The organism is Azospirillum sp. FG154 (genome assembly GCF_057809575.1).
The window spans coordinates 54,696-111,241 of the sequence record NZ_JBMDKF010000017.1 but is presented as its reverse complement, the minus strand read 5'-3'; the positions used below and the strand labels follow the sequence as shown (position 1 = coordinate 111,241).

Annotated in this window: 54 protein-coding genes and 1 other RNA gene (2 of these 55 cut by a window edge); 36 read left to right on the top strand and 19 right to left on the bottom strand. The window is 66.8% G+C overall.

Annotated elements, in window-relative coordinates; translation table 11 throughout:
• From ACODS4_RS19145 to ACODS4_RS19130, 4 genes are all read left to right on the top strand, one after another.
• Positions 1–1,053, top strand: partial view of a hybrid sensor histidine kinase/response regulator gene (locus tag ACODS4_RS19145; protein ID WP_488866459.1) — the 3' end only. It extends 1,950 nt beyond the left edge of the window; 1,053 of the gene's 3,003 nt are visible here — the last part of the coding sequence; its start codon lies off the left edge, out of view; the stop codon is at positions 1,051–1,053.
• Positions 1,050–2,420, top strand: coding sequence for a DUF1329 domain-containing protein (locus tag ACODS4_RS19140; protein WP_488866458.1), 1,371 nt, complete (start codon positions 1,050–1,052; stop codon positions 2,418–2,420). Before ACODS4_RS19145 ends, ACODS4_RS19140 begins: the two co-directional genes overlap by 4 nt.
• 126 nt (positions 2,421–2,546) lie before the next feature.
• Positions 2,547–2,876 (top strand): ArsR/SmtB family transcription factor, encoded by a 330-nt coding sequence (locus tag ACODS4_RS19135; protein WP_488866485.1) that lies wholly within the window; start codon positions 2,547–2,549, stop codon positions 2,874–2,876.
• The gene (locus ACODS4_RS19130; protein ID WP_488866457.1) at positions 2,873–3,421 is read left to right on the top strand and encodes an SRPBCC family protein; all 549 of its coding nucleotides are present in this window, start codon (positions 2,873–2,875) and stop codon (positions 3,419–3,421) included. The genes ACODS4_RS19135 and ACODS4_RS19130 overlap by 4 nt, the downstream gene beginning before the upstream one ends.
• Positions 3,422–3,434: 13 nt before the next feature.
• Here the strand turns inward: ACODS4_RS19130 and ACODS4_RS19125 are convergent, their stop codons facing one another.
• From ACODS4_RS19125 to ACODS4_RS19090, 8 genes are all read right to left on the bottom strand, one after another.
• Complete coding sequence (locus tag ACODS4_RS19125; RefSeq protein ID WP_488866484.1) at positions 3,435–4,259, bottom strand: acyl-ACP desaturase; 825 nt, start codon at positions 4,257–4,259, stop codon at positions 3,435–3,437.
• A 187-nt stretch (positions 4,260–4,446) separates the two neighbouring features.
• The gene (locus ACODS4_RS19120; protein WP_488866456.1) at positions 4,447–4,866 is read right to left on the bottom strand and encodes a F0F1 ATP synthase subunit epsilon; all 420 of its coding nucleotides are present in this window, start codon (positions 4,864–4,866) and stop codon (positions 4,447–4,449) included.
• A 111-nt stretch (positions 4,867–4,977) separates the two neighbouring features.
• A complete protein-coding gene (gene atpD / locus ACODS4_RS19115; protein ID WP_488866455.1) occupies positions 4,978–6,396 on the bottom strand; it encodes a F0F1 ATP synthase subunit beta in 1,419 nt (472 codons plus the stop codon).
• Positions 6,397–6,481: 85 nt separating this feature from the next.
• Entirely contained in the window at positions 6,482–7,369 is an 888-nt protein-coding gene (locus ACODS4_RS19110; protein WP_488866454.1) for a F0F1 ATP synthase subunit gamma, read from the bottom strand.
• 83 nt (positions 7,370–7,452) lie between these two features.
• On the bottom strand, positions 7,453–8,982 hold the full coding sequence (gene atpA, locus ACODS4_RS19105) for a F0F1 ATP synthase subunit alpha (RefSeq protein WP_488866453.1): 1,530 nt from the start codon (positions 8,980–8,982) through the stop codon (positions 7,453–7,455).
• Complete coding sequence (locus tag ACODS4_RS19100; protein WP_119830263.1) at positions 8,982–9,551, bottom strand: F0F1 ATP synthase subunit delta; 570 nt, start codon at positions 9,549–9,551, stop codon at positions 8,982–8,984. The genes atpA and ACODS4_RS19100 overlap by 1 nt, the downstream gene beginning before the upstream one ends.
• A gap of 443 nt (positions 9,552–9,994) precedes the next feature.
• Entirely contained in the window at positions 9,995–10,498 is a 504-nt protein-coding gene (locus ACODS4_RS19095) for a cache domain-containing protein (protein ID WP_488866452.1), read from the bottom strand.
• 148 nt (positions 10,499–10,646) lie between these two features.
• Positions 10,647–12,887 (bottom strand): primosomal protein N', encoded by a 2,241-nt coding sequence (locus ACODS4_RS19090; protein WP_488866451.1) that lies wholly within the window; start codon positions 12,885–12,887, stop codon positions 10,647–10,649.
• Positions 12,888–12,990: 103 nt separating this feature from the next.
• Between ACODS4_RS19090 and fsa the strand changes: the two genes are divergently transcribed.
• The 6 genes from fsa (at position 12,991) to ACODS4_RS19060 (ending at position 19,189) form a co-directional block, all read left to right on the top strand.
• Positions 12,991–13,647, top strand: coding sequence for a fructose-6-phosphate aldolase (gene fsa / locus ACODS4_RS19085; RefSeq protein WP_488866450.1), 657 nt, complete (start codon positions 12,991–12,993; stop codon positions 13,645–13,647).
• Between the two features lie 25 nt (positions 13,648–13,672).
• Complete coding sequence (locus ACODS4_RS19080) at positions 13,673–14,386, top strand: DUF484 family protein (protein WP_488866449.1); 714 nt, start codon at positions 13,673–13,675, stop codon at positions 14,384–14,386.
• Complete coding sequence (locus ACODS4_RS19075) at positions 14,383–15,333, top strand: tyrosine recombinase XerC (protein WP_488866448.1); 951 nt, start codon at positions 14,383–14,385, stop codon at positions 15,331–15,333. Before ACODS4_RS19080 ends, ACODS4_RS19075 begins: the two co-directional genes overlap by 4 nt.
• A 131-nt stretch (positions 15,334–15,464) precedes the next feature.
• Positions 15,465–16,418 carry a SphA family protein gene (locus ACODS4_RS19070; protein WP_488866447.1) on the top strand — a complete coding sequence of 318 codons (954 nt, stop codon included), beginning with the start codon at positions 15,465–15,467 and terminating at the stop codon, positions 16,416–16,418.
• A 12-nt stretch (positions 16,419–16,430) separates the two neighbouring features.
• Positions 16,431–17,648: an MFS transporter gene (locus ACODS4_RS19065; RefSeq protein ID WP_488866446.1), complete on the top strand. Its 1,218-nt coding sequence runs from the start codon at positions 16,431–16,433 to the stop codon at positions 17,646–17,648.
• 98 nt (positions 17,649–17,746) lie between these two features.
• Positions 17,747–19,189 carry an amidase gene (locus tag ACODS4_RS19060; RefSeq protein ID WP_488866445.1) on the top strand — a complete coding sequence of 481 codons (1,443 nt, stop codon included), beginning with the start codon at positions 17,747–17,749 and terminating at the stop codon, positions 19,187–19,189.
• A 120-nt stretch (positions 19,190–19,309) separates the two neighbouring features.
• On the opposite strand, the gene ACODS4_RS19055 is transcribed toward ACODS4_RS19060, so the two are convergent.
• Entirely contained in the window at positions 19,310–20,272 is a 963-nt protein-coding gene (locus ACODS4_RS19055; RefSeq protein ID WP_488866444.1) for a helix-turn-helix domain-containing protein, read from the bottom strand.
• Positions 20,273–20,696: 424 nt separating this feature from the next.
• Here ACODS4_RS19055 and ACODS4_RS19050 point away from each other — a divergent pair, with 424 nt between their 5' ends.
• Positions 20,697–21,761 (top strand): type II asparaginase, encoded by a 1,065-nt coding sequence (locus ACODS4_RS19050; protein WP_488866483.1) that lies wholly within the window; start codon positions 20,697–20,699, stop codon positions 21,759–21,761.
• 387 nt (positions 21,762–22,148) lie between these two features.
• Here ACODS4_RS19050 and lpdA read toward each other — a convergent pair whose 3' ends face one another.
• Complete coding sequence (gene lpdA / locus ACODS4_RS19045) at positions 22,149–23,549, bottom strand: dihydrolipoyl dehydrogenase (RefSeq protein WP_488866443.1); 1,401 nt, start codon at positions 23,547–23,549, stop codon at positions 22,149–22,151.
• 306 nt (positions 23,550–23,855) lie between these two features.
• Here lpdA and ACODS4_RS19040 point away from each other — a divergent pair, with 306 nt between their 5' ends.
• Positions 23,856–25,460, top strand: a complete 1,605-nt coding sequence (locus ACODS4_RS19040) for a CYTH and CHAD domain-containing protein (RefSeq protein WP_488866442.1) — start codon at positions 23,856–23,858, stop codon at positions 25,458–25,460.
• 9 nt (positions 25,461–25,469) lie between these two features.
• Positions 25,470–26,093, top strand: a complete 624-nt coding sequence (locus tag ACODS4_RS19035; RefSeq protein WP_488866441.1) for a nucleotide-binding protein — start codon at positions 25,470–25,472, stop codon at positions 26,091–26,093.
• A gap of 24 nt (positions 26,094–26,117) precedes the next feature.
• Here ACODS4_RS19035 and ACODS4_RS19030 read toward each other — a convergent pair whose 3' ends face one another.
• From ACODS4_RS19030 to ACODS4_RS19020, 3 genes are all read right to left on the bottom strand, one after another.
• Positions 26,118–26,888: a methyltransferase domain-containing protein gene (locus tag ACODS4_RS19030; protein WP_488866440.1), complete on the bottom strand. Its 771-nt coding sequence runs from the start codon at positions 26,886–26,888 to the stop codon at positions 26,118–26,120.
• A gap of 97 nt (positions 26,889–26,985) precedes the next feature.
• Entirely contained in the window at positions 26,986–27,174 is a 189-nt protein-coding gene (locus ACODS4_RS19025) for a hypothetical protein (protein WP_119830272.1), read from the bottom strand.
• A 127-nt stretch (positions 27,175–27,301) separates the two neighbouring features.
• Positions 27,302–28,750 carry a sensor histidine kinase gene (locus ACODS4_RS19020; protein WP_488866439.1) on the bottom strand — a complete coding sequence of 483 codons (1,449 nt, stop codon included), beginning with the start codon at positions 28,748–28,750 and terminating at the stop codon, positions 27,302–27,304.
• A gap of 98 nt (positions 28,751–28,848) precedes the next feature.
• On the opposite strand from ACODS4_RS19020, the gene ACODS4_RS19015 reads away from it, so the two are divergent.
• From ACODS4_RS19015 to ACODS4_RS19005, 3 genes are all read left to right on the top strand, one after another.
• On the top strand, positions 28,849–29,166 hold the full coding sequence (locus ACODS4_RS19015) for a hypothetical protein (RefSeq protein WP_488866438.1): 318 nt from the start codon (positions 28,849–28,851) through the stop codon (positions 29,164–29,166).
• A gap of 67 nt (positions 29,167–29,233) precedes the next feature.
• Entirely contained in the window at positions 29,234–30,682 is a 1,449-nt protein-coding gene (rfaE1, locus tag ACODS4_RS19010; RefSeq protein ID WP_488866437.1) for a D-glycero-beta-D-manno-heptose-7-phosphate kinase, read from the top strand.
• 154 nt (positions 30,683–30,836) lie between these two features.
• Positions 30,837–32,030 carry a phosphoglycerate kinase gene (locus ACODS4_RS19005; RefSeq protein WP_488866436.1) on the top strand — a complete coding sequence of 398 codons (1,194 nt, stop codon included), beginning with the start codon at positions 30,837–30,839 and terminating at the stop codon, positions 32,028–32,030.
• A gap of 51 nt (positions 32,031–32,081) precedes the next feature.
• Here ACODS4_RS19005 and ACODS4_RS19000 read toward each other — a convergent pair whose 3' ends face one another.
• Positions 32,082–33,323, bottom strand: coding sequence for an MFS transporter (locus ACODS4_RS19000; RefSeq protein ID WP_488866435.1), 1,242 nt, complete (start codon positions 33,321–33,323; stop codon positions 32,082–32,084).
• Positions 33,324–33,434: 111 nt separating this feature from the next.
• On the opposite strand from ACODS4_RS19000, the gene ACODS4_RS18995 reads away from it, so the two are divergent.
• The 5 genes from ACODS4_RS18995 (at position 33,435) to recR (ending at position 37,579) form a co-directional block, all read left to right on the top strand.
• On the top strand, positions 33,435–34,274 hold the full coding sequence (locus tag ACODS4_RS18995; RefSeq protein ID WP_488866434.1) for an AraC family transcriptional regulator: 840 nt from the start codon (positions 33,435–33,437) through the stop codon (positions 34,272–34,274).
• An 8-nt stretch (positions 34,275–34,282) separates the two neighbouring features.
• Positions 34,283–34,380: signal recognition particle sRNA small type (gene ffs, locus ACODS4_RS18990), an RNA gene on the top strand.
• 146 nt (positions 34,381–34,526) lie between these two features.
• A complete protein-coding gene (locus ACODS4_RS18985; protein ID WP_488866433.1) occupies positions 34,527–36,443 on the top strand; it encodes a DNA polymerase III subunit gamma/tau in 1,917 nt (638 codons plus the stop codon).
• The gene (locus ACODS4_RS18980) at positions 36,440–36,763 is read left to right on the top strand and encodes a YbaB/EbfC family nucleoid-associated protein (RefSeq protein WP_119830282.1); all 324 of its coding nucleotides are present in this window, start codon (positions 36,440–36,442) and stop codon (positions 36,761–36,763) included. Before ACODS4_RS18985 ends, ACODS4_RS18980 begins: the two co-directional genes overlap by 4 nt.
• A 222-nt stretch (positions 36,764–36,985) precedes the next feature.
• A complete protein-coding gene (gene recR / locus ACODS4_RS18975) occupies positions 36,986–37,579 on the top strand; it encodes a recombination mediator RecR (RefSeq protein ID WP_119830886.1) in 594 nt (197 codons plus the stop codon).
• A 145-nt stretch (positions 37,580–37,724) separates the two neighbouring features.
• Here the strand turns inward: recR and ACODS4_RS18970 are convergent, their stop codons facing one another.
• Positions 37,725–38,264: a c-type cytochrome gene (locus tag ACODS4_RS18970; RefSeq protein WP_488866432.1), complete on the bottom strand. Its 540-nt coding sequence runs from the start codon at positions 38,262–38,264 to the stop codon at positions 37,725–37,727.
• A gap of 272 nt (positions 38,265–38,536) precedes the next feature.
• Between ACODS4_RS18970 and ACODS4_RS18965 the strand changes: the two genes are divergently transcribed.
• The 4 genes from ACODS4_RS18965 to ACODS4_RS18950 all read left to right on the top strand — a co-directional run bounded on the left by ACODS4_RS18965 (position 38,537) and on the right by ACODS4_RS18950 (position 41,033).
• Positions 38,537–39,307, top strand: coding sequence for a 3-deoxy-manno-octulosonate cytidylyltransferase (locus tag ACODS4_RS18965; RefSeq protein WP_488866431.1), 771 nt, complete (start codon positions 38,537–38,539; stop codon positions 39,305–39,307).
• Between the two features lie 22 nt (positions 39,308–39,329).
• A complete protein-coding gene (locus ACODS4_RS18960) occupies positions 39,330–40,196 on the top strand; it encodes a prephenate dehydratase (RefSeq protein ID WP_488866430.1) in 867 nt (288 codons plus the stop codon).
• A gap of 248 nt (positions 40,197–40,444) precedes the next feature.
• On the top strand, positions 40,445–40,750 hold the full coding sequence (locus ACODS4_RS18955; RefSeq protein WP_488866429.1) for a hypothetical protein: 306 nt from the start codon (positions 40,445–40,447) through the stop codon (positions 40,748–40,750).
• 145 nt (positions 40,751–40,895) lie between these two features.
• Positions 40,896–41,033, top strand: a complete 138-nt coding sequence (locus ACODS4_RS18950) for a hypothetical protein (protein WP_488866428.1) — start codon at positions 40,896–40,898, stop codon at positions 41,031–41,033.
• A 28-nt stretch (positions 41,034–41,061) separates the two neighbouring features.
• Here ACODS4_RS18950 and nudC read toward each other — a convergent pair whose 3' ends face one another.
• A complete protein-coding gene (nudC, locus tag ACODS4_RS18945) occupies positions 41,062–41,985 on the bottom strand; it encodes an NAD(+) diphosphatase (protein ID WP_488866427.1) in 924 nt (307 codons plus the stop codon).
• A 125-nt stretch (positions 41,986–42,110) separates the two neighbouring features.
• On the opposite strand from nudC, the gene hisN reads away from it, so the two are divergent.
• The 7 genes from hisN (at position 42,111) to ACODS4_RS18910 (ending at position 51,280) form a co-directional block, all read left to right on the top strand.
• Entirely contained in the window at positions 42,111–42,893 is a 783-nt protein-coding gene (gene hisN, locus ACODS4_RS18940) for a histidinol-phosphatase (protein WP_488866426.1), read from the top strand.
• Between the two features lie 33 nt (positions 42,894–42,926).
• A complete protein-coding gene (locus tag ACODS4_RS18935; RefSeq protein ID WP_488866425.1) occupies positions 42,927–43,430 on the top strand; it encodes a hypothetical protein in 504 nt (167 codons plus the stop codon).
• A gap of 88 nt (positions 43,431–43,518) precedes the next feature.
• Entirely contained in the window at positions 43,519–45,348 is a 1,830-nt protein-coding gene (locus ACODS4_RS18930; protein WP_488866423.1) for an extracellular solute-binding protein, read from the top strand.
• A 58-nt stretch (positions 45,349–45,406) separates the two neighbouring features.
• Positions 45,407–47,254, top strand: coding sequence for an extracellular solute-binding protein (locus tag ACODS4_RS18925; RefSeq protein ID WP_488866421.1), 1,848 nt, complete (start codon positions 45,407–45,409; stop codon positions 47,252–47,254).
• A 38-nt stretch (positions 47,255–47,292) separates the two neighbouring features.
• Positions 47,293–48,405 (top strand): microcin C ABC transporter permease YejB, encoded by a 1,113-nt coding sequence (locus ACODS4_RS18920; protein WP_488866419.1) that lies wholly within the window; start codon positions 47,293–47,295, stop codon positions 48,403–48,405.
• Positions 48,406–48,414: 9 nt separating this feature from the next.
• A complete protein-coding gene (locus ACODS4_RS18915; protein ID WP_488866482.1) occupies positions 48,415–49,473 on the top strand; it encodes an ABC transporter permease in 1,059 nt (352 codons plus the stop codon).
• A gap of 175 nt (positions 49,474–49,648) precedes the next feature.
• On the top strand, positions 49,649–51,280 hold the full coding sequence (locus tag ACODS4_RS18910) for an ABC transporter ATP-binding protein (RefSeq protein ID WP_488866417.1): 1,632 nt from the start codon (positions 49,649–49,651) through the stop codon (positions 51,278–51,280).
• 15 nt (positions 51,281–51,295) lie between these two features.
• Here ACODS4_RS18910 and ACODS4_RS18905 read toward each other — a convergent pair whose 3' ends face one another.
• Positions 51,296–51,835: a GNAT family N-acetyltransferase gene (locus ACODS4_RS18905; RefSeq protein WP_488866415.1), complete on the bottom strand. Its 540-nt coding sequence runs from the start codon at positions 51,833–51,835 to the stop codon at positions 51,296–51,298.
• A gap of 3 nt (positions 51,836–51,838) precedes the next feature.
• The gene (locus ACODS4_RS18900) at positions 51,839–52,507 is read right to left on the bottom strand and encodes a glutathione S-transferase family protein (RefSeq protein WP_488866413.1); all 669 of its coding nucleotides are present in this window, start codon (positions 52,505–52,507) and stop codon (positions 51,839–51,841) included.
• Positions 52,508–52,651: 144 nt separating this feature from the next.
• Between ACODS4_RS18900 and ACODS4_RS18895 the strand changes: the two genes are divergently transcribed.
• From ACODS4_RS18895 to ACODS4_RS18880, 4 genes are all read left to right on the top strand, one after another.
• Positions 52,652–54,022 carry a leucyl aminopeptidase family protein gene (locus tag ACODS4_RS18895; RefSeq protein WP_488866411.1) on the top strand — a complete coding sequence of 457 codons (1,371 nt, stop codon included), beginning with the start codon at positions 52,652–52,654 and terminating at the stop codon, positions 54,020–54,022.
• 164 nt (positions 54,023–54,186) lie between these two features.
• Entirely contained in the window at positions 54,187–55,209 is a 1,023-nt protein-coding gene (fliG, locus tag ACODS4_RS18890) for a flagellar motor switch protein FliG (RefSeq protein WP_298366953.1), read from the top strand.
• Between the two features lie 166 nt (positions 55,210–55,375).
• Positions 55,376–55,765, top strand: coding sequence for a hypothetical protein (locus ACODS4_RS18885; protein WP_488866409.1), 390 nt, complete (start codon positions 55,376–55,378; stop codon positions 55,763–55,765).
• A 116-nt stretch (positions 55,766–55,881) separates the two neighbouring features.
• Complete coding sequence (locus ACODS4_RS18880) at positions 55,882–56,364, top strand: MarR family transcriptional regulator (protein WP_488866407.1); 483 nt, start codon at positions 55,882–55,884, stop codon at positions 56,362–56,364.
• Between the two features lie 21 nt (positions 56,365–56,385).
• Here ACODS4_RS18880 and ACODS4_RS18875 read toward each other — a convergent pair whose 3' ends face one another.
• A protein-coding gene (locus ACODS4_RS18875) for a 2-hydroxyacid dehydrogenase (protein ID WP_488866406.1) crosses the window boundary here: on the bottom strand, positions 56,386–56,546 show its end. 766 nt of this gene lie beyond the right edge of the window; 161 of the gene's 927 nt are visible here — the last part of the coding sequence; its start codon lies off the right edge, out of view — the gene reads right to left on this strand; the stop codon is at positions 56,386–56,388.

Sequence of the window (56,546 nt, the reverse complement as noted above, 5' to 3'; positions counted from 1 at the left end):
GAAGCCTGCCCGCCCATCGTCCTGTTGCTCCATGGGGCTGGCGGCGACCGCCGCGCCGACAACGCCGTGCCGTTGAGCCGCCCAATCCGCCGTTTGCCTTTGTTGCGGGCGGTCGCCGCCGCCGCAGGCCGCGCCCCGGGGCTGGAGGCCCGCCCGCCGTCAGCGGGCGACCCGCCAACGGGAAACGCCCGCCCACCCTCGCCCGCACGCGCCTCCTCCGCCCCCCAGACGCCGGATGTGGAGCAGGCGCTCGCCCAAGGGCGCCTGATTCTGGTGGCGGAAGACAACCCGGTGAACCGGAAAGTCCTGCTGATGCAGTTGCACGCGCTGGGCTACGCCGCCGAGATGACCGCCGGAGGCGCCGAGGCGCTGGCCGCCTGGCAAGGCCCGCGCCGTTACGCCCTGTTGCTGACCGACGTCCAGATGCCGGAAATTGACGGATTCGAGTTGACCCGCCGCATCCGCAGCGCCGAACAGGAGGGCCGCGGCCCCGCCGAGGCCGGGCGTCTGCCGATCATCGCCATCACCGCCAACGCCGCGCCGAGCGAGGTGGCGAGCTATCGCGCCGCCGACATGGACGATGTTCTGAGCAAGCCGCTGGACCTGTCCCAACTGGCCATCACGCTGGCCCGTTGGATGCCGTCACCCCAGCAGGGGCAAGAGGCGCAGCCCGCCGCCCCGCCCGCCCGCCCGCGCGACGACTCGACCGCTCCTGAGACGGACGCCCCCATCGACTTGACCCCGCTGCGCGACCTGTGCGGCGGCGACGCGGCGATGGTGGCGGAATTGTTGGATGATTTTCTGTCGATCAGCCGGACCATCGTGGCGACGCTGGACGCCGCCGTGACCGATCAGGATCTGGCCGGGACGCGCGCCTGCGCCCACAATCTGAAAGGCTCCTCGCGCAACGCCGGGGCCAAAGCCTTGGCCGCCGCCGCCCTGCGGTTGGAGCAGGCGGCGACCGACAACGCCGACTGGCCGAATCTCTGCGCGCTGGCCGACCAGTTGCGCGCCGCCTTCGTCTCCCTTGAACGGCATCTGGCGCAATCATGAGCCGATTCCCCCGTCTCAATCGTCGCAACGCCCTGGCGCTGCTGGGAGGGGCCGCCGCGTCCGCCGCAACGCCAGGCTGGGCGCAAGACGCCGCCGCGCCGCCGCCGGTTCCCCGTCTGGGGGAAGAGTTGACCCCCTTCGGCGCCATCCGCGCGGGCAACCACACCCGCGTCATTCCAGCCTGGACTGGCGGGCTGACCACCCCGCCCAAGGGCTACACGCCGGGCCGCCACAGCCCGGATCCCTACATCGAGGATGGTCGTTGGTTCACCGTCAGCCCGGCCGACGTCGAACGTTACAAAATTCGTCTGTCCGCCGGGCTGCAAGCCCTGCTGGCGAAATACCCAACCACCTTCGAGGTGCCGCTGTTCCCCTGCCGCCGCAGCGCCGCAGCGCCGCAGCGGGTCTATGACGCCTCCCTGGAAAACGCCGGACGCGCCGCGCTGGGTGAAAATGGGTTGGTTCTGTCCGGCGCGCGGATCGGCGTGCCCTTCCCGATCCCAGCCAACGGCGTGCAAGCGATGTGGAACCATCTGCTGCGCTGGCGCGGCACGGCGATGAGCCGCACCAGCCAAACCATCCTGCCCACCAACGATGGGCGCTTGACCGAACGGCTTTATCAGGAAGATTTCTCCTTCCCCTACGCGGCGGGCGAAGACGGCAATCCGACGCTCTACCGCCGAATCAGTCGGACGCCGCCGGATCAGCCGGGCACCACATTGTTGACCCAGACGACTCTGAATCCCATCCGATCGGGTTTTCGCGCGTGGTTGCGCGCCGGAGAGCGCGGGCGCGTGGTCGCCGCCCCGGATTTCCTCTACGACGTTTCCGATCCCGCCACCGACGGCGTTTGCACCGCCGACATGTTCGACATGTTCAGCGGCCCGCTCGACCGATTCGACTTCACGCTGATTTCACGGCGGGAAATGTACGTCCCGTACAACGCCTACCGCCTGAACGCCCCCAGCCTCGCCCCCGACGAATTTCTGTGGTACGGCCACCCGAATCCGCAATTTCTGCGTTATGAGATGCACCGGGTGTGGATCGTCGACGCCCGCCTGAAGCCGAACTTCCAGCACAAGCTTCCGGACCGCACCTATTACCTGGACGAGGATTCCTGGCAGATCGTCATGGCCGAACATTACAACGGCAAGGGCGAGTTGCAGCGCTACGCCGAGGCGCACAACATCGCCCATTGGCAAGTTCCCGCCTTCGTCCCCGCCGCCGAGTTCGTCTATGACCTGACCGCCGACCGTTACGTCGCGCGCGGCATCGACAATCTGCAACGCCCCCCGGTCTTCGACAAGCCGCTCAAACCCGAAGACTTCACCCCGGAATCGCTGATCCGCCGGGGACGGCGGGACTGAGCGGCGCCCCTCCCACGCCGTCCATTCAGACAAACCGCCAAACGCTCAACCATTTGGTTGACTGTTGATCCGCTCGCGCCTATATTCAACCATATGGTTGAATATAATCCCTCCCAATTGGACAGCGTGTTTCAAGCGCTCAGCGACTCCACCCGGCGACGGATGTTGCGGGAGTTGGCGGATGGCGAACGCACGGTCGGGCAACTGGCCGAACCCTTCGCCATGTCGCTGGCGGCGGCCTCGAAACACATCAAGGTTTTGGAAAGCGCCGGATTGATCCGGCGCGAGGTTCGCGGACGCACCCACCTGTGCCGTCTCGACCCCAACCCCCTGTCCAACGCCCAGCGCTGGTTGGCCTTTTACGAGGCGTTCTGGACCGACCGTCTGTCCGTCCTCGACCGGTTGCTGCGCGACGCCCCCACCACTCCAACAACCGACAAGGATGCCGACCCATGACCGAAGCCACGACGCTCGACGCCCCCGCCGAGTCCTTCGCCCGGTGGAGCGATCCGCTGACCTTGACCATTCAACGGCTGCTGCCTGGTCCCATCGAGCGTTGCTGGGCCTATCTGACCGACAGCGACCTGCGCCGCCAATGGCTGGCGGCGGGCGACATGCCCGACCGCACAGGCGTTCCGTTTGAACTGGTTTGGCGCAACGATGAGTTGACCAATCCACCCGGCCAGCGGCCCGACGGCTTCGCCGTCGAACACCGGATGGAAAGCCGCGTTTTGGAACTGGACCCGCCGCACCGTCTGGTCATCGCCTGGGGAGCCGCCAGCGAGGTGGACGTCACGTTGGAGCCAAAGGGCGACCGGGTGCTGTTGACCCTGGTTCACCGCCGGGCGCCGGATTCGCCCATGCTGCTGAAGGTCAGCGCCGGATGGCACATTCATCTTGATCTGCTGGCCGACCGTTTGGCGGGCGCCGCCTCCCCGCCCTTCTGGGGCCGCTGGGCCGACCTGCACGCCGCCTATCAGGACCGGCTGAACGCCGACTGAGCGCGGGCGCCGCTCAGGCCGTCTGCCGCTCCAACTTGCGGGCGCGGCGCTCCACCAGCCACCAAGCCCCGCGCGAGGCGATGCTGGACAGCGGGGAGTGCGGCTTCAGCCCACAGGCCTTGAACACCATGGAAACCGCCCGGTCGATGTGCTTGGGCCGGTAGCGGCCATAGGCGCGGCGCATGTAAGCCGCGTTGCAACGGGCGTGATTGTAGGTGGAGTCCGCCCCCTCGTTCGCGGCGAAATAGGCGTAGGCGAGTTCGTCGTCCTCGGACTCGCCGATGCGCGACAGGGCGACCTTCAGGCGCTGAAATTTGCTCAGCCCCTCCAACTCCAGATATTTCTTCGAGTAGTCATAGAAAATCTTGTAGTGGCGCAACTCGTCCGCCGCGATCCGGCGGCAAATTTCCCGCAGAAGCGGTTCTTCGGTCGAATCGCCGATGGCCGCGTAATAGGAACTGGTGCCGGTTTCGACGATGCAACGGGCGATCATTTCACCAGTGCGCGACCCGCGCACCGAAGCGTCGAGATCAATCGGCACCCGATAGCCCGCGCGAAAACGTTCCACCGCCGCGTCGAAGTCAAAGGACGGATCGACCAGCGCCGCCCAACGGCCCAGCGCCAACCCATGCTGGACCTCCTCCACCGCCCAGCCGCGCGCAACCTCCTGGAAAACAGGATCGTCGTTGAAGACGTTGCACAGATAGGCCGTGTAATCGTTGGCGTTGAACTCCACCAGGGCAGCCGCCTTAATCAGGGGGACCAGATCAGGGTCCACCTTGCTGCGGTCAAACTGCTCCCAGGGGAGATCCTCAAGCCGCCAATGCCCGCGCGCCATGCTCCGCTTCTCCTCCGCCGCCCGTTCTGGCAACACCATCGCACGCTCCGAAGATGAAGCAGCGGCCTGCCTGCGTCATCGCCCTTATTCGACTGCTGAATGTAGTCAGAGTTTGCCGCGTTGCAACAGAAACGGGCGGTTCGGATGACCGAACCGCCCGTTCTTCTCAATCTCTCGTCGCCGATGCTCAGTGAGCGGCGGCGGACGCTCCCAGCGCCTCAAGCTTGGCGCGGGCGACGCCCAGCTTTGCTTCGACGGCGGCCTTGGCGCTGTCCGACGCGGCGTCGTCCAGATCCTCGGACAAATCCTTGATCGCCTTTTCCACAGCCGCGCGGTCGATGCCCGACAGCGCTTCCGCTTCTTCGGCCAGGACGGTGCAGCGGGTCTCGGTCACTTCGGCGAAGCCGCCCGCGACAAAGACGCGATCCACGACGCGGTCGCCTTCATAGACGTCGATGACGCCCGGACGAACCGTCGCGATCATCGGCGCATGACCGGCGAGCACGCCGAAATCACCTTCCGTACCCGGCACCACGACCATGTCCACCGGAAGCGACTTCAGCAGCTTTTCCGGCGAGACCAGCTCGAATTCGACTTTGTCGGCCATGGATTTCCTGGTGCCTCTTCGTAAGTGCCCTCCCCCGCCCTGACGGCGCGGGAGGGAGAACCCTGTTCCAACCCGATTGATTCCCGCCCCGTCGCCGGGGCGGGATCAGCATCAGGCCGCCAGCTTCTTCGCCTTGGCGATCGCTTCGTCGATGGTGCCGACCATGTAGAAAGCGGCCTCCGGCAGGTGATCGTAATCACCGTTCACGATGCCCTTGAAGCCCTTGATCGTGTCTTCCAGGCTGACCAGCACGCCCGGCGTGCCGGTGAAGACTTCGGCGACGTGGAAGGGCTGCGACAGGAAGCGCTGGATCTTGCGGGCGCGGGCCACGACCAGCTTGTCCTCTTCCGACAGCTCGTCCATGCCCAGAATGGCGATGATGTCCTGGAGCGACTTGTAGGTCTGCAAGACCTTCTGCACCGAACGGGCCACCGCGTAATGCTCTTCACCGACGACGCGCGGATCGAGGATGCGGCTGGTCGAGTCGAGCGGATCGACGGCCGGGAAAATGGCCATTTCCGCGATCGAACGCGACAGCACGGTGGTGGCGTCCAAGTGGGCGAAGGAGGCGGCGGGGGCCGGATCGGTCAAATCGTCGGCGGGCACGTAAATGGCCTGCACCGAGGTGATCGAACCCTTCTTGGTCGAGGTGATGCGCTCTTGCAGGGCGCCCATGTCGGTGCCCAGCGTCGGCTGATAACCCACCGCCGACGGGATGCGGCCCAGCAGAGCCGACACTTCCGAACCGGCCTGGGTGAAGCGGAAGATGTTGTCCACGAAGAACAGCACGTCCTGGCCTTCTTCGTCGCGGAAATACTCCGCGAGGGTCAGGCCGCTCAGCGCGACGCGGGCGCGGGCGCCCGGCGGCTCGTTCATCTGACCGTACACCAGCGCCACCTTGGAGCCGGGGCCGTCGAGCTTGATGACGCCCGACTCGATCATTTCATGGTAGAGATCGTTGCCTTCACGGGTGCGCTCGCCGACGCCCGCAAACACCGACACGCCGCCGTGCGCCTTCGCGACGTTGTTGATGAGTTCCATGATGGTCACGGTCTTGCCGACGCCAGCGCCGCCGAACAGGCCGATCTTGCCGCCCTTGGCGTAGGGAGCCAACAGATCGATGACCTTGATGCCGGTGATGAGGACTTCGGCGTCCGTCGATTGATCGACGAAATCCGGGGCCGAACGGTGAATTGGCAGGGTCCGCTCGGCGCCGACCGCGCCACGCTCGTCGATCGGCTCGCCGATGACGTTGATGATGCGGCCCAGGGTCGCCGGGCCAACCGGCACGGCGATCGGCGCGCCGGTGTCGAGAACCTCGGAGCCGCGCACCAGACCGTCGGTGCTGTCCATGGCGATGGTACGAACCGTGCTCTCGCCCAGATGCTGCGCCACTTCCAGGACGAGGGTCTTGCCGTCGTTCTGGGTGTGCAGCGCGTTCAGGATCGCCGGCAGTTCGCCGTCGAACTGCACGTCGACGACGGCGCCCGTAACCTGCGTGATCTTGCCGACAGAAGTGGTGGTGGCCATGGAGTAAAGCTCCCTAGGAACTCGGTAAGTGTCGGTGCGCCGTCGCCGGCGCAAAGGATGTCAACCCTACAGGGCGGATGCCGCCTTAGAGAGCCTCGGCGCCGGAGATGATCTCGATCAGCTCCTTGGTGATGTAGGCTTGGCGCGTCCGGTTGTAGGTGATCGTCAGCTTGTTGATCATCTCGCCAGCGTTGCGCGTCGCGTTGTCCATCGCGGTCATCCGCGCGCCCTGTTCGGACGCGGCGCTCTCCAGGAGGGCGCGGTAGATTTGGACCGACAGGTTGCGCGGCAGCAGTTCGGCGAGGATCTGCTCCTCGTCCGGCTCGAACTCGTACACCGCCTTCACCTCGTCCGCCGAGGCGGCGGCGCCCGTGTCCGGGAGCGCGAAGGGGATGAGCTGCTGAACCGTGACGATCTGCGAGATCGCCGACTTGAACTTGTTGAAGATGATCGAGCAGACGTCGAACTCGACGCCCTCGAACATCGCCAGAACCTTCTGCGTCACCATGTCGGCGTCGGCGAAGGACAGGCGACGACGGCCCACATCCTCATAGCTCTGGACCATCAGCGGCGCGTATTCGCGGCGCAGTTGATCGCGGGCTTTGCGACCGACGGTCAACAGCTTGACGGTCTTGCCTTCGCTTTGCAGACGGGCGATCTGACGCTTGGCCTCACGGACGATGGAGCCGTTGAAGGCGCCGCACAGACCGCGATCCGAGCTGACGACGACCAGCAGATGCACCTTGTCGGCGCCGGTCCCGGTCATCAGCTTCGGCCCGTTGCCGCTGCCCTGCACGTTGGCCGCCAACGAGGCGAGCATCCGGCCCATGCGTTCGGCGTAGGGACCGCTGGCTTGCGCCTGCTCCTGCGCGCGGCGCAGCTTGGAGGCCGCGACCATCTTCATGGCCGAGGTGATCTTGCGCGTCGATTGGACGCTCGCGATCCGGTTCTTTAGGTCCTTGAGGTTAGGCATGCCGGCCCTTCATTCCGCTCGAGGTCGTTCCGTGCCCGTCTTGTGTGACGGTAGGGGGCGGTTTCCCGCCCCCACGCGGTCGGTCAGGCGAAGACCTTGGAGAAGCCGTCGAGGAACGCCTTCAGCTTCTCTTCGGTCGCCGACGTGATCTGCTTGTCCGTGCGGACCGCCGCCAGGATGTCCGCGCCCTTGGCGCGGATCTCGCTGAGGAACTTGGCCTCGAAGCGGTTCACGTCCTCGACGCGGATCGCGTCCAGATAGCCCTTCACGCCGGAGAAGATCGACACGACCTGCTCTTCGACGGGCAGCGGCTGGAACTGGCCCTGCTTCAACAGCTCGGTCAGACGGGCGCCGCGCGCCAGCAGGCGCTGGGTCGAGGCGTCGAGGTCCGAGGCGAACTGCGCGAAGGCGGCCATTTCACGGTACTGGGCGAGTTCCATCTTGATGGTGCCCGCGACCTGCTTCATCGCCTTGATCTGGGCGGCGGAGCCGACGCGGCTCACCGACAGACCGACGTTGATGGCGGGGCGGATGCCGCGATAGAACAGGCCGGTTTCCAAGAAGATCTGACCGTCGGTGATCGAAATCACGTTGGTCGGAATGTAGGCCGACACGTCGCCCGCCTGGGTCTCAATGACCGGCAGAGCGGTCAGCGAGCCGTTGCCATGCGCGTCGCCCATCTTGGCGGCGCGCTCCAGCAGGCGCGAGTGGATGTAGAACACGTCGCCGGGGTAGGCTTCGCGACCGGGCGGACGACGGAGCAGCAGCGACATCTGACGGTAGGCGACGGCCTGCTTGGACAGATCGTCGTACACGATCAGGGCGTGCATGCCGTTGTCGCGGAAATACTCGCCCATCGTGCAGCCGGTGTAGGGCGCGAGGAATTGCAGCGGAGCCGCTTCCGACGCCGTGGCGGCGACGACGATGGAGTATTCCAGCGCGCCGGCGTCTTCCAGGGTCTTGACGATCTGGGCGACGGTCGAACGCTTCTGACCAACCGCGACGTAGATGCAATAGAGCTTCTTGCTCTCGTCGTCGCCCTGGTTGATCGGCTTCTGGTTCAGGAAGGTGTCGATGGCGATGGCGGTCTTGCCGGTCTGACGGTCGCCAATGATCAGCTCGCGCTGACCGCGCCCAATCGGAACCAGGCTGTCCACGGCCTTCAGGCCGGTCTGCATCGGCTCATGCACCGACTTGCGCGGGATGATGCCCGGCGCCTTGACTTCCACGCGCTTGCGCTCGACGTCGACCAGCGGACCCTTGCCGTCGATCGGGTTGCCCAAGCCGTCGACCACGCGGCCCAGCAGGCCACGGCCCACCGGAACTTCGACGATGGTGCCGGTGCGCTTGACGGTGTCGCCTTCCTTGATGCCACGGTCGTCGCCGAAAATCACGATGCCGACGTTGTCGGTCTCGAGGTTCAGCGCCATGCCCTGAAGGCCACCGGGGAACTCGACCATTTCACCGGCGCGGACGTTGTCCAGGCCGTGAACGCGGGCGACGCCGTCGCCCACCGAGAGAACCTGACCAACTTCGGCGACATCCGCCTCGGTTCCGAAATTCGCGATCTGCTGCTTGAGGATCGCAGAGATTTCTGCGGCGCGGATATCCATCAGACTGATCCCCCTGAGGCCTTCATGGCGAGTTGCAATTTGTTCAGCTTCGTGCGCACCGAGGTATCGACCATGCGCGAGCCGAACTTAACGATCATGCCCCCGATCAATTCAGGATCGACGGCGGTGTTGACCAACACCTTGGACCCGATGGACGCCTTGAGCGCGTCGATCACGGCCTGGCGCTGAGCGTCGCTCAACGGCTGAGCCGACGTGACCTGCGCGGTCACTTCGCCACGGCGCTTCGCCAGCTTGGCCAGATAGCCCTCGATCATGCCATCGATCGAGAAGAGGCGACGGTTCGCCGCCACCAGCCCGATGAAGCGCTTGGTCAGATCGGACAAGCCGACGCTGTCCAGCACGGCGCCCATCGCCCGCGCCTGATCGGCGCGGCTGATGACCGGGCTGCGGACGAGGCGACGCAGGTCAGCGCTCTCGGCCAGGATCTGCTTCAACGTGGACAGATCGCTCGCGACCGTGTCCAACGCTTGATTTTCGTCCGCAAGCTCGAACAGCGCGGTGGAGTAACGCGCGGCGAGTTCGGAAACGCCTGTTCCTTCGGATGCCACCTGATCCCTCGAATTGAGTTCGGTAGACGGTGAATTCAGCGGCTCTAGAGGGTGTCAACCCGAGGCACAAACACCCCAGCCGCGAAAGCGAGCGGTCCAATATCACAGGATCCGCCACCACGCAACCGGGTCTGGACAATTTGACTGCGGCGTTTTGAGCAACTGCGGAATCATTGGTTCGATCAGGGCAAATCCGGGGTGAGTGGTCATACCGGATCCCCGAGAACGCCACCGAAAAACTGCGCTTTGCCGCCACTCCCGCCCGCGCCGCCTTTGCCGGGAGGCGGATGGAGGCGCCGCCGCGACTGTGGCCGACGGGCCTTGCTTCATTGCGCCGCACCATCTTCCGCCCCGCGACGCCGCCCCACGCTTGCGGGGTTGGAACGCCGTCCCGGTCGGAAAGCCCCCCGGATTGGCGGCGAGTCGGGCCCCTCACGCCATGGTCAGCGATAGACGCCGACCGCCAGCGTGTAGGACGCGCCGTTCAACGCCAACCGCCGGGCGTGCAGGGTTTTGCGGGCGATCTGCCCCGACAACGGATCGAGCCATTGATAGGTGACGTCGGCGTTCCCCTGCTTTTCCACCGTCTCCAGCGCCTCGCGCATGAAGGGTTTGCCGTCGATGTCGCGCAGATCAATCAGATTTGATCCGTTCAACGCCGGGGTCCAGCCATGGGCCAACATCACCCCGTCCTGATTCAACAGCATCGGGTACAGGTCGCGGTCGATGAATTGGCCGTCGCGGCGGGCGAAGGCCGCCACCGCCGCGCCCACGCCGTCGCGCCGCAGAAACTCTTCGGCCCGGTCCATCATCGCCGCCGCCTCCGCGTCGGTGCCACGGGTGCGCGCCGGAGCGCCCGCCGCCAGCGCGATGACCAGCAGCAGCAGCAGAACGGGCAGAACCGTCAGCAGCGTTTGGCGATGAAAGCGGCGGGCGAAGCGGTCCATCAGAAAACTCGAATGAAGCGGCGGGGCTGAAAGCCAAAATCTGGTAATACCATGCGCCGCCATCGCGCAATGGATCAATCGTCACGGGTGCTATGCTTGCGCAAACCGGACAATTCGTCGCAGGATCATCCGAATTTTTGTTTCATCCCTACAGGAAACTGTAGGGATCCACATCAACTTGCACACGAATGGCGGGTGGCACGTCCACTCGCTCCAACCATTCGGCGATCAACGATTGAACGTGAGTCGCGCGCGGAGCCTTCAGCAACAGGCGGCGGCGGTGCCGCCCGCGCAACAGCGCCAGCGGCGCCGGGGCCGGCCCCAACACATGGACCGTCTCGCTGCGCGGCGCGGCGCGACCCAGCGCCATGGCGGTTCGATCCACCAGCGTCGGATCCTCGCCCGACACGATCAGCGCCGCCAACCGGCCAAAGGGCGGCATCCCGGCGTCCTGCCGCATCTCCGCCTCCAACTGATAGAAGCCGTCGCGATCTCCGGCGGCCAGCGCCTGCATCACCGGATGTTCGGGCATGAAGGTTTGCAGCATCACCGTTCCAGGCCGCTCGCCGCGCCCCGCCCGCCCCGCCACCTGGTGGAGCAGTTGATAGGTGCGCTCCGCCGCGCGCAGATCGCCGCCGTTCAGGCCCAGATCGGCGTCCACCACCCCGACCAGCGTCAGCATGGGGAAATGATGGCCCTTGGCCATCACCTGGGTGCCGATGATGATGTCGAGTTCGTGATCGCCGATCTTCCGCACCATCTCCTGAATGGCGCGCGGGCCGAACAGGGTGTCCGACGCCATGATGGCGGCGCGGGCGTCAGGGAACAGCTCCGCCACCTCCTCGGCGATGCGTTCGACGCCGGGGCCGCAGGCGGCCATGGCCCCTTCCTCGCCGCATTCCGGGCAGGCGGGCGGCAGCGGCTGTTGCAAGCCGCAATGATGGCACTGGAGCTTGCGCGCCAGCCGGTGTTCAACCAGCCACGCCGTGCAGTTGGGGCATTGCATGCGGTGGCCGCAGGCCCGGCACAGGGTCAACGGGGCGTAGCCGCGCCGGTTCAGGAACAGCATCGCTTGCTCGCCACCGGCCAACGTCTCGGTCAACGCCTTGCGCAGGCTGGGAGCGAGCCAATGGCGGGCGGGCGGACGGTCGCGCCGCAAATCGACCAAGGCGACCTCCGGCAATTGCGCGCCGCCATGGCGGGCGGGCAGCTCGATCCGGGCGTAGCGCCCGCTGTCGGCGTTGACCTTGGTTTCCAGCGACGGGGTGGCCGACACCAACACGATGGGGAGCCCGCCCAGATGCGCCCGCGCCACCGCCATGTCGCGGGCGTGGTAGATCGCCCCCTCCTCCTGCTTGTAGGCGGAATCATGCTCCTCATCGACGATGACGACGCCCAGATCGGGATAGGGCAGGAACAGCGCCGACCGCGCCCCGACCACCACCGGAACCTCTCCCTTGGCGACCGCCCGCCAGGTGTCGCGGCGCTGCGACCCGGTCAACTCCGAATGCCATTCGGCGGGCGCGGCGCCGAAACGGCGGGCGAAGCGGTCGAGCCACTGCGCCGACAGGGCGATTTCCGGCAGCAGGATCAAGGCCTGCTTGCCCTGCTTCAGCGCGGCGGCGATGGCCTCGTAATAGACCTCCGTCTTGCCCGATCCGGTGACGCCGTCCAGCAGCACGGTGGAATAGCCGCCCGACTGAACCCGCCCGCGCAAATCGTCCGCCGCCGCCTCTTGATGGGGCGACAGCGCCGGGCCGGGCCGCGCCCAGTCGGGACGACCCAAGGGCGGCGCGGGCGGCGACAGCAGCGGCTCCAGCAACCCGGCCTCGGCCAGCCCGCGCACCACGGTCGCGCCGCAGCCCGCCTCCTCGGCCAGTTCGCCCGGCGTGCGCGGCGGCCCATCCTCCAGCAGCGCCAGCACGCGGCGGCGCGCGTCGGTCATCTTGAAGCCGGGCGGAGCCAGCGCGTCGGGCCGTTTGAGATAGGCCAGGATCGGCTTGGGCGGCTCCAGCGCCGCCGGGACGCTGACCGCCATCCGCAGCACGAAGCCCGGCAACGTCATGGTGTAGGCGGCGACCCATTCGACGAAGCGGCGGGCCACGGCGGTCATCGGCGGCGCGTCGAACCGGCGGACCACCGGCTTCAGACGCCGCGCCTCCACCACCCCGGCCCCCGGCCCCCAGACGACGCCGATCACCCGGCGCGGCCCCAACGGAACCTCGACAAAATCGCCGTGGTTGAGCGTCATCCCATCGGGCACGCGGTAGTCGTAGGCCTCGCGCAGCGGCAGCGGCAGCAGCACGGCGACGCGCGTCTCCGCCCCCAGAAGATCGCCTTGGGGATCCCCGGATTCGGGCGGGCGGGAACTGGCGGAAGCCTCACGCATGGGCTAGAGTGAGGCCATATCCCGGGCGCCGGGCGGGACGGATCATCGGCGCGCCGCCGATGAGGCCGACCCGGTCATCTTCTGCAAGCATGGACCCTTCGTCATGAAGTTCTTCGTCGACACCGCCGACATTGCCGAAATCCGCGATCTGGCCGATTCCGGTCTGCTCGACGGTGTTACCACCAACCCCTCCCTGATCGCCAAGAGCGGCCGTCAGTTTCTCGACCTCGTGGCGGAAATTTGCGAGGTGGTCAACGGCCCGGTGAGCGCCGAGGTGGCCTCGACCGATTTCGAGACCATGTTGAAGGAAGCGGAGAAGATCGCCAAGATCTCCCACCGCGTCGCGGTGAAGGTGCCGCTGACCCCCGCCGGTCTGAAGGTCTGCAAGATCATGTCGTCGCAGGGGACGATGGTCAACGTCACGCTGTGCTTCTCCCCGGCTCAGGCGATCTTGGCCGCCAAGGCGGGCGCGAGCTTCGTGTCGCCCTTCGTCGGGCGTCTGGACGACGTCGGCCAGGACGGCATGGGCATCATCACCGACATCTGCGAGATCTATAAGAACTACGATCATTTCAAGACCGAGGTGCTGGTCGCTTCGATCCGCAACCCGATCCACATCGTCAAGGCCGCGCGCCTGGGCGCCCATGTGGTGACGGCCCCGGCCTCGGTGCTCAAGCAGCTCTTCAACCATCCGCTGACCGACAAGGGCCTCGCCCAGTTCGTCGAGGATTGGAAGAAGACCGGCCAGTCGATCCTCTAAGATCCACGGCGACGGAACGACGCCCATGGGCCGGGAACCGGGACACACCCAACGACCGACGCACCCCGTCTCCTCCGAAGACGTGCGCGCCTATCTGCGGAGCCACCCGGATTTCCTGGTCCAGAACGCCGATCTGGTCCAGCATCTGACCCCGCCGTCCGCCGATCACGGGCGCGGGGTGGTGGATTTCCAGATGTTCATGGTGGACCGGCTGCGCGGCGAGATGCGGCGGCTGAAAGAGCAGCACCACGAGCTGGTCGGCACCAGCCGCGCCAACCTGAACAGTCAGAACCGCATCCACGCCGCCGTTCTCTATCTGCTCGACGCCCAGAGCTTTGAGCAGTTGATCCAGACCATCACCAGCGATCTGGCGGTTCTGCTCGACCTCGACGTCGCCTGTCTGGTCGTCGAATCGAACGGGACCGACATTCCGCACGTCCAGACGTCGGGCGTGCGCGTGGTGGAACCGGGGACCATCGCCGATCTTCTGGGCCGCGCCGACGTCGTGCTGAACGCCGACATCATCGGCGACCCCGAACTTTACGGCCACGCCGCCGCCCTGGTGCGGTCGGAAGCCCTGATCCGCATCCAGGTGTCGAGCGAGACGCCCGACGGCCTGCTCGCCTTCGGCAGCCATGACCCGGACACCTTTCACGGCGGTCAAGGCACCGAACTGGTCGGCTTTCTCGCCCGCGTGATCGAGCGCGTCATCCGGGGCTGGCTGGAGCTGCCCGCGTGACCCAGCCCGTTCTCGGTTTTTCCGCCAAGCCCGACGTTCAGGACGCGCTGGACCACTGGCGGCGCTGGATGGAGAGCGAGCGCACGCTGTCGCCGCACACACGCGCCGCCTACAGCGCCGATTTGGCCGAATTTCTGAGTTTCCTCACCGATTATCGCGGTGGTCAGCCGCCGTCGCTGAACGATCTGGCCGATCTGAAGGCCGGGGATTTTCGGGCATGGCTGTCGCGCCTGTCGATGGATGGGCTGATCGGGGCCAGCCGGGCGCGCAAGCTGGCCTCGCTGCGCAATCTGTTCCGCTGGCTGGACCGCAGCGGGCGGCTGCACAACCCGGCCATCGCCAGCCTGTCCACCCCGAAGGTCAAACGCCCCCTGCCCCGCCCGCTGACCGAGATCGACGCCGACCGCTTCCTGAACGAAAGCGAGTTGGACCGCGACGACCATTGGATCGGCAAGCGCGACCGCGCCCTCTACACCCTGCTCTATGGCTGCGGCCTGCGCATTTCCGAGGCGCTGGGGCTGGCCCGCAAGGACGCGCCGCTGACCGACACGCTGCGCGTCACCGGCAAGGGCCGCAAGGAGCGGATGATCCCGGTGCTTCCGGCGGTCAGCGAGGCGATCCGCGCCTATCTCGACGTCTGCCCCTTCACACTGGCCCCGGACGGCCCGCTCTTCGTCGGCGCGCGCGGCGGGCGGCTGCACGCCAGCGTCGCCCAGCACCAGATGCAAAAGCTGCGCGGCCTGATGGGCCTGCCCGACAGCGCCACCCCGCACGCCCTGCGCCACAGCTTCGCCACCCATCTGCTGGCCGACGGCGGCGATCTGCGGTCGATCCAGGATCTGCTAGGCCACGCCTCGCTCTCCACCACCGCGCGCTACACGGATCTGGAGAACGAGCAGTTGATGAACGTCTACCGTTTGGCGCACCCACGGGCGCGCAAGGGGTAGGCGCCGCCCCCCGGCGCGCCCCCGTTTTTCATCGGATCGCTCGCGTTTGATTCGTGCCGAAACCGGATAACGGTCGATCATTCCCCCTGCCTACGCTTGCCCCACAAAGCAATCAAAGAACAGGGGGCGTTATGAGCATCCAGAGCTTTTTCAAAACCCGCGCGCGCAAAAGCCGTTTGGCCGCGTTGGCCCTGACCGTCGGCGCGGCGGCGGGTGGGTGGACGTCCGGCGCGACGGCGACGGAAAACGGCGCGCCGACCACGCCGTTCGGCGTGTTTGAGTTCGGCGCGGGCATGCTGCCGCCGCCCACGCCCTATGGCACGGTGGGGCTGCGCACGAACTTCTATTCCGCCACCTCAATCAAGGACGGATCGGGCGACACGGCCAACTCCGACGTCAACCTGCATGTGCTGTCCATCGGCGCGGCCTACATCAAAATGACCGATGTCGAGATTCTGGGGGCCAAATACGGCTTCGGCGCCGTCGTGCCGTTTCTCGACATCGGCGGTCACTTGACCGTTCGCACGCCGGTCGGCCCGCTCAACCTGCAAAGCCAGGCGTTCAAGCTGGGCGACATCCAGGTCTATCCGGTGATGCTGCAATGGCAGGCCAAGAACCTGTTCATCAACGCCGCCGCCCAGATCCAGGCTCCGACCGGCGGCTACGACGTGAATCGGCTGTTCAACCCCGGCGCCAACCATTGGTCCTTCGCCCCGGTGGTCGGCGTCACCTATCTGACCGAAGGCGGGTTCGAGCTGTCCTCGAATTTTGAGCTGGACGTCAACACCACCAACCCGAAGACCAAGTACCGCAGCGGCGTGGAGTTCAAGCACGAATTCGCCGTTGGCCAGCACATCGGCCCGGTCACGGCGGGGTTGGGCGGCTACTGGTACCAGCAGATCACCGACGACGCCGGTCCCGGTTCAGGCGCCGGCAACCGGGCGCGGGTGTTCGCCGTCGGTCCGGCCCTCAGCTACTTTGAGCCGGGCAAGCCGCTGGTCACGTTCCACAGCTACAAGGAGTTCGGGGCGCAAAACCGCTCCCAGGGTATCGCCACCGCGCTTCGCGTCGCGTATTCGTTCTAAGGGAGGCTGGACATGACCACCATTTCCACGCCCCCCGCCCCCCGGCAGGCCACGGGCAAACAGGGGGCCGTCATTCTGCTGGGGAGCAGTCTGACCATCGTCGGGTCGGTGATGATCGCCCCGGTCCTGCCCAAGATCGGGGCGGAGTTCGGGCCGATCACCGCGCACGCCGACGCGCTGGTCCCCCTGGTCGCCGCCGGACCCGCCCTGACCATCGCGCTGTTCGCCCCGATCGCCGGGTGGTTGGCCGACCGGTTCGGGCGCAAGGCGATGCTGATGCTGGCGACGCTGCTGTACGCGCTGTTGGGGGCCGCCCCCAGTCAACTGAACGATCTGTCGCACATTCTGGCCACGCGCCTGCTGTTCGGCTGCGCCGAAGCCATGGTGATGACCTGCTGCACCACCCTGATCGGCGATTACTGGCAGGGACCGGACCGTTCGCGTTACGTCGGTCGCCAAGTGGTGACGATCGCGGTGATCGGCTCGCTCTTCTTCGTGATCGGCGGGGCGGTCGGCGAAACCTCGTGGCGCGCGCCGTTCCTGCTCTATCTGCTGCCCTTGCTGTTGCTGCCGGCGATGGCGGCGACGCTGTGGGAACCGACGCGCGCCGAACGGCGAGACGCGCCGCCAACCGCGCTGGACGCGGCGGCGTGGCGGCGGGTTGCCACGGCCTACAGCCTGATCTTCATCGGGATGCTCGCCAGCTTCGTCGTGCCGGTTCAGTCGCCGGTCATCGTCGTCGGTCTGGGCGTGACCTCCAGCACCTTGATCGGTCTGTGCGCCGGTCTGGGGCTGCTGGCGACGCTGGCGGGGGCGTTGGTCTGGCCCTTGGTCCGCCGCCGTCTGGGAACCGCGCTCGTCAACGCCCTGCTGCTGGCCTTGTTGGCGGTGGGGCTGTGGCTGATGGCGCGCGCCGACAGCTACAACGCCGTGTTGGCGGCGGTCGCCATCCATGGTTTCGGCGGCGGCATGCTGGTGCCGAACGCGCTGGCCCCGCTGCTGGAAAATCTGCCGGAATCGGCGCGGGCGCGGGGCGTGGGCGGTTTCACCTCCTGCCTGTATCTCGGCCAGTTCGTCAGCCCGATCATGATCGCGGTCATCGCCGCGACCACGCACAGCATCCCCTCGGCAATCGCCCTGTTCAGCGTCGCGCCTTTTGCTTTGGCCGGGGTGTGGTTGCTGGTGGGCGCGCGCCGCGCCCGACCGGCTTACGGGACAGACCCGGCGTGAGAACGCCCTCACCCGTGTGAGCGTGCGCACCCACTTGCCGCAGGGGCGCTTGGAACCTCCCCCTGCGGCCTTTTCCGACTCGTCAGGAGACAGACATCATGGATCACAGCAGCATCGCCACGGAATGGCGGGACGGCCTTGGTCTGGCGGCGCTGATCCGCCAGGGAGCCATCACGCCGATGGAGGCGCTGGAGGACATCCTCGGGCGGATCGAGCGGGTGAATCCGACGCTCAACGCCGTGGTTGAGGATTTGCGCGAGTCCGCGCGGACCACGGCGCGCGACGGCGCGGTCGGCGACGGCCCCTTCCACGGCGTCCCGACCGTCATCAAGGACCTGTTCATGCCGGTGCGCGGCGTGCGCATGACCAACGGGTCGCTGACCTGCGCGCGCGGCGTCGGCCCGCTGGACGGCGAGGTGGTCGCCCGTCTGCGCCGGGCGGGCGTGGTCATCGCCGGGACCACGACCTCGCCGGAGTTCGGCACCTCCTACGCCACCGAATCCCGGTTGTTCGGGGCCACCCGCAACCCGTGGTCGCCCAGCCACACGCCGGGCGGATCGAGCGGCGGCGCGGCGGCCCTGGTGGCGGCGCGGGCGGTCCCCTTCGCCCATGGCAACGACGGCGGCGGGTCGCTGCGGGTTCCCGCCTCCTGCTGCGGCGTGTTCGGCCTGAAGCCGACGCGCGGGCGCGTGTCCAATGGGCCGCTGATCGGCGAGGGGTGGGCCGGGATGGGAATCAACCACGCCATCACCCTGTCGGTGCGCGACAGCGCCGCCCTGCTGGACGCCACCGCCGGGATGGCCCCTGGCGACCCCTATGACGCCCCACCCCAGACCGAACCGTTTCTGACGGCGGTCAGCCGCCCACCGAAGGCGTTGCGGATCGGGTTGGCGCGCAGCCTCGCCCCCTGGCCGACCGATCCGGCCTGCCTCGCGGCGGTCGAGCACACCGCCGCGCTTTGTGAAAGCCTGGGGCATCGGGTGGAAGAGATCACCCTGCCGGTCAACGCGCTGGAGTTCTACGACACCGTGTTCACCATCATCGGCGCCCAGACCCGCAGCCTGTTGACGTTCCTGGGGCAGGTCAGCGGCCATCCGGTGAACGAAGCGGATCTGGAGCCACGCACCCGCATCCTGCTGCGCGCGCGCGGCGAAGTCAGCGGAGCGCGCTACGCGGCGGCGGTCGATTGGATCCACGCGCTGGGCCGCCGCATGGCGGGCGTCTTCAACGGCTGCGACCTGCTCCTGACCCCGACCCTGGCGAAGCCGCCGGTCCTGGTCGGCGCGCTGGACATGCACGACGGCCAGACGCTGGACGACCTCATCCACCAATTCCATGGCTTCTCGCCCTTCACGGCGCTGTTCAACGCCAGCGGTCAACCGGCGATGTCGGTTCCGCTGTTCTGGAGCGACGCGGGCCTGCCGATCGGCAGCCATTTCGCCGCGCCGTTCGGGGCGGAATCGCGGCTGTTCGCGCTGGCCGGGCAATTGGAAGCCGCCCAACCCTGGGCCGACCGCGTGCCGCCCATCAACGCGCTGTAAAGCGGGTCGTCGGCAAAACCGCCCCCTCCCCGCCTTCCGCCGACGCGCACGGCGCGGCCCTTCCCAACGGAGGGGCCGCGCCGTGGCGTTTTTGGCGTTTTCCTTTGGTCGTCCGCCGCCTCAGGCCCGCGCGCGGCGCAGCGTTTCGGACGGAAGTTCCCCGAACAGGTCGCGGTAGTCACCGGCAAAGCGGCTCAGATGCCAAAAGCCCCAATGGGCGGCGACGTCGCCGACCGACGCCGGGCTGGTTTTTTCGGGATTCTGCAAGGCTCGCCGGACGCCGTTCAACCGCATCACCCGCAGGAATTGGGCCGGGCTGCATCCAAGCGTCTGGTGGAAGCAGTTCTGAAGCTTGCGGCGGCTGACGCCGACATGGCGGCAAACGTCGTCGATGGCGGGTTGGCGGTCCATGTTGCCCATCACATAGGCCCGAGCCTTGTCGACGACCCGCTTGTGCGGCGGGGACGCCCGCAAATCGTCGCCCTCGCCGGTGGACAGAGCCTCCAGCAGCAGGTCGGCCACCAGGCTTTCCAACGCTGCCCGGCTGCCGTGATGCTCCAGCGTTTGCGCCAATTCGGGCAGATTGCCGAAAATATCCTCAAAGCTTTGAAACAGGCGCTGGTTGGTCGATGGCAATCCATGCAGCCGGTTCGGGGTGGTTTTGATCCGGCGGGCGGCGAGCGCGCAGCCGGACGCTTCCGCCATGTCGCTCAACCACCCGCGATCCACCGCGACGCACACCAGATCAAGCTGTTCGGGCGTGCGCAACTCCGGCAAATTGCCCGCGTTGGCCAACAGGCCGGAGGGAAAGGACAGCGTCCGCCCGGCCAGACGCCCTTCCCCGTTGGCCCCCATCGGCAGGCTGAACACCAGCGAGCCGGTCCAGGCGGTTCCCTGCTTGCTGAGGGCGCGGTTGGTCTGATCGCGCAGGATCTGCATCCGGTCGAGCTGGACAGCGGCGAGCGCGCCGTTGAAGCGTCCGGGCGACCATTGGGAAAAGGTCAGATCCCACCCGGCGGCCAGACTCGCGTGCTGGCTTGCGTCCACCGAACGGGCGGTGAAGACCCGTGCGCGATGACCCATCCTGTCCTGTGCGCCACGGTCCAACAAAGGGCAACCTCCGCCATGCAGAAAATGGACACCCGAGAACTGGAGCGCCGACGCGTCCGCCGCGCCAAAACACAGCAAACGCCATGCCACGGGATCGACCTTGCGGGGGGGGGGGGCGTCCCCGGCGTTCGTCCACCGCATCACTACCCAAGGAGTTTAGAGCAACAACTGATTGTTATGCAATTGGACAGTTTTAACAAAAACATTCTTCTATGACCGCCGCGCCATCGTCGGCATTTTTCGCAGGGCAGCCCTCCATCCGGCGCACGCGTCATTGACGCGCCATTCACCAGCGCGCCCATCCTCATTCACCCGGAAAACGGACTGTTCACTCCGCCAACAATAACGAGCGGCGCCGCCAACCAGCGCCGCAGGGCATGGAGAACACCACGTGTCGATGACCAAATTCGCCAGCACGCTCGCCGTCTGCACCGCTTTGCTGACCAGCGCCGTCGCCTTCGCTCAAGACAAACTGCCCAACGTGATGATTCTGGCGACCGGCGGCACCATCGCCGGGACCGGAGCCACCAGCACGACGACGGTCGGCTACACCGCCGCCAAGGTCGGCGTCGAGCGGCTGATCGAAGCCGTGCCGGAGTTGAAGAAGGTCGCCAACGTCAAGGGCGAGCAGGTCTTCCAGATCGCCAGCGAGAACATGACCAACGACCATTGGCTGACGCTGGCCAAGCGGGTCAACACGCTGCTGGCCCAGCCGGACGTGGACGGCATCGTCATCACCCACGGCACCGACACCATCGAAGAGACCGCCTATTTCCTGAACCTGACGGTCAAGAGCACCAAGCCGGTGGTGATCGTCGGCGCGATGCGCCCGTCCACCGCCATCAGCGCCGACGGCCCGGTCAACCTCTACAACGCCGTCACCCTGGCGGGCAGCAAGGACGCCGTCGGCAAGGGCGTTCTGGTGTCGCTGAACGACCAGATCAACGCCGGTCGCGACGTGACCAAGACCAACACCTCCACCGCCGACACCTTCCGCACGCCGGAACTGGGCTTCCTCGGCTACATGCAGGACAACAAGGCGCATTTCTACCGGCAGGTCATCCGCAAGCACACCGCCGAGACGGAGTTCGACGTCAGCAAGCTCGACAGCCTGCCGCAGGTTGACATCGTCTATGGCTACGCCAACAACAACCGCGTCGCGCTCGACGCCTTCGTGAAGGCCGGGGCCAAGGGCATCATCCACGCCGGCGTCGGCGACGGCAGCCTGTCCAACGCGATGAAGCCCGGTCTGGTCGAAGCCCGCAAGGCGGGCGTCCTGATCGTCCGCTCGTCCCGCGTCGGCAACGGCATCGTCGCCCGCAACGGCGAAGCCAACGACGACGAGCTGGATTTCGTGGTCAGCGACACGCTGAACGCCCAAAAGGCCCGCATCCTGCTGATGCTCGCCCTGACCAAGACCACCGACAGCAAGGCGATCCAGAAGCTGTTCTACACCTACTGATCGGTTTGCCGACGGATCGGTTGATCCTTGGATAATGCCGGGCGGGCGCGGTGGGAAACCACTCGCTCGCCGGTGTCGTTTTGGAGTGTTTGGGTGTTTTTTTGACACCGATGAACACAGATGGACACAGATGGACACAGATTTTTAAGATGAACTGGAATTCTGTGCTTACTTTCAAATATTGGCGACAGTTATTGATTTAATATTTTTGATTTTAAAGATTATCAAAACAACACCAATCCAATCACAAAAACATTCGATGTTCATCTTTTTAATCTGTGTCCATCTGTGTTCATCGGTGTCAAAAAACAAAACGCCCGCCCTCCCCGCCACATCGGCACGGGAGAGCGGGCGTCGTTCACCTCAGCCCTTTGACCGGAAACCCGATCAGATGTGCAGCGGGCGACCGTCCACCGCCAGGGCGGCTTCCTTCACCGCTTCCGACAGGGTCGGGTGGGCGTGGCAGGTGCGGGCGATGTCTTCGGACGACGCGCTGAACTCCATGGCCAGCACCAACTCGCCGATCATCTCCGACACGTTCGGACCCAGCAGATGGACGCCCAGCACCTTGTCGGTCGTGGCGTCGGCCAGGATCTTCACGAAACCGTCGGTGTTGCCGCCCGCGCGCGCGCGGCCGTTGGCGGTGAAGGGGAATTTGCCGGCGCGGTAGGCGACGCCCGCCGCCTTCAGCTCCTCTTCCGTCTTGCCGACGGCGGCGACTTCCGGCCAGGTGTAGACGACGCCGGGGACCAGATCATGGTTGACGTGGCTCTTCTGCCCGGCCAACTGCTCGGCCAGCGCGACGCCTTCCTCTTCGGCCTTATGGGCCAGCATCGGGCCTTCCACCACGTCGCCGATGGCGTAGATGCCCGGCACGTTGGTTTCAAAATGCTTGCCGATCTTGACGCGACCCCGGTTGTCCAGCTCGACGCCAACCTTGTCCAGACCCAGACCCTGGGTGAAGGCGCGGCGACCGATGGCGACCAGCACGACGTCGGCCTCGACCGTTTCCGCCGCGCCGCCCGCCGCCGGTTCGACCGTCAACGACACGCCCGCGTCGCTGACCGTCGCGCCCGTGACCTTGGCCCCCAGCTTGAAGGTCATGCCCTGCTTGGCGAAGATGCGCTGCGACTGCTTGGACAGCTCGCCGTCCATCGTCGGCAGGATGCGGTCGAGATACTCGATGACCGTGACCTTCGCGCCCAGACGGCCCCAGACCGAACCCAGCTCCAGCCCGATCACGCCGCCGCCGATGACGACCAGACGCTTGGGCACCTCCGGCAGCTCCAGGGCGCCGGTGGAGGAGACGATCTTTTTCTCGTCGATGGCGATGCCGGGCAGCGGGGTGACTTCCGAGCCGGTGGCGATGACGATGGCCTTCGACGCGGTGATCGCGCCGACGCCCTCAACCTCGACCGTCGTGCCGGACGTGATGGTCCCGGCGCCCTTCAGCCACGTCACCTTGTTCTTTTTGAACAGGAACTCGATGCCGCCGGTGTTGTCCTTAACCACCTTGTCCTTGTGCGCCAGCATGCCGGGCAGGTCCAGTTCGACGCCGCCGACCTTGATGCCGAACTTGGCGAGGCCATGCGCCGCTTCCTCGAACTTCTCCGACGCCGCCAGCAGCGCCTTGGAGGGGATGCAGCCGACGTTCAGGCAGGTGCCGCCCAACGCGGACCGCTTTTCCACGCAGGCGACCTTGAACCCAAGTTGGGCCGCGCGGATCGCGCAGACATACCCGCCGGGACCGCCGCCAACGACGACGACATCAAAAGTGCTTTCAGCCATGAGAGGCTTCCTTCCGCCATTTTTGCTCGTTGCCAAAAGCCGTCCCGTCCAGCGGGGAGGGCCGCGCGGCGATATATGCCCGCCCGCGCGCCGACTGGCAACGGGACACTTCGTCCCGGCCCCCGCCAAGCGGCCTTCCAGCCCCCCGACCATCGGCCTAGCCGCAAAGATCAAAGCTGCGCCACTTGTGGTTTTTACAACCGTGGTTATTGTATTATTTCCGTAACTTGACCCTGTTCAGAGCCTGTGCAAACACGGCACCATAGGCCGTATACGGTCGCTGATCGGGGGTTCGAGGCGCAAGCCATGGCTGAAGCGGACATCAACCGCGAGACGGAACTCAAGCTCGCCGCGCGGCCGGAGGATCTGGCGATCCTGCGCGCCGCCCCCGCCGTCACCGGGCGGGCGGTTGGGCCGGAATCGGTCCGAACGCTCGAAAGCACCTATTACGACACGCCAGACCGGCGGTTGGCGGAGCGACTGGCCACCTTGCGGGTGCGCAAGACCGGCGACGGCTTCGTGCAAACCGTCAAATCCGCGCCGGAGGCCGACGGGCTGGCGCGCGGCGAATGGGAATGCGCGCTCCCCACCGCCCAACCCGACCTGACCCTGATCGCCGATTCCGAGGCGTTGGAGTTGCTTGGCCCGCTCAGCGACTCGGAACTGGAGCCGGTCTTCACTTCCCACATCGAACGCGGCGTGGTGGAGGTTCGACTCGGCGGCGGGGCGAGCGCGTCCTTGATCGAAATCGCCTTCGACCAGGGCGAGGTGCGCCTGCCCGATGGCCGCGCCACCCCGGTGTGCGAAATTGAACTGGAGTTGAAAAGCGGCTCCCCGGCGGCGCTGTTCGATCTGGGGCTGGAGTTGGCGGCGCTCGCGCCGCTGCGGCTGGAGGTGCGGACCAAGGCGGCGCGCGGCTACGCGCTGGCGGCGGGCGAAAGCGACCAGTCGGCCAAGGCGGAAAAGCTGACGCTGGAACCCGACGTGACGGTCGAAGGGGCCGTGGCCCGCATCGTGCGGGCCTGCGTCACCCATCTGGCGGCGAACGAGGCGGTGACGCTGACCGGCGACGATCCCGAAGGCGTGCATCAGATGCGGGTGGCGCTGCGCCGCCTGCGCTCCGCCATCGCGCTGTTCCGGCCCTTCGTGCCGACTCCGCAATATCTCTGGCTGGTCGGCGAGATCAAATGGCTGGCGGGCAGCCTTGGCCCGGCGCGCGATTGGGACGTGTTCGCCACCGAACTTCTGGCCCCGGTGCGCGACGCCTTCCACCGCGCCGACGGCCACGGCCACGCGGTGGTCGAGGACATCGACGCGCTGGCCGCCGCCGCCGAAGCCCGGCGGTTGCGCGCCTATGTGACGGCGCGCGAGGCCGTCGGCTCCCCCCGCTACACCGCCTTCCTGCTGGGTTTGGGCGCCTGGGTGGAAAAGCGCGGCTGGCGCGACCAGCCGGTCAGCGAGGAATCGGTCCGCCTGTTCGAGCCGGTGGTCGGGTTGGCCGACCATTTGTTGGAAAAGCGCCACCGCAAGGCCAAACGCGCCGGGCAGGGCTTCGCCCATCTGCCGGTCGCCCAACGCCACCAACTGCGCATCGCCCTGAAAAAGCTGCGCTACGCGGTCGAGTTCTTCCGCAGCCTGTACGACGACAAGCCGGTGCGCCGTTATTTGCAGGATCTGGCCGCCATGCAGGACGCCCTGGGCCATCTGAACGACGTGGCGACCGCCACCCGGCTGCTGCACGCGTTGCACGAGGACGGCAGCCATTCCCTGCCCGGCGAGCCGCGCGCGGCGGGCATCGTCATCGGCTGGCACGCGCGCGGGGTGTCCGACACCGAAGCGGCGCTGGTCGCCCTGTGGCATGATTTCCTTGACGCCAAGCGCTTCTGGTCGAAGCCCGATCCGGTGGTGTAACCTCGCCCGATGCTCACGATCCTCGTCGCCAACATCAAGGGTGGTTGCGGCAAGACCACGCTCGCCACCCACCTCGCCGCCGCCTCGGCGGTCGCGGGCCTGTCCACCGTGCTGGCCGACGTGGACCGCCAGCACTCCTCGCTCGGCTGGCTGGAGCGGCGCCCGGAGACGGCGCCGCGCGTGGTCGGCGTGGATTGGGCGAAGGACATCACCGACATCCCGCGCGGCTACCGCCGTCTGGTCATCGACGCCCCCGCCGCGCTGAAGACCAAGCAGATTGAGGATCTGGTCAAGATGGCCGATCTCGTCGTCCTGCCGGTGCTGCCCGGCGCCTTTGACGAGCAGGCGACCCAACGCTTCCTCGGCAAGCTGGACGAGTTGAAGTCCATCGCCAAGCACAAGAAGGCGGTGGCGGTGGTCGGCAACCGGATGCGCGCCCGCACCAAGGCCGCCGACCGGCTCGACCAGTTTCTCGGCGGCATTGGTCATCAGGTGGTGGCGCGGCTGCGCGACAGCCAGATTTACGCCGACGCGGCGGCGACCGGCCTCAGCCTGTTCGACATGCCGGGCAAGCGCGCCGCCGAACACCGCAGCGATTGGGCGCCGTTGTTGGGTTGCGTCGACGGGGTTTGACCCCAGCGAGGCCGCGCGCGGCGCTCATCCCGCCACGCGCGCCACGATGAACAGATGTCGGGTCGGCGCCAGCGTGTTGCCATAGGGGTGTTCGGGATAGGCCGCCTCCAACCGCCCGCGATAGGCGGCGAGGAATTGGTCAAGCTCCGGCCCGTCCAGGCGGTCCATCACCGGCGTCAGCGCCGCCGCCCGCAGCCATTGCAGGATCGGGGTGTCGCCGCTCAAGACATGGTGATACTCGGTTTCCCACAAATCGACCGACACCGCCAACGGGCTGAGCCAGTCATAGTAATCCTGCGCGCCATGCTGCGGCATGGGCTTCAGGGCGTCAGCCAGACATTCGGCCCAAGGGCCGTCAGCCACGGTGTCCAGCAGCAGACGGTGCGCCGCCTGTTCCTGCGGGCGCGGCAGGGCCACGGCCAGCGCGCCGCCGGGGGCCAGACATTGCAGAAACTCCGGGAAAACCCGTTCGTGGTTGGGAACCCGCTGCAAACCGCCGTCGGAAATCAGAAGCTCGACCGGCCAATGCGGACGCCAGTCGGTCAAATCGGCGTCCAGATAGCGGACCCGCGATGGAACGCTCTGCGCCCAGCGCAGCATGGCGGGGGAATTGTCCACCCCCAGAACGTCGGCCTGCGGCCAATGCGCCGCCAGCAGGCGGGACAGATGCCCGCCGCCACAGCCCAAATCAATGATCGCGGTCGGTGTGGCGGAGGGAAGCGCCGCGACCAAATCGAACGCCGGGCGGCGGCGCATGACGTCCAGCGTGTTGAAAGACGAGCGATCCCATGACATGACGGCCCCCCTTCTTGGGGTCGGGCCGCCGGGGCGGCGGCCCGATGCGCCGATTTTCAACCGCCCACGGCGACAAGGCCGTGGTGGCGGCCGACCGTCAGTGAGCGGCGTCCAAACGGTCGTAGTGACGGCTGATGGCGGAGAAGATGTAGGCCACGCAGCCCAGGAAAATCAGAATGCCGCCGACGGCGAACGCGTCATCCGAAGCGCGCGAAGAGGCCAGAAGCCCAACAAACGCCATGATGCCCGCGATCACGGGCGACACCCAACCACCGATAGCCTTCACGTCCCGATTTCCTTCAAAAAGAGCGGCCCGAGAGCCGTTGCGTGCCGCGTTTTCCGCGCACCTCGGTCGGAGGAGATCGGCGAACGCTTTCGATCTGAACCAATTTTGCGGAAGAATGACCACAAAATCAATGCGACACAAACGACTTTTGCGTTGCAGCAGGCGCAAGTCTGGCCCCTCCCGACGGCGGGGCGACGGGCAGGTCGATGGCGAAGACGCTGCCCTCCCCGGTGCTGGCCAACAGCCGCAGATCGCCGCCATGGGCGCGCGCCACCTCGCGCGCGATGGCCAGCCCCAAACCGACGCCGCCCGCCCGCGCCGATCCGGCGAAGGGCTCGAACAGATGCTCCCGCGCGCGCGGCGGCAGGCCAGGACCGTTGTCGGCGACGGTCAGAATCAGCCGATCACCCTGCCGTTCAGCGGCGACGCGCACCCGCTCGGCCCCCGCCTGCACCGCGTTGCGGCCCAGATTGACCAGGGCGCGCGACAATTGCCCGGCGTCGCCTCGGATGGTCAACCCCTCCGGCACGGCGTTGCTCCACACGGCTTCGACGCGGGCGCCGTCGGGCCGCGCCGTGGCGAGCACCTGCGCGCCGACCTCCTCGGTCAAGGCCCGCACATCGAACGGCGCCACGCGCAACGGCAGGGCGCCGTCGCGGGTGAAGGACAGGGTTTGCCCGCACAACTCCACCGCGCGGTCCAGCGACGCCATCAACCGGGGCGTCACCCGTCGCGCCTCCGGGTCGCTGCTTTCGCTCAAACGTTCGGACAGCAGGGAGGCGGTGGACAGGATCCCGCGCAGATCATGGTTGATCTTGGCGACGGCGGCGCCCAAGGCGGCCAAGCGTTCGCGCTGGCGCAACGCGGTGCGGACGGCGCCCTGCATCGCCGCCAACTCGCGCCCCGCCACGCCGATTTCGTCGCGACGGCGATCCGGCTCCGCCGCCGGCGCGCCGTCGGGGTCGCGGCGGAAAGCGACCATGCTGTCGGTCAGCCGCCGCATCGGGCGGACCAGCAAAGCGTTCAGCGTGACGAACAACAGCCCCGCCGCGATCAACGAAATGGCGACCGACACCCCCAGGATGCTGCGGGAAAACTCCAGCATCGCGTCGATCATCGGGCGCTCGTCCATGGTGATCTCCACCCGCTGGGCGCGGTCCTTGGGCGAACGGTCGATCACCCGGATCACCCGGTCGCGCCGCTCCACCAACGCGCAAAAGGCGTCGACGATCAGCGACCAGTTGCCGCCGCCGCGCAGGTCGAACGTCTCATCCACCTCCGGCGGCATCGGGCGGGACAGCATGTAGACGCGCGCGTCGGGTTGGATCAGGTCGATGACATGCGCGTCGGCGTAGGCCAACAGCTTGGCCTGCAACGCCTTCGTCACCATGAAGTCGGGGGCGGCCTCCACCGACAGCGCGGCGATGTGGGCGGCGGCCAGCCGCTCTTCCAGATAGGTCATGCGGAAACGCGCGATGGAGGGGGTGTAGATCAGCACCTCGGCCAGCAGCACGAACAGGATCGTGAGCGCCAAAAGTTTCGCCGACAGGCTGTTCGCGACGGAGGGAAAACGCATGGGGGACCAACGGAGGCGACGCGGCGGGATGGGCGGCGATCATGGTAGCATCCCGCCGCCGCTCCCGCCTCAAGTCCTGACGAGAAGGCCATGAACCGATGCGACCAATTTTGAAATTCGACGTGGTGGTGACGATGGACCGCAACGCCGCGCTGACGGCGGCGGCCGACGCGCTGAACGGCGTGGGCGGGTGGATCGTCGATCACAGCCTGTTTTCCGACGTCATGGCGGTCATCCGCTTCGCCCTGCCCGGCGACCGGGTCGCCGATTTCGGGCGGCGGTTGGCGGCCAGCGGCCTGACCCTGGATCCGGTCGCCGCAGACCGCCCCTCCTGCGATGAGGTCTCCGGCCTCCTCACCCTGACCTTCGCCCGGGGAACCGGCGATCTGAAACGCGAGGTTCCCGCCTTTCAATGAGTCGCCCCCCGCGCCCGCCGCCTTTGTTCGCTGGCGCCCTTCCGCGCGGGTTGGTAAGAGAGACCCCATGAGCGACCTTGCCCGTCACATCGACACCCTGTCCCGCGCCAACGTGCTGTGCCTTGGCGACGTGATGCTCGACCGTTTCGTCTATGGCTCGGTGGATCGGGTGTCGCCCGAAGCGCCGATTCCGGTGCTGCGGATCACCCGCGACGTGCCGAAGCTGGGCGGGGCGGGCAACGTCGCCGCCAATCTGATCGCGCTGGACGCCGCTTGCCGTTTCCTGTCGGTGGTCGGCCAAGACGCGGCGGGCGGCGATCTGCTGGCCCTGCTGGCGCGCGAAGGCATCAGCGACGGCGACGCCGTCATCGTCGAGGCCGGGCGCCAGACCACGGTGAAAACCCGCTTCATCGCCGGGCAACAACAATTGCTGCGCGCCGACGTCGAAACCGTCGCGCCGATCACGGTGGCCGCCCAGGTTCTGGATCGGGTGAAACAGGCCCTGCCCGACGTCGGCGGCGTCATCCTGTCCGATTACGGCAAGGGCGTGCTGACCGATGGTTTGGTGGCCGACGTCATCGCCGCCGCGCGGGCGGCGGGCAAGACGGTGGTGGTCGATCCCAAGGGCCGCGACTACCGCCGCTATCGCGGGGCCGACATCCTCACGCCCAACCGCAAGGAATTGATGGAGGCCACCGGCCTGCCCGCCCACAGCGACGGGGAGGTGGTGATCGCCGCCCGCCGCCTGATTGAAACCTGCGGCGTCGGCGCGGTCGTCGCCACCCGCAGCGAACAGGGCATGTCGGTGGTGACGGCGGACAGCGTGACCCATCTGCCCGCCGAAGCGCGCGAGGTGTTCGACGTGTCGGGCGCCGGGGACACCGTGGTGGCGACGCTGACCGCTGCCTTGGCGGTCGGCGTCGGTTTGACCGACGCGGCGCGTCTGGCCAACCTCGCCGCCGGTCTGGTCGTCGGCAAGGTCGGCACCGCCGTCGTCCGCACGCCAGAGCTTCTGGCCGCCCTGCACGAACAGGAATGGCGCCATGGCGAAGAGAAGATCGCCAACCGCGACGAGGCGGCGGAACGGGCCGAACGCTGGCGGCTGCGCGGCAAGCGCGTCGGCTTCACCAACGGCTGTTTTGACCTGCTGCACCCCGGCCACATCTCGTTGCTGAAGCAGGCCCGCGCCGCCTGCGACATTCTGGTGGTCGGGCTGAACAGCGACGAGTCGGTCAAGCGTTTGAAGGGTGACAGCCGCCCGGTGCAGACCGAGACGGCGCGCGCCACCGTGCTGGCCTCGCTCGGCTGCGTCGATCTGGTGGTGATTTTTGGCGAGGACACGCCGGAAACCCTGATTCACGCCATCCGCCCGGACGTGTTGGTCAAGGGGGCCGACTACACCATCGCCACGGTGGTCGGGGCCGCGTTCGTCCAGAGCTATGGCGGCGCGGTGGTGCTGGCCGACTTGGTCGAAGGCCAAAGCACCACCAACACCATCAAGCGGCTGAAGGGCTGACCCGCGCACGGTCGTCTCCCCTGCCCCGTTCCCCTGCCGACTGCGGCGAATTCCGCCGCTGCGGGCGGTTGCAAAGCGTGGTCCGCTGTGCTTGGCTGCGCCGAAATTTTCACGCTCCGGCCATACCCTGGCCACAAACTGGGAACGCACGGCAATGACCGATTTCAACACGATCGACGACATCGAGGTCAACGGCAAGACGGTGCTGGTGCGCGCCGATCTGAACGTGCCGATGCAGGACGGCAAGGTGTCGGACGCCACCCGCATCGACCGTCTGGCCCCGACCCTGAAAGAGCTGTCGCTGAAGGGCGCCAAGGTCGTCGTTCTGTCGCATTTCGGTCGCCCGAAGAACGGCCCGGACGCCAAAAACTCGCTGCGCCATGTGCTGGACGCGCTGAGCGCCGCCGTCGGCCAGAAGGTCGCCTTCGCCGAGGATTGCGTCGGCCAACCCGCCAAGGACGCCATCGCCAAGGTGCATGAGGGCGCCATCGTTCTGCTGGAAAACACCCGCTTCCACGCCGAAGAGGAAAAGAACGACCCGGCCTTCGCCGCGCAGATCGCCGAATTGGGCGACATCTACGTCAACGACGCCTTTTCCGCCGCCCACCGCGCCCACGCCTCGACCGAGGGCGTCGCCCGCCTGCTGCCCAACGCCGCCGGGCGTCTGATGGAGGCGGAACTCAAGGCGCTGACCCTGGCGTTGGAAAAGCCGGAGCGTCCGGTCGCCGCCGTCGTCGGCGGGGCGAAGATCTCGACCAAGCTCGACCTGCTCGGCAACATGGTCCGCAAGGTGGACATGCTGGCGCTGGGCGGCGGCATGGCCAACACCTTCCTGTTCGCGCAGGGCGTCGATGTCGGGGCCAGCCTGTGTGAAAAGGATATGGCCGACCAAGCCCGCGCCATCATGGCGACGGCCAAAGAGGCCAACTGCGAAATCCTGCTGCCGACCGATTTCGTCGTCGCCAAGGAATTCAAGGCGGGCGCCGCCAACCGCGTGGTTCCGGCCAACGGCGTCGGCGCCGATGAAATGGCCCTGGACGTCGGCCCGGCGACCGTCGCCTTCCTCGCCGAAAAGCTGAAAGCCGCCAAGACCATCGTGTGGAACGGCCCGCTCGGCGCCTTTGAGATCGCCCCGTTCGACGCCGGAACCAACGCCGTCGCCAAAATCGTCGCCGACCGCACCGAAGCGGGCGGCCTGCTGTCGGTGGCGGGCGGCGGCGACACCGTCGCCGCGATGGCCCACGCCGGGGTCGAAGACAAATTCACCTACGTGTCCGCCGCCGGCGGCGCCTTCCTGGAATGGCTGGAAGGCAAGGAACTGCCGGGCGTCGCCGCTCTGGCGAAGTAAGGATGGAACCGGGGGAGGTCCGCGCCTCCCCCGCTTTCTTTACGGGTTTGCTCACTCCGCCGCGACCGGCTGGGCGACCGCCACCTCGTCGGGTCGGTGCGGGAAGGCCAGCGACGACAGGAAGATCGCGCCGCCCAAGCCCGCCAGCGCCAGCATCACCGTGGTGAAGCCGCCCGGCGCCGCGCCGACGCCCTGGTCGTGCAGCACCGCCACCAACGGCACCGCCACCGCGCTCGCCGCGAAGGAAATCAGATAGCGGATGGCGTAGGCCCGCGACCGCCACGCGTCGTCGGTGTATTTGGCGACCATGGTGTCGTTGATCGTCACTTGACCGAAAATTGCGAACATCATCACCGTCGCCGCCGCCACCAACTCCCAGCCGGAGGCGAAGCCCGCCAGAAGCAGACAAGGCGCCTGCAAAAAGGACAGCGGCATGAAGATCGCGCGCAGCGTATGGCGATCCAGCAGTCGCCCGACGATCAATTGCGAGGTCGCGCCGATCACATAGACCGCGCTGACCAACGCGCCAATCCCCAACGGGCTTTGCGCCAGCAGGCTCAAGCGCTCGTCAAACAGCTTGGGCAGGGCCAGCGTCGCCGCGTTGAACACCACGCCGCCCGCCACCGTCGTCACCGCCAGCACGGCGAAGGCCCGCAGCACCACCGCGCGGGGCAAGCGCCCGGCGCCGCGCGCCGCCGCCTTGACCGGGGCCGGGCCGTCGGGAACCAGCGCCAGAAAGGCGACGCCCAGCGCCATGGTCAGCACCCCCGGCGCGATGAAAGCCGCCCGCCAGCCAAACCATTGCGTCAAGCCGCCGGTGGCCAGCGCCGCGACGGCGATGCCCAGATTGCCCCAGACGCCGTTGACGCCGATCGCCTGCCCCATCCGCCCACCAAGCGCGTTGGCGTGGGCGGTCAGCATCGCGGTGCCGACCGGGTGATAGATCGCCCCGAACAGCCCCGTCACCGCCAACCCGACCGCCAGAAGCGCGGGCGACGGAGCCAGGCCGGTCAACGCCGCCGACGCCCCCATGCCCAGGAAGAAAACGGCCATCATGTTGCGGCGGCTCCAGCGGTCGCCCAGCCAGCCCGCCGGAATCGACCCCGCGCCAAAGGCGATGAAGCCGCCGAGCGACAGGCCGAGAAGCTCGCCAAAGCCCAAACCGAAGCTGTCGCCGATGCCCAAAACAGCGGTGGGGAAGACCAGCATCAGCAGATGATCGACGAAATGTCCGGCGTTGATGAAGGCGATGACGCGACGGGATTCCGCCGGGCTTGGCGATGGGGACGGCATGATCCTTGTTCCTGACCATTGATGGAAGGTCTGGACAGGTTAGCCGCGTCCTCTACGATCCGTCCGGTCAAGTTTCATCGCAAAACGGACACGCCGCTCAACAGATTTTCCATGCGCATCACCAGCCACGACCTCCCCCGCTTCGATCCCTACCCGCAACCGATTTTGGCTCTGTCGCACGACTACCCGCCGGGGTCGGTGGTCGATCCGCACCGGCACAGCCGGGCGCAATTGCTGTTCGCCACCAGCGGAACCATGCGGGTGACGACCACCGGCGGAGCCTGGATCGTGCCGCCGCTGCGCGCGGTGTGGATCCCGGCGGGGGTGGAGCATGGGTGGCTGGTGACGGGGTTGGTTCGGCTGCGCACCCTGTTCATCGACTCCGCCGCCGCCCCCTTCATGCCCGCCGCCGATTGCCGGGTGGTCGAGGTGTCGGAGCTGCTGCGCGCCCTGATTTTGGCGGCGATGGAGATCCCGGCGGACGCCCCGCCTGCCCCACGGGCCGGGTTGATCGGCGCGCTGGCGCTCGACGAGCTGACCCGCGCTCCCGAAGTTCCGTTGCGCCTGCCGATGCCGCAGGACCCGCGCCTGCGCCGCTTGTGCCAATCCCTGCTCGACCATCCCGCCCGCGCCAACACGCTGGAATCCTGGGCCGACCAAGCCGGGGCCAGCGGCAAGACCATCGCCCGGCTGTTTCTGAAGGAAACCGGCCTGACCTTTGGCGCGTGGCGGCAACAGGCCCGGCTGGCCGAAGCCGTCGCCCAACTGGCGCTGGGCCGCCCGATTTCCGAGGTGGCGCGCGCGGCGGGCTATGACAGCGCCAGCGCCTTCACCGCCATGTTCCGCCGCACCTTGGGGAGCAGCCCGCGCGCCTATCTGGGGGGAGGAGCCGCGCCCGTGGAAACCGCGCCAACGAAATCACCTTGCATCCCGGCAACAGAATCGCCATAAAAGCGGCGGGAGACTGGCGTCGGACGAGTCCCTCGCCAACCCGGTCAGGTCCGGAAGGAAGCAGCCGCAACGAGTTACGGCTCGGGTCGTTCGTCCAGTCTCCCACCTCATTCCCAAGTCATACCGAAAAAGACCGTTTGCAAACGCGAACGACGACGCACAGAAACGGCGACAGCGCGGCGCCGGGACGCTATTCTGCGGCCCGTTGATGACAAGCCGATCCACCCCCTGCCGCCGAAACGGGCCTGCCGCGTGACCGACACCGCCGCCGCAACCACCGCCGTTCCCCCGCATCCGCCCGCATCCGCCGGGCTGGCCTATCGGGTTTTGGCGCGCAAATACCGCCCGAAGACGTTCGACGAGTTGATCGGCCAGGACGCGCTGGTCCGCACCCTGACCAACGCCATCCATTCCGGGCGCATCGCCCAGGCCTTCATGCTGACCGGGGTGCGCGGCGTCGGCAAGACCACCACCGCCCGCATCATCGCCCGCGCGTTGAACTGCACCGGCCCGGACGGGACCGGCGGGCCGACGGTCAACCCCTGCGGCGTCTGCGACAACTGCCGCGCCATCGCCGAAGACCGCCATGTCGATGTGATGGAGATGGACGCCGCCAGCCACACCGGCGTGGACGACATCCGCGAGATCATCGACGGCGTGCGCTATTCCCCGGTGTCGGCGCGCTACAAGCTCTACATCATCGACGAAGTGCACATGCTGTCGAAGAACGCGTTCAACGCGCTTCTGAAGACGCTGGAAGAGCCGCCCAGCCATGTGAAGTTCGTCTTCGCCACCACCGAAATCCGCAAGGTGCCGGTGACGGTGCTGTCGCGCTGCCAGCGTTTCGACCTGCGCCGCGTCGACGCCCAGGTGTTGAAGGATCATTTCACCCGCATCACCGCCCAGGAAGGCGCGGAGATCGAGGCGGACGCCGCCGCTCTGGTGGCGCGCGCCGCCGATGGGTCGGTGCGCGACGGGCTGTCGCTGCTCGATCAGGCCATCGCGCTCGCCAACGGGCTGGTCACGGCGCAGCAGGTCCGCGACATGCTGGGGCTGGCCGACCGCACCCGCGTCATCGACCTGTTCGACGCCGCCGTCTCCGCCCGGCCCGCCGAGGCGATGGACATCCTGTCCGACCTGCACCGCGTCGGGGCCGATCCGCTGGTGATCCTTCAGGATCTGCTCGACCTCGTCCACAATCTGACCCGGCTGAAGGTGGTGCCCGACACCGCCAACGACCCGTCCTTGCCGGAGGCCGAACGGACGCGCGGCGGCGCGCTGTCGGCCAAGCTGGGCATGCCCGCCTTGACCCGCGCCTGGCAGCTTCTGCTGAAGGGCTTGGGCGAGGTGCAGATCGCCCCGTCGCCGCAGCAGGCGTTGGAGATGGTCATCGTCCGCCTGTCCTACGCCGCCGACCTGCCGACGCCGGGCGAGTTGATCCGCCAGTTCCAGGCCCAGCAAAACGCCAACGGCGGCGCGCCTGCGCGCGGCCCCGGCGGCGGGGGCGGCCCGGTCGCCGTCCTGACCAGCGCGATGAGCGGCGGCGGCTCCGCCCACGCCGTCGCCCGCAGCGTCGAACAGCCGCAAGCGCACAGCCTGCCCGCGCAAGTCGTTCCGGCGGCGGCCCTCCCCGTTCCAGCGGCCCCGGTTCCGGCGGCCCCGGTTCCGGCGGGTGAAGAGCTGTCGCCGATGCCGCGCGATTTCCGCGCGCTGGCACAGCTTTTCTCCGAACGGCGCGAGGGCGCGCTCTATGGCTATCTGGTCAACGCCGTCCAACTGGTGCGGTTGGAGCCGGGGCGGCTGGAGCTGAAGCTCAAACCCTCGGCCCCGACCAATCTGCCCTTCAAGGTCGGGCAATTCCTGACCGAATGGACCGGCCAGCGCTGGATCGTCGCCCTGTCCGACGGCCCGGCCCAGCCGAGCCTGAGCGACCAGGACGAAGCCGACAAACGCCGCGCCCGCGCCGACGCCGAGGCCAACCCGGTGGTGCGCGCTATTCTCGACGCCTTCCAGGGGGCCGAGATCATCGACATCCGCGACCTCGCCGCCATCGCCGCCGCCGAAAGCGGCGCGCTTGCCGACGACGGCGAATCGCCCGATTTCATGGTTCAGCAGCAAGACGACGGGGTCTATTACCCGCTCGACGACGAAGGAGAGTATGACCGATGAAAAATATCGGCAACATGATGAAGCAGGCCCAGCAGATGCAGGCCAAGATGCAGGAAATGCAGGCCGGTCTGGACGACGTCGAAAAGACCGGGCAGAGCGGGGCCGGCATGGTCACGGTCACGGTGAACGGCAAGGGCGAGATGAAAAAGATCAAGCTCGACAAGTCCATCGTCGATCCCGAAGAGACCGAAGTCTTGGAGGATCTGATCCAGGCCGCCTTCAACGACGCCAAGAAGAAGGTGGAGGCGCACGTCGCCGAAGAAACCGCCAAGCTGATGGGCGGCCTGAAGCTGCCCCCCGGCATCAAGCTGCCGTTCTGATCGGCGGCGCGTTCGTTTTGCATCCCTCTCCCGTTTTGGGAGCGATCGTTCATGCCCTCTCCCGAAACGGGAGAGGGTGGCCCGCAGGGCCGGGTGAGGGGTTCGCAAGACTCAAAGCCACCCACCCCGCTTACCCCTCACCCTTCCCACCGCTTCGCGGCAGGCCCCTTCCCTCTCCCGCTGGCGGGAGAGGGAGACGACAGCAAAGCGCCGAACGCCCCCATGATCGGATCTGAAATCGAACGCCTGATTCAGTTGCTGTCGAAGCTGCCGGGGCTGGGGCCACGGTCGGCGCGGCGGGCGGCGTTGCATCTGATAAAGCGGCGGGACAGCCTGCTGGTTCCCCTGTCCGAAGCGATGGCGCTGGCGGGCGAATCGGTGCGCGCCTGTTCGGTCTGCGGCAATCTCGACAGCCGCGACCCCTGCGCCGTCTGCGCCGACCACAGCCGCGACCGCAGCATCATCTGCGTGGTCGAGGACGCCGGGGATCTGTGGGCGCTGGAGCGCACCCGCGCCTTTCGCGGCACCTATCATGTGTTGGGCGGTTTGCTGTCGGCCTTGCAGGGCGTCGGCCCCGACGATCTGAATCTCGACAGTCTGGCGACCCGCGCCGCCGACCCGGCGGTGCGCGAGGTGATCCTCGCCCTCAACGCCACGGTGGACGGCCAGACCACCGCCCATGTCGTCACTGACCGGCTGGCCGAGGCCGACGTGTCGGTGTCGCGTCTGGCCCACGGCGTCCCCATCGGCGGCGAGCTGGACTATCTGGACGACGGCACCCTGACCGCCGCCCTGCGCGCCCGCCGCCCGCTGTAGAGCCAAACGCGCGGCGGACACGCTGATGGGCGCCAACCGGCTGAACCTTTCCGCGCTCTGACGCGACACGAAAAGCCCCAATGAAAAAGGCCCCGCCGTCCCATCGGACGCCGGGGCCTGTTCCGTCGCGCGGAAGGCGCTTGACTTACTTGGGCAGCGGAACCGGGCTGTCCGACAGCGAGCGCAGATAGGCGATGACGTTCGCCCGCTCCGCGTCCTTCTTCAGACCGGCGAAGGTCATCTTGGTGCCCGGCGCATAAGCCTTCGGGTCATAGATGAACTTGTTCAGCTCATCAAAGCTCCAGGTCCCGCCGGTCTTGACCAGCGCGTCGGAATAGCCGAAGCCCGCCGCGTGGCCCTTCGGACCGCCGACGACGCCGAACAGGTTCGGGCCGACCTTGTTGGCGCCGCCCTTGTCGAAGCTGTGGCAGGCGGCGCAGGCCTTGGCCACGCCCTGACCGGCGGCGGCGTCCGCCGAGGCCAGCAACGGACCGATGGCCGCCGGACCGGCGGGCGCGGCGGCCCCCTTGTCGGCGACGGCGGCGCCCTGCGGCACGGCGACGGCGTAGGCGTTCTTCTCCGACTTTTTCGGATGGACGAGCACCTCGGACGCGAAGCCGGACAACATGGCGATCAAGCCAGCCAGCAGGACGGCGCCGAAAATCTTGTTCAACTCCATGCTCATGTGAGTCTCTTAGTCCCTTGTCTCGGTTCGCTGGCTCTCGTTCCGCCGGAGGCGTTTCCGCCGCCTTCGTGTGAGGCGATTGCCCGCACCATACCGCGCGCGCGCGGGCTTGTCACCGGGCGGCGCGGCCAAATCGCCACAAGCCTTGACGACGTTGTTGGATCCATGTTTCACCCGCCCCAGATACACATGCGTCGCCCCATCCCGACATCGCGCCCACGGTCCCCCCGCGACCGCGCCGCCCGATGGCCCCTGACCCAAGCGAGCCGCCGATGACCGCACCCGTCTCCCCGCCGCCCAGCAACCCCATCGTGGTGATTCCGGCGCGCATGGCGTCCACCCGGCTGCCCGGAAAGCCGTTGGCCGACATTCTGGGCGTTCCGATGATCGTCCATGTCCTGCGCCGGGCGATGGAGGCGGAGATTGGCCCGGTCGTCGTCGCCTGCGCGGAAAAGGAAATCGCCCAGGCGGTGGAGGCGGCGGGCGGAACCGCCGTTCTGACCCGGCCCGACCACCCATCGGGTTCCGACCGGATTTTCGAGGCGGTGAGCCTGATCGACCCCGACGGTCACTATGACGCGGTGGTGAACGTCCAGGGCGATCTGCCGACCATCGAACCCGCCGTGGTGCGCGCCGCCTTCGCCCCGCTGTCCGATCCGGCGGTGGACATCGCCACCCTGGTCGTGCCGATCAGTCGGGAGGAGGAGCGGACCGATCCCAACGTGGTCAAGGCGGTGCTGGAGCTGGTCCCCGGCGCCAAGCGGGGCCGCGCGCTGTACTTCACCCGCGCCACCGCGCCGTGGGGCGAGGGGGACCTCCACCACCACATCGGGCTGTACGCCTACCGCCGGGCGGCGCTGGAACGCTACGTCCGCCTGCCGCCGTCGGTGCTGGAACAGCGCGAGCGGTTGGAGCAGCTTCGCGCGCTGGCCTTCGGCCTGCGGATCGACGCGGCGGTCGTTGACGCGGTGCCACTTGGCGTTGATACTCCCGCCGACCTTGAGCGCGCCCGCACGTTGTTGGCCCGCCGCTTCTCCCTGTAACACCCGCCAGCGAGCCGGTTCCATGTCGAACGCCAACGTCATCGCCTTTCAGGGATACCCCGGGGCTTATTCCGATCTGGCTTGCCGCAACGCCCGCCCGACCATGGCGACTCTGCCCTGCCCGACGTTCGACGCCGCTTTCGCCGCCGTGCGCGAAGGCCGGGCCTCGTTGGCGATGATCCCGGTGGAAAACTCCATCGCCGGACGGGTCGCCGACAACCACCATCTGCTGCCCGAAGGCGGCCTGCACATCATCGGCGAGCATTTCCAACGCGTGAACCACATGCTGCTGGCGCCCAAGGGGGCGACGCTCGACAGCATCAAGACGGTGCGCAGCCACATCCAGGCGCTGTCGCAATGCCAGACGATGACCCGGTCGCTGGGGCTGGAGGCGATCAACCACGCCGACACCGCCGGGGCCGCGCGCGACATCGCCGCGTTGAACGACCCGCGACACGCCGCCATCGCCTCCTCGCTCGCCGCCGAGATCTACCACCTCGACATCCTGAAAAGCGGGATCGAGGACGCCGACCACAACACCACCCGCTTCCTGATTCTGGCGCGCGAGCCGAAACAGCCCGCGCTGGGATCCTGCAAGACGATCACCACCTTCGTCTTCAGCGTGCGCAGCGTTCCGGCGGCGCTGTACAAGGCGCTGGGCGGCTTCGCCACCAACGGCGTCAACATGACCAAGCTGGAAAGCTACATGGTCGGCGGCCGCTTCACCCAGACCCAGTTCTACGCCGACGTCGAGGGCCACCCCGACGAACGGCCCCTGAAACTGGCGCTGGAGGAGCTGGATTTCTTCGCGCGCGAGGTCAAGATTCTCGGCGTCTATCCGGCCAACCCGTTCCGCTATCAGGAAAGCCAATTGATCGGCGAGGATTGAGGCCGATCTCTGCCGCAACGCAACAGAACCGTGCGCTGGCGCCGTGATTTTCGCGGCATTCCGTCGCATGACCGTGACTTAGCAACCGGGATCCCGCTCACCCCATGGGCAAGACCGGCAAAAATTGCTATATGAAAGAGACAAGAAAAAAGTTGGACGTTGAAAAAATTCGACGTTGACCGACACCACGGCGGCTGACGGGTGAAGCGCCCCGCCGACGGCCATGGCGCCCTAGGATGGAGGTTGCCATGCTCACCATCAATGATTGTCTGGGAATCGCGAATCTCGACGCGGAAGAAGTGACCCAGATCGCCAAACACGAACATCTGCCCTTCATGACCGCGCTGGAAAAGGGCGCCAGCCTGTTGGATCACCCCTGGGGCGACGCCGCCGTGCGTCAGATGGTGTGGGACAATCTGTGCGACGCCAACCAGCATCGCCCGGCCAAGGTGCAGGATCTGATGATGCTGTATCACGACGCCTGCGCGCGTCACCCCAGCGCCTTCGACCGCCGCGCGCCCGCCCGCGCCGCGCCGTTGCAGGGTCGCCATTGAGTGGCCATCTCTGTTGACGGACGCCGTCGCGCAGCCGATCTTTCCTAAAAGATCGGCTGGCGGCAAAGGACAAGCCTATGACCACGATGCAAAGCGAAGTTTATGAGGCGTTCAGGTCCATATCGACGTCGCTGAAGACAAGGCTGTGAAAGCTGCAGCGGCGTTGAGTCGTCGTGACGACGACGTCAGCGGCCTGAAATCCGACATGAATCTCATGAAATGGATGCTCGGCTTTGTGCTGGCCTTTCAGATCGGCATCTTCGCAAAGCTGTTCATTCACTGAGAGCAGGCACGGAAGGGCGATGCGGCGATCACCCTTCGGCAATCCACTCGCGGATCAAGCGGTGCGCGATGGAATCGCGGCGGGCCAGACGGAAATCGTCGCTGGGCGTGTGATCGCGCAGATAGGCGCGGTCGAACCAGCGGGCGCTTTCCAACTCGTCCTGGTCCGTGGCGATGTCAAAGCTGGTCGCCCGCGCGGTGAATCCCAGCATCAGCGATGACGGGAAGGGCCAGGGCTGCGCCGACTGGTAACGGACGTCGGTGACGGTCAGGCCGACCTCTTCCAACACCTCGCGCGCGACCGCCTCCTCCAGGCTTTCGCCCGGCTCGACGAATCCGGCGAGCACCGAATGAACGCCGGGCGGAAATTGCTTTTGCCGCCCCAACACCATGCGATCCGCCCCGTCATGCACCAGCATGATGACCGCCGGATCGGTGCGCGGGAAATGGTGGGCAGCGCAGGCCGAATCGGTGCAAACGCGGACATGCCCGGCCTCGGCGCTCGCCGCCGGGGCGCCGCAGACGCCGCAGAAGCGGTGCCGGGCGTTCCACCACGCCATGCCACGGGCGTAGGCGCAGAGCGCGGCCTCCCCCTCCGGCATCAGCGGGCCGACGGCGCGCAAATCCTCAAACCGGCCCAATCCGGCGAGCGGCGGCAGCGACTCCGGCGATTCTTCGCCCGGAAGATCGACGGCGAAGATCGCCGCGCCCGCCTGTTCCCCCTCGGTCAACAAGCCCAGGAAAATCGGAGCGGCGTCCAACCCGGATTCCACCGGAACAAGCACGGCGCGGGCGGCCTCCGCCGGGCCGGTGACGAAGCTGCGGGATCGCCAGACCGGCAACAGGCGCGTCGATGGCGCGCGCCAAGCCTCCTTCAGCCAGTCTTCGTTCTTGCGGCGGTGCGCGGCGCGGTCGAGCGGCACGCCCGCATAGACGTTGGGTCGGTCGGACATGCCGCGCAGGCTGCCACAACCCCGCCGCGCCGGAAAGGGGGCGCGACGCGCTTTCGGGTTTGCGCCCGTCCGCGACGCCGTTAGGATGCCGCCAACCCCGCATTCGCCGACCGGAAGGACCCCCAATGACCGAGACCTGCCCCGCCCATCTGGTGGCGCTTGCCCAACGGTTGGCCGACTCCGGCGCCAGCGTGATCCGCCGCTACTTCCGCACCGCCGTGGCGGTGGACGACAAGGCCGACCACTCCCCCGTCACCATCGCCGACCGCGAGGCCGAGCGCATCATCCGTACGATCATCGAATCGCAGCGCCCCGACGACGGCATTTTCGGCGAGGAGTTCGGCACGAAGAATCTCGACGCCGAATGGGTCTGGGTGATCGACCCCATCGACGGCACCAAATCCTTCATCGCCGGACGCCCGATCTTCGGCACCCTGATCGCCCTGCTGCACAAGGGAACCCCCGTGCTGGGCGTCATCGACCAACCGATCATCGGCGACCGTTGGGTCGGCGTGACGGGCCGCCCGACCACCCACAACGGCCAGCCCGCCCGCGTCCGCCCCTGCCCCGGCGGCGTCAAGGCGGCGATGTTCGGCACCACTTCCCCCGATCTGTTCCCCGGCGGCGATTACGACGCCTACCGGCGGCTCGTTTCGCAGGTGAAGGTGTCGGCCTATGGCGGCGATTGTTACACCTACGGGCTGCTCGCCTCGGGCTATTACGATCTGGTCGTGGAATCGGGGTTGAAGCTGTACGACTTCGCCGCCCTGGTCCCCGTCGTCACCGGCGCGGGCGGGCTGATGACCGATTGGGAGGGCGCGCCGCTGAACGTCCACTCGACCGGCCGGGTGATCGCCGCCGGCGACGCCGTCACCCACCGCGAGGCGCTGGCCGCGCTGGCCGGTTGATCGGCTCAATCACTGGATTGTTTGGAAACCGTTATGACCGTCATCGAAACCCCGTCCCGTTCCGTTTTTGAAACGTCTCCTGAAAAGCTGCGCCCCTTTCTGGAGGGGTTGGCCGCGCGGGTGGCGGGCGGGGCCAACTGGATGGTGCGCAAGAAGACGGTCTGCGACCTGCTGCTGGGCCTCGACGCCTTTTTCGCCTTGCCCGAGGCCGAACGGCAAGCCCTGTTGGCCGACGGCGCGGCTGAGGATGGCGGAGAAAGCGGCGGCGGTCCCGCCGATTTCCGCAACGTCCTGCCGCTCTATGTCGGCGCGATCCTGGAAGGGCTGAACGAAAAATCCATTTCGGAAGCCGAACAAGCCGCCATTTATCTGCTGTCCATCCATCCTGAGCATCAGAAGGCGGCGGAGGGGTGGATGTTGAGCGACCCGCGCCACGGCAAGGCGGTGCGTAAGCTGATGCGGTCTGATCGCCGTTACCGCCAACTGATGGACCGCATGAACGACCATTGGCGCGCGACCAACGGGCCGACGGCCTGAGCAAACGCCCGGTCAACGGAATACCCCTTGACCGGGACCGGCGGCTGACGGTCAATCACAGGCGTTCTGACCAACGACGGTTCCGCCGATGCGCCGTGTTCTTGCCGTTGCCGCCACGCTCCTCGCGCTCGCCATGCCCGCCTTCGCCGGGACAAGCGTCGTTCCGGCTCTGAAACAATTTGGCGAGCCGCTGTTCAAGCCGGATTTCCAGCATTTCCCGCACAGCGACCCCGACGCGCCGAAGGGCGGCGCGGTGACGCTGGCCGCGCCCGGCAGCTTCGACAGTCTGAACGGGTTGATCCTGCGCGGCGTTCCACCGCGCACGCTGGGCCTGATCTCCGACACGCTGATGGTGGCGTCGGGTTGGGAGTTGGACGCCGCCTATGGCGCGTTGGCGGAAAGCGTCGAACTGCCCGATGATCGGTCCTGGGCGATCTTCACCCTGCGCGCCAACGCGCGCTGGCACGACGGCGCGCCGGTGACGGCGTGGGATGTCACGTTCACTTGGGACCAGTTGCAGGCGCACGGCGCGCCCTTTCTGAAATCCTTCCTCGACCGCGTCAAAACGGTGGAGGCGCTGGACGACCGGCGGGTCAAAATCACCATCAACGGAGTCGGCGACGTCAAGCCGATCATCGACTTCGCCGTCACCCTGGCGCCCCAGCCGCAACATTGGTGGACCGCCAACGGGCGCGACATCTCCAAGACGACGCTGGAGCCGCCGCTTGGCAGCGGCCCCTACCGGATCAAAAGCGTCGACGCCGGGCGCAGCATCGTCTATGAGCGGGTCGCCGATTATTGGGGCCGGGATTTGCCGGTGAATCGGGGCCTTTACAATTTCGACAGCGTCAAAATCGACTATTACCGCGACGACGACGTGATGTTCGAGGCGTTCAAGGCGGGCGCCTATGATTTCCGCCCCGAATACCGGGCGCAACGCTGGTCCAGCGGCTATGACTTTCCCGCCATGCAGGATGGCCGCGTCGTCAAGATCGCCGTGCCCAGCGAGTTGCCGCTTGGCGCGCAGGGCTTTCGGCTGAACACCCGGCGCGCCGCCTTCGCCGATCCCAAGGTGCGGGAGGCGCTGGGCCTGCTGTTCGATTTCGACTGGATCCGCAAAAACATCCTGTCCGGCCAATACCGCCGCACCCGCTCCAACTTCCCCAATTCGGCGTTTGGGGCCAGCGGCCTGCCCTCCCCCGCCGAATTGGCCTTGCTGGAACCCTTCCGCGCCAGCCTGCCGGAGCGGCTGTTCACCCAACCCTATGAGCCGCCGACCACCGACGGCAGCGGCAACAACCGCGCCCAACAGCGCGAGGCGACGCGGCTGTTCAAGGAAGCGGGTTGGGAGGCCCGCAACGGCAAGTTGACCAACGTGACAAGCGGCGAGATCTTCCGCATCGAGTTTCTTGAAGGAACTGGCACCCTGACCCGCGTGATCCAGCCCTACATCGAGGCCCTGCGCAAGATCGGCGTTGACGCCAGCCTGCGCATCGTCGACAGCGCCCAATATCAGGCGCGGTTGGACGATTTCGATTTCGACGCGGTCGTGGTGAACATGAATTTCTTCACCCCGCCGGGCACCGAATTGCGCGGCTATTTCGGCTCGGCGGCGGCTGGAACCAAGGGATCGGCCAATTACGCCGGAATCCACGACCCAGCCGCCGACGCCCTGATCGAAAAGGCGCTGTCGGCCAAGGATCTGGACAGCGTGCAGGCGGCCACCCGCGCGTTGGACCGGGTGCTGTTGTGGGGTTTTTACATGATCCCGCACTGGCACAACCCCGACAATTGGATCGCCCACAAGACATGGCTGGCCCACCCGACGACGACGCCGAAATACGACCAGGATTACCGCAACAGCAATTTCCCGGCAACCTGGTGGGTGGATTCGGCCAAGCTGGGCGCGCGGCCTTGATGTGGCCCCAATGCGGGCCTACTTCGGAGCGGATGAAAGCAAAAAGAAAGGGTTGGGCATGAGGGATCGGACGCGCGTCACATTGGCTGGGATGATCGGCGCTCTGCTGCTGGCGGCGGCGCCGCTCGCGGCTCAGGAACGCGGCTCTCACGCCATCGCGCTGCATGGGGCGCCGAAATACGGGCCGGATTTCCAGCATTTCGACTACGCCAACCCCAACGCCCCCAAGGGCGGCGAGGTCAAGCTGTCGGCCTTCGGCGGCTTCGACAACCTCAACCCCTTCATCCTGCGCGGCCAGACCGCCGCCGGGTCCGGGCTGGTGTTCCAGACCCTGACCACCGGCAGCGGCGATGAAGTCACCACCGAATACGGCCTGCTCGCCGAAACCATCAGCGTCGCCAAGGACCGCAGCGCCGTCTCCTTCACCCTGCGCCCGCAGGCCCGTTTCAGCGACGGGACGCCCGTGACCGCCGACGACGTGCTGTGGAGCTTCCAGACGCTGCGCGAGAAGGGCCACCCGCTCTACCGCACCTATTACGCCGACGTCGCCAAGGCCGAAAAGACCGGCGAGCGCGCCGTGACCTTCACCTTCCGCAGCACCGACAACGCCGAACTGCCCATCATCATGGGCCAGTTGCCGGTGCTGCCCAAGCATGCGTTCGAGAATCGCGACTTCGCCGCGACGACGCTGGAGCCGATGATCGGCAGCGGCCCCTATGTGGTGGCGGAGGTGCAGGCGGGCCGTTCCATCACCTACCAGCGCGTCGCCGATTGGTGGGCGAAGGATCTGCCGGTGAACCGGGGCCGCTACAATTTCGACCGGCTGCGCTACGATTACTACCGCGACCTCGACGTCGCGTTCGAGGCGTTCAAGGCCGGAGCCTATGATTTCCGGCAGGAGCATTCCTCGAAAAACTGGGCGACCGGCTACAACACCCCCGCCGTCAAGGATGGCGAGATCGTCCGCGAAGAGATCAAGCATCAGGATCCGCAGGGGATGCAGGCCTTCGCCTTCAACATCCGCCGCCCGATTTTCCAGGATCGCCGGGTGCGCGAGGCGCTGAATTGCCTGTTCGATTACGAATGGACCCGCGCCAACCTGTTCTATGGCCTGTACCAGCGGACCAAGAGCTTTTTCGCCAACTCCGAATTGGCGGCGACCGGCCTGCCCTCCCCGGCCGAATTGGCGCTGTTGGAACCCTATCGCGGCAAAATCCCCGAGGAGGTGTTCACCAAACCGTTCGAGCCGCCGAAAACCGACGGCAGCGGCAACATCCGCCCGAATCTCCGCACCGCGTTGGGGCTTCTCAAGGAAGCCGGGTGGGATCTGAAAAACAACAAGCTGACCAATCTGGAAACCGGCGCGCCCTTCCGCTTCGAGATTCTGATCGCCCAGGCCGACCTGGAACGGGTCATTCAACCCTTTCTGCGCAATCTGGAACGCGCCGGGATTGAGGCGAGCATCCGCGTGGTGGACACCGCCCAATATCAGAACCGTATGGACAATTTCGATTTCGATATGACCACCGAACGGCTGCTTCAGTCGTTGTCGCCAGGCAACGAGCAGCGGGATTATTGGGAATCCTCGCGCGCCGACCAACCGGGCAGCCGCAACGCCATCGGCATCAAGAATCCGGTGGTGGACGCGCTGGTCGAGAAAATCATCGCCGCCCCCAACCGCGAGGCGCAGATCGCCGCCACCCGCGCGCTGGACCGCGTGCTGCTGTGGAACTGGTACGTCATCCCCCACTGGCACGACAGCGTGCACCGCGTGGCCTATTGGAACCGCTTCTCCCACCCGGCGATCGCCGCGAAATACGGGCTTGGCTTCGCCGACACCTGGTGGGTCGATCCAGCCAAGAACGCCCGGTTGGCGACCAGCGCGCGCCGCACGGTCGCCCCGTGACCATGCGTCCTCGCTAAGACGGAAGCGGAACACCCACCATGCTGGCCTACATCATCCGCCGCCTGTTGCTGATCGTGCCGACCCTGTTCGGCATCATGGTCATCAATTTCCTGATCGTGCAGATCGCCCCCGGCGGTCCCATCGAGCAGATGATCGCCCGCGTGCAAGGCACGGCGGTGGAGGCCACCGCGCGCATCAGCGGTTCAGCCAGCGGCGACGCCGGGGTGAACGCCCAGCAGCACGCGCAGACCGGCGGCGACAGCGGCAACCGTTATCGCGGCGCCCAGGGGCTGGATCCCGTCTTCATCAAGCAGTTGGAAAAGGAATTCGGCTTCGACAAGCCGCTGCACGAACGCTTTTTCCACATGATGTCGAACTATGTGGTCTTCGATTTCGGCACCAGCTATTTCCGCGACCGCCGCGTCGTCGATCTGGTGATCGAAAAGATGCCGGTGTCGATTTCGCTGGGGATCTGGACGACCTTGATCGTCTATCTGGTCTCCATCCCGCTGGGCGTCGCCAAGGCGGTGCGCGACGGCCAACCCTTCGACGTCTGGACCTCGGGAATCGTCATCGTCGGCTACGCCATCCCCGGCTTCCTGTTCGCCGTGCTGTTGATCGTCGTCTTCGCCGGGGGGCGTTACCTCGATTGGTTCCCCCTGCGCGGGCTGGTGTCGGACAATTGGTCCAGCCTGCCCTGGCACAAGCAGGCGCTGGATTACCTGTGGCACATGGTGTTGCCGGTGCTGGCGATGGTGATCGGCGGCTTCGCCGGGCTGACCATGCTGACGAAAAACTCCTTCCTGGAGGAGATCGGCAAGCAGTATGTCGTGACCGCGCGGGCAAAGGGGTTGAGCGAGCGTCACGTGCTGTACGGCCATGTCTTCCGCAACGCCATGCTGATCGTCATCGCCGGGTTTCCCGGCGCCTTCATCGGCATCCTGTTCACCGGGGCCATGCTGATCGAGGTGATCTTCTCGCTCGACGGGTTGGGGCTGCTGGGGTTCGAGGCGGCGATCAACCGCGACTATCCGGTGATGTTCGGCACGCTGTATTTCTTCACCCTGTTGGGGCTGGTGATGAATCTGGTCGGCGACGTCACCTATGTGATGGTCGATCCCCGCATTGATTTCGATTCGCGGAGCGTGTGAGCCGTGACGCTGTCCCCCATCACCCGCCGCCGTCTGGCGAATTTCCGGGCCAACCGGCGCGGTTTCTGGTCCTTCTGGATTTTCCTGGCCCTGTTCCTGCTGTCGCTGGGAGCGGAGTTCATCGCCAACGACAAGCCGCTGGTCATCCGCTACGACAACGCCCTCTATTGGCCGGTCTTCAACGCCTATCCCGAAACCATTTTCGGCGGCGAGTTCGAGACGGAAACCGACTACCGCGACCCCTTCGTGCGCGACTTGATCGAGGCCAAGGGCTGGATGGTCTGGGCGCCGATCCGCTACAGCTACCGCACCATCAACTACAATCTGCCGGTCCCCGCCCCGGCCCCGCCATCCGCCGACAATTGGTTGGGCACCGACGACCAGGGGCGCGACGTGGTGGCCCGGCTGATTTACGGCTTCCGTATTTCGGTGCTGTTCGGGCTGGCGCTGACCGGCTTTTCGTCCATCATCGGGGTGATGGCGGGGGCGGTTCAGGGCTATTTCGGCGGGCTGACCGATCTGCTGTTCCAGCGTTTCATCGAGATCTGGCAGGGGCTGCCCACCCTGTTCCTGCTGATTATTCTGGCCAGCGTGGTGACGCCGACCTTCTGGTGGCTGTTGGGTCTGCTGCTGCTGTTCTCCTGGACCGCGCTGGTTCATGTCGTGCGGGCGGAGTTCCTGCGGGCGCGCAATCTGGATTATGTGCGGGCGGCGCGCGCGCTGGGGGCGACCGACGTCGCCATCATGGTCCGCCACGTCCTGCCCAACGCCATGGTGGCGACGCTGACCTTCATGCCCTTCATCCTCAACGGCTCGATCACCACCCTGACCGCGCTGGATTTTCTGGGCTTCGGCCTGCCGCCGGGATCGCCCTCGCTGGGCGAGTTGCTGGCGCAGGGCAAGGCCAATTTGCAAGCGCCCTGGCTGGGCCTGACCGCGTTTTTCGTGCTGGCGCTGATGCTCAGCCTGCTGATCTTCATCGGCGAGGCGGTGCGCGACGCCTTCGACCCGCGCAAAACCACCGCCGCCCTGTCCATGGCGGCGGACGAATCGGCGAAGGGGGCATGATGGTCGGTCTGTTCGCAAACCGTCCCCCCACCCCGACCCTCCCCCGCTGGGCGGGGGAGGGGGATGACGCCCGACAATCGCCAAGCGTGACCAAAGTCCCCTCCCCCGCCCAGCGGGGGAGGGTTAGGGTGGGGGCAACGCGCCGCCCTGTCCAACCAACAAGGCTGAACCGCCCATGACCGCCGCGCCCCTCCTCTCCGTCACCGATCTGCGCGTCGCCTTCCGTGCGCCCGGCGGGGCCGTTCCGGCGGTCAAGGGCGTGTCCTTCGCCATCGCCAAAGGCGAAACGCTGGCGCTGGTCGGCGAATCCGGCTCCGGCAAATCCGTCACCGCGCTGTCGATTCTGCAACTGCTGCCCTACCCGATGGCCTGTCACCCCGCCGGGTCGTCGATCCGTTTCAACGGCGTGGAGATGGTCGGGGCGGACGAGCGGACCCTGCGCGGCGTGCGCGGCAACCGCGTCGCCATGATCTTTCAGGAGCCGATGACCTCGCTGAACCCGCTCCATTCCATCGAGCGGCAAATCAATGAGACCCTGTTCCTGCACAAGGGCCTGTCCGCCAGCGCCGCCCGCGCCCGCACGCTGGAACTGCTGCGGCTGGTCGGCCTGCCCGACCCGGAAAAGCGGCTCTCCGCCTACCCGCACGAGCTGTCGGGCGGCCAGCGCCAGCGTGTGATGATCGCCATGGCGCTGGCCAACGAACCCGATCTGTTGATCGCCGACGAGCCGACCACCGCGCTGGACGTCACCATCCAAGCGCAAATCCTGGAATTGCTGAAGGATCTGCAACGCCGCTTCGGCATGGCCTTGCTCCTCATCACCCATGATCTGGGGGTGGTCCGCAAGATGGCCGACCGGGTGTGCGTGATGAACGGCGGCGCGATCGTCGAACAGGCGGCGGTCGCCGATCTGTTCATCCGACCGCAACACCCCTACACGCAAAAACTCCTGTCCGCCGAGCCGCGCGGCAACCCGCTGACGCCGCCGGACAACGCGGCGGAGGTGATGGCGGCCGATCAGGTGAAGGTGCATTTCCCGATCAAAAAGGGCCTGCTGCGCCGCACCGTCGATCATGTCCGCGCGGTGGACGGCGTGTCGGTGTCGGTGCGCCAGGGCCACACCGTCGGCGTCGTCGGCGAATCGGGATCGGGCAAGACCACGCTGGGGCTGGCCCTGCTGCGGTTGCACGCCAGCGCCGGGGCGATCCGCTTTGACGGAACCGACATTCAAGGCTGGTCGGCCAAGCGGCTGCGCCCGCTGCGCCGTCAGATGCAGGTGGTGTTTCAGGACCCCTATGGCAGCCTGTCGCCCCGCCTGTCGGTCGGCCAGATCATCGGCGAAGGGTTGACCATCCACAAGATGGGCGACCAAGCCGACCGCGACCGGATGGTCGCCCGCGCGTTGGAGGAGGTCGGGTTGGATCCCGCCTGCCGCGACCGCTACCCGCACGAGTTTTCCGGCGGCCAGCGCCAGCGCGTCGCCATCGCCCGCGCCCTGGTGCTGAAGCCGAAATTCATCGTGCTGGACGAACCGACCTCGGCGCTCGACATGTCGGTGCAGGCGCAGATCGTCGATCTGCTGCGCGACATCCAGGCCCGGCACAATCTGGCCTATCTGTTCATCAGCCACGATCTGCGCGTGGTCCGCGCGCTGTCCAGCCACGTCATGGTGATGAAGGACGGCAAGGTGGTCGAACAGGGGCCGACCCAGCGCATTTTCGAGGAGCCGCGCGAGGATTACACCCGCGCCCTGCTCGCCGCCGCGCTGAATCTGGAGGCCGTCAAACCGCAAGCCGTGCGCGGCTGAGGGTTGCGCCGAGGGTTACAGCGGATCGCGCATCATCCGCAGGCTGGGGATGACGACGCTCGCCCCGATGCGGACCTCGAACGGGGCGAGCAACCGAAAGCCCTGCGACTGGTAAAAGGTCTGGGCGACGAGACTCGCGTAGCACTCCAACCGCCGCACGCCGCCGGATCGCGCGTCGGCGACGCAACGCTCCATCAGCGCCGCGCCGACGCCGCGCCGGATCCAATCCGGGTGGGTGGCGAAATGCCGGACATGGCCCAGCGTCGGGTCCACCGGATCCTGCGGAGCGTCGGGCCGCTCCAACGACCAGCCGCCGCAACCGATCAACGCCCCCTCCGCCGTTTCCACCGCGTAGAAACGGCCCGACCGCAACAGCGCCGGGTTGGCCCGCATCATATAGGGCAGCGCCTGGGACAAGGCCCCCGGCGGATAGCCGGGCTCCATCAGCGTCGTGTAGCAGACGCGCAACAGGGCGCTGACCGCGTCGGCGTCGTCCGGGCCGGTCACGCGGATCGACAAACAATCAGGAGGCGTCATGCCGTCAGAACCGCCCATCGCTCACACATCCAGGACCCAGGGTTCGGCCTTGGCGGCGGCGGTCCATTCCCGCATGGCGGGCAGGTCCAGCACCGCGTCCATATAGGCGCGCGCCGTGTCATCGACCGCCACGCCATACGTGTCATCGACCGCCACGCCATAGGTGACGAAACGGGTGACGACCGGGGCGTACATGGCGTCGGCGACGCTGAAGCGTCCGAACAGGAACGGCCCGCCCTGACCAAACCGGGCGCGGCAATCGGCCCACAGAGCCTGAACGCGGGCGATGTCGGCGGCGCTGTCCGGGTTCAAGCCTTGCCCGCTGCGGTCCGCCTTCAAATCCATCGACATGGCGTTGCGTAGGGCGACGAAGCCGGAATGCATCTCCGCCGACGCCGACCGGGCGACGGCGCGGGCGTAAACATCCTCCGGCCACAAAGCGGCGGCGGGGGCCAATTCGGCGATGTATTCGCAAATCGCCAGCGAATCCCAAATCACCCGGTCGCCGTCGATCAAGCAAGGCACCTTGCCGGTGGGCGAATGGGCGAGAATCTGGGCGCGGGTGTCCGGTTGACGCAGTTGGATGACGGTTTCCGCAAAGGGCAATCCAGCCTGCTTCAGCGCCAGCCAGGGGCGCAGCGACCAGGAGGAATAAGCCTTGTTGCCCAGAATCAGCGTCCGCTCGCTCATCATCAACCCGTGCACGAAGGAATGGGACGACGAGCATGCCGGGGGAATGCCACGCGCGCAACCGCATTCCCCCCTTTTCAGCGCGGCTTGCGCACGCCATCCTTAAAGACTGATGACCGTTTGATTGCCAAAGGATCGCCCGTCTTGCTCGCCACCCTGCTCGCCGTCGCCCCCCCGGACACCGTCGCCCTCATCCCCGTGACCAAGGCCGATCTGCCGGGCTGGCTGGCCGACCAACCTGCGGCGACCGCCGCCTGGCTCAAGACCGTGGGCTTCGCCGGAGAGGCCGGGAGCTTCGCCTTTCTGCCGGGCGACGGCGCGCCGCGCGCGCTGGTCGGCGTGTCGGCCCTGGATGATCTGTGGGCGTTCGCCGGGCTGCCGACCGCCCTGCCCGCCGGAACCTACCGGATCGACGCCGCGCTGGACCGCCACGCCGCCACCCGCGCGGCGCTGGGCTGGGCGCTGGGCGGCTACCGCTTCGCCCGCTACAAGAAGACGGACAAGCCGGTCGCCGGGCTGGTCTGGCCCGCCGAGGCCGACCGGGGCGAGGTGGAGCGCACCGCCAGCGCCGTCTTCCTGGTCCGCGATCTGGTCAACACCCCCGCTTGCGACCTCGGCCCCGCCGAACTGGCCGACGCCGCCCGCGCGCTGGCCGAGGAGTTCGAGGCCGGGTTGGACGTCATCGTCGGCGCCGATCTGCTCGACCGCGATTATCCGGCGATCCACGCGGTGGGCCGGGCCAGCCCGCGCGAACCCCGCCTGATTGATCTGCGCTGGGGCAACCCGGAGCATCCCAAACTGACCATCGTCGGCAAGGGCGTCTGTTTCGACACCGGCGGGCTGGATTTGAAGCCGTCCTCCGCCATGCTGATGATGAAGAAGGACATGGGCGGCGCGGCGCACGCGCTGGCGTTGGGCCGCATGGTGATGATGGCCGGGCTGCCGGTGCGGTTGCGCGTGCTGGTTCCGGCGGTGGAAAACGTCGTCGGCGGCGACGCCTTCAAACCGATGGACGTGCTGAAGACCCGCAAAGGCCTGACGGTGGAGGTCGGCAACACCGACGCCGAAGGCCGCTTGATCCTGTGCGACGCGCTGGCCGAGGCGGATTCGGAAAAACCGGCGCTGCTCATCGACTTCGCCACCCTGACCGGGGCCGCGCGCGTCGCGCTGGGACCGGATTTGCCCGCCCTGCTGTGCAACGACGACGCGCTGGCCGCCGATCTCCAAACGGCGGGACGCGAGGTGGAGGATCCCCTGTGGCGGCTGCCGCTGTGGGCGCCCTACCGCAAGGGGTTGGACAGCAAGGTGGCCGACATCGGCAACGTGACCAGCAACGGCTTCGCCGGGGCCATCACCGCCGGGCTGTTCCTGCAAGAGTTCGTGTCCAAGGAAACCCCCTGGGCGCATCTGGACACCTACGCCTGGAACGCCAGCGCCCGCCCCGGTCGCCCCGAAGGTGGGGAGGCGTTGGGCCTGCGGGCGGCCTACGCGGTGATCGCCAAGCGGTTTGGTTGACGACAACGCCGCCGCCAAACGGGCCGGATCGGCAGGGGGATCGCATTTGTCCCCGCCCCGATCCGCCGAAGGAATGGCGCCGTGGTTTGGAACGTATTACAACACAGATATTGTTGTGATGGTCGCCGGGTTGGTCGGCGCGGCGACGGGGTGGAGACGAGCAGATGGCGCTGAAGGTTCGTGAGGATTTCCGCACCCTCACCGGCCCGGAAAAGGCCGCGATCCTGATGCTCGCCTTGGGCGAGGAACATTCGTCCAAGCTGTTTTCGATGATGGACGACGAAGAGATCAAAGAGCTGTCGCAGGTGATGGCCAATCTCGGCACCGTGTCGGCCAACATCATCGAACGGCTGTTCGTTGAATTCGCCGAACAGATGTCGGCCACCGGCTCGCTGGTCGGCTCGTTCGACTCCACCGAACGCTTGCTGATGAAGACCTTGCCCAAGGACAAGGTCGATCAGATCATGGAGGAAATCCGTGGTCCCGCCGGTCGCACCATGTGGGACAAGCTGGCGAACGTGAATGAATCCGTTCTGTCCAACTATCTGAAGAACGAATACCCGCAGACCGTCGCGGTGGTGCTGTCGAAAATCCGCCCCGAACACGCCGGGCGCGTGCTGACCCAGTTGCCGGAAAGCTTCGCCATGGAAGTCATCATGCGCATGCTGCGCATGGAGGCCGTGCAGAAGGAGGTTCTGGACGACGTGGAGCGCACGCTCCGCACCGAATTCATGACCAATCTGGCCCGCACCAGCCGCCGCGACAGCCACGAAATGCTGGCGGAAATCTTCAACGGCCTGGACCGCACCACCGAACACCGCTTCATGGCGGCGTTGGAAGAACGCAACCGCGACAGCGCCGAACGCATCAAGTCGCTGATGTTCACCTTCGAGGATCTCTCGAAGCTCGACCCGTCCGGCGTCCAGACCCTGCTGCGCACGGTGGACAAGCAAAAGCTGGGCACCGCGCTGAAGGGCGCGTCGGAAACGCTGAAGGATCTGTTCTTCTCCAACATGTCGGAACGCGCGGCGAAGATCATGCGCGAAGACATGGCGGCGATGGGTCCGGTCCGCGTCCGCGAGGTGGACGAGGCGCAGATGTACATGGTCCAACTCGCCAAGGATCTTGCGGCGCGCGGCGAACTCGTCATCTCCGAAGGCAGCGGCGAGAACGAGTTGATTTACTGACCGCAAGTTCCTGCGTTGGCGCGCGCCAACGCTGTATGCTGCACTGCAAAATAGAATTTGCGCACGTCCCTGAATGGCGTTACCCCTGACGTGTGAACGTCAATCAACGATGGGGGCGGCGGTGAATTCTCCGGCGGATGTCGCGCAGGCGTGGATGAACATGTGGATGGCGCCCCTGTCCGGCGCGTTTCAGCCCGGCGCCAAAATGCCCTTGTCGGGCAACGTCACCCAGGACATCAACCCCTGGGCGCAATGGATGAAGAACGCCAATTTCGGCATGTTCAACATCAACGTCGGGACCGGCAAGCACGCCGAAGCCGAACGCAAGGTCGAGCGGGAATTGGGCGGCCAGTTTGAAGTGCTGATGATCGTCACGGAGGCTCTGGCCGTGCTGGTGAAGGACGTCAACGTCGCGGCCCTGCCCGCCGACCGCGACCGTCTGGCCATCTTGAAGCTGAAAGAGCTGGTGGACGAATTGGACGTCTTCCCCGAGGATTATTGGAACTGGTCGGCCCCGACGCCCGCCCCGAACGATCCCGCTGCAATCAACGCGTGACATCGCACAGATCGTTGGCCTGGCCTGCGAAAGACTTGCTTGAATGGGGCTGGTTGGGCGACACTCGGCGCGCGTGAACCGGGTGTGCGACCGGACGCGATTGGCTGGGGGGAAGCATGGCTCGGAACCTCAAGGCGCTTGGGTTGTGGCGGACGGCGCTGGTCGCCAGCGTTCGGCAGGACGGGCCGGACCTGTCGGCGCGTCAGTTGGCGATTCTGCTGCAAGTCTATCTGACCGATCCGCCGCACACGGTGCGCGGGCTGGCCGCGCTGTTGAACATCTCCAAACCCGCCGTCACCCGCGCGCTGGACCGCCTGTCGGTGTTGAGCTTCGTCAAGCGCAAGCGCGATCTTGAGGACAAACGCAACGTCCTGGTTCAACGCACGGTCAAGGGCAGCGTCTTCCTGTCCGACTTCGCCGAACTGGTGATCGCCGCCGGGGCCGTGACCGAAGAGGACATGGCCGTCGTCCACGCCGAAGAGGCCTTGGCCCTGGCCGCCAAGAATCGTCTGGAAACCGCGCTCAAATCCCCCGCCCCCACTGCCCCGCCGCCGGTCGAAGCGGCGGCGGCGGCGGCGATTGCCTCGACCTCGCAATAATCCCAACCCAATCGGGCCAGTTCAATAGCCGCGCTGGCGATCCACTTGGTTCGGCAACGGTCGCCCAGCGTGGAACGCGGTGACGGCGGTCGCCACCTGATCGGCGCAAAGTGATGGATGGGTGATCCCGGCGACGTGCGGGGTGACGCGCACCGCCGGATGACGCCAGAACGGATGCCCCT

Bases quoted from the DNA above. Each gene is read 5' to 3' on its own strand.
- ACODS4_RS18960 (WP_488866430.1), top strand. From the start codon at position 39,330: ATGTCGAACGCCAACGTCATCGCCTTTCAGGGATACCCCGGGGCTTAT.
- hisN (WP_488866426.1), top strand. From the start codon at position 42,111: ATGACCGAGACCTGCCCCGCCCATCTGGTGGCGCTTGCCCAACGGTTG.
- ACODS4_RS18930 (WP_488866423.1), top strand. From the start codon at position 43,519: ATGCGCCGTGTTCTTGCCGTTGCCGCCACGCTCCTCGCGCTCGCCATG.
- ACODS4_RS19050 (WP_488866483.1), top strand. From the start codon at position 20,697: ATGACCAAATTCGCCAGCACGCTCGCCGTCTGCACCGCTTTGCTGACC.
- ACODS4_RS19130 (WP_488866457.1), top strand. From the start codon at position 2,873: ATGACCGAAGCCACGACGCTCGACGCCCCCGCCGAGTCCTTCGCCCGG.
- recR (WP_119830886.1), top strand. From the start codon at position 36,986: ATGATCGGATCTGAAATCGAACGCCTGATTCAGTTGCTGTCGAAGCTG.
- fsa (WP_488866450.1), top strand. From the start codon at position 12,991: ATGAAGTTCTTCGTCGACACCGCCGACATTGCCGAAATCCGCGATCTG.
- atpA (WP_488866453.1), bottom strand. From the start codon at position 8,982: ATGGATATCCGCGCCGCAGAAATCTCTGCGATCCTCAAGCAGCAGATC.
- ACODS4_RS18900 (WP_488866413.1), bottom strand. From the start codon at position 52,507: ATGAGCGAGCGGACGCTGATTCTGGGCAACAAGGCTTATTCCTCCTGG.
- ACODS4_RS19040 (WP_488866442.1), top strand. From the start codon at position 23,856: ATGGCTGAAGCGGACATCAACCGCGAGACGGAACTCAAGCTCGCCGCG.
- atpD (WP_488866455.1), bottom strand. From the start codon at position 6,396: ATGGCCACCACCACTTCTGTCGGCAAGATCACGCAGGTTACGGGCGCC.
- ACODS4_RS18965 (WP_488866431.1), top strand. From the start codon at position 38,537: ATGACCGCACCCGTCTCCCCGCCGCCCAGCAACCCCATCGTGGTGATT.
- ACODS4_RS19090 (WP_488866451.1), bottom strand. From the start codon at position 12,887: ATGCGTGAGGCTTCCGCCAGTTCCCGCCCGCCCGAATCCGGGGATCCC.
- ACODS4_RS19000 (WP_488866435.1), bottom strand. From the start codon at position 33,323: ATGCCGTCCCCATCGCCAAGCCCGGCGGAATCCCGTCGCGTCATCGCC.
- ACODS4_RS19030 (WP_488866440.1), bottom strand. From the start codon at position 26,888: ATGTCATGGGATCGCTCGTCTTTCAACACGCTGGACGTCATGCGCCGC.
- ACODS4_RS19080 (WP_488866449.1), top strand. From the start codon at position 13,673: ATGGGCCGGGAACCGGGACACACCCAACGACCGACGCACCCCGTCTCC.
- ACODS4_RS18905 (WP_488866415.1), bottom strand. From the start codon at position 51,835: ATGGGCGGTTCTGACGGCATGACGCCTCCTGATTGTTTGTCGATCCGC.
- ACODS4_RS19055 (WP_488866444.1), bottom strand. From the start codon at position 20,272: ATGGGTCATCGCGCACGGGTCTTCACCGCCCGTTCGGTGGACGCAAGC.
- ACODS4_RS19020 (WP_488866439.1), bottom strand. From the start codon at position 28,750: ATGCGTTTTCCCTCCGTCGCGAACAGCCTGTCGGCGAAACTTTTGGCG.
- ACODS4_RS19005 (WP_488866436.1), top strand. From the start codon at position 30,837: ATGACCGATTTCAACACGATCGACGACATCGAGGTCAACGGCAAGACG.
- fliG (WP_298366953.1), top strand. From the start codon at position 54,187: ATGGCGCTGAAGGTTCGTGAGGATTTCCGCACCCTCACCGGCCCGGAA.
- ACODS4_RS19035 (WP_488866441.1), top strand. From the start codon at position 25,470: ATGCTCACGATCCTCGTCGCCAACATCAAGGGTGGTTGCGGCAAGACC.
- ACODS4_RS19095 (WP_488866452.1), bottom strand. From the start codon at position 10,498: ATGGACCGCTTCGCCCGCCGCTTTCATCGCCAAACGCTGCTGACGGTT.
- rfaE1 (WP_488866437.1), top strand. From the start codon at position 29,234: ATGAGCGACCTTGCCCGTCACATCGACACCCTGTCCCGCGCCAACGTG.
- ACODS4_RS19120 (WP_488866456.1), bottom strand. From the start codon at position 4,866: ATGGCCGACAAAGTCGAATTCGAGCTGGTCTCGCCGGAAAAGCTGCTG.
- ACODS4_RS19060 (WP_488866445.1), top strand. From the start codon at position 17,747: ATGGATCACAGCAGCATCGCCACGGAATGGCGGGACGGCCTTGGTCTG.
- ACODS4_RS18925 (WP_488866421.1), top strand. From the start codon at position 45,407: ATGAGGGATCGGACGCGCGTCACATTGGCTGGGATGATCGGCGCTCTG.
- ACODS4_RS18910 (WP_488866417.1), top strand. From the start codon at position 49,649: ATGACCGCCGCGCCCCTCCTCTCCGTCACCGATCTGCGCGTCGCCTTC.
- ACODS4_RS19125 (WP_488866484.1), bottom strand. From the start codon at position 4,259: ATGGCGCGCGGGCATTGGCGGCTTGAGGATCTCCCCTGGGAGCAGTTT.
- ACODS4_RS19070 (WP_488866447.1), top strand. From the start codon at position 15,465: ATGAGCATCCAGAGCTTTTTCAAAACCCGCGCGCGCAAAAGCCGTTTG.
- ACODS4_RS18970 (WP_488866432.1), bottom strand. From the start codon at position 38,264: ATGAGCATGGAGTTGAACAAGATTTTCGGCGCCGTCCTGCTGGCTGGC.
- ACODS4_RS18995 (WP_488866434.1), top strand. From the start codon at position 33,435: ATGCGCATCACCAGCCACGACCTCCCCCGCTTCGATCCCTACCCGCAA.
- ACODS4_RS19065 (WP_488866446.1), top strand. From the start codon at position 16,431: ATGACCACCATTTCCACGCCCCCCGCCCCCCGGCAGGCCACGGGCAAA.
- nudC (WP_488866427.1), bottom strand. From the start codon at position 41,985: ATGTCCGACCGACCCAACGTCTATGCGGGCGTGCCGCTCGACCGCGCC.
- ACODS4_RS18920 (WP_488866419.1), top strand. From the start codon at position 47,293: ATGCTGGCCTACATCATCCGCCGCCTGTTGCTGATCGTGCCGACCCTG.
- ACODS4_RS18955 (WP_488866429.1), top strand. From the start codon at position 40,445: ATGCTCACCATCAATGATTGTCTGGGAATCGCGAATCTCGACGCGGAA.
- ACODS4_RS19110 (WP_488866454.1), bottom strand. From the start codon at position 7,369: ATGCCTAACCTCAAGGACCTAAAGAACCGGATCGCGAGCGTCCAATCG.
- ACODS4_RS18935 (WP_488866425.1), top strand. From the start codon at position 42,927: ATGACCGTCATCGAAACCCCGTCCCGTTCCGTTTTTGAAACGTCTCCT.
- ACODS4_RS18885 (WP_488866409.1), top strand. From the start codon at position 55,376: ATGGCGCCCCTGTCCGGCGCGTTTCAGCCCGGCGCCAAAATGCCCTTG.
- ACODS4_RS19015 (WP_488866438.1), top strand. From the start codon at position 28,849: ATGCGACCAATTTTGAAATTCGACGTGGTGGTGACGATGGACCGCAAC.
- ACODS4_RS19140 (WP_488866458.1), top strand. From the start codon at position 1,050: ATGAGCCGATTCCCCCGTCTCAATCGTCGCAACGCCCTGGCGCTGCTG.
- ACODS4_RS18980 (WP_119830282.1), top strand. From the start codon at position 36,440: ATGAAAAATATCGGCAACATGATGAAGCAGGCCCAGCAGATGCAGGCC.
- lpdA (WP_488866443.1), bottom strand. From the start codon at position 23,549: ATGGCTGAAAGCACTTTTGATGTCGTCGTCGTTGGCGGCGGTCCCGGC.
- ACODS4_RS18880 (WP_488866407.1), top strand. From the start codon at position 55,882: ATGGCTCGGAACCTCAAGGCGCTTGGGTTGTGGCGGACGGCGCTGGTC.